Here is a 56,885-nt window from a genome sequence, read left to right as displayed (position 1 = left end):
GACAGCCCGCGCCTATTTCCCTCGACCACTGCTGCGCGCCGCTGTGGCCGCACGCTCCAGCGCTTCGCTGAAGACTCGCTGCTGGTCGTCGTCGAACTGCGCCAGGAACAATTCGTCCACCGCCCCTTCGTAGATTTTCCACATTTTCTTGCGCAGCACTTTCCCGCTCTCGGTGATGGCGGCGTACGCCCCTCGGCCGTCATCGCTGGCGCGGCTGCGGGTGACCAGGCCTTCCGCCTCCAGGCGGTCCACCAGGCGGGTGAGGTTGTAGCGCTCGATGGCCATGACGTCGGCCAGTTCGCTCATCCGCCGGGCGCCGTCGGGGCCGCTTTCCAGGCCCCATAACGCGTCGTACCAGGCGTAGGCCGGCAGCCCGGCGGCCGCCAGCCGACGCTCGATTTCGCGGATCAGGCAACGGTGGGCCCTGACGAATCTGAACCAGGTATCCGGCTCGCTGGATGACATGCAGCACCTTTCTCAAGAAATCGATTTAGTTGCAATTGTAGCGCGTGGCAGGCTAAGTTCTCGCACGTAGTTGCAAGTGCAACTACAAAATTCTCGAAGGTTGGCGTCGACCCACGCCCCTTAGTCAGGCACCAAACGACTCGGTGCTGCTGCACTGTCCAGGAGACGACAACGATGGCACAACAATCCATGTTTCTCGACGAGGATCCACAAGAGACTCGCGAATGGCTCGAATCCATTGAATCGGTGGCGAGTGTCGAAGGGCGCTCTCGTGCCCACTACCTGATCGATCAGATGCTTGATTTCGACGCCAACCGCCACGGTGATTTCTACGGGCGCGTGACGACGCCCTACGTCAATACCATCCCGGCCGACCGCCAGCAGCCCTACCCCGGCGACCTGGCCGTGGAGCGCCGGATCAATGCCTATATCCGCTGGAACGCGCTGGCCATGGTGCTGCGCGCCGGCAAACATTCGAACGTCGGCGGGCACATCGCGTCCTACGCGTCGGCGGCGGTTTTGTATGACGTCGGCTTCGAGCATTTTTTCCGTGGTCGCACCGAGCAGTTCGCCGGTGACATGGTGTACATCCAGGGCCACTCGTCACCAGGCATCTATGCACGCGCCTATCTGGAAGGACGCCTGAGCGAAGAACAGTTGGACAACTTTCGCCGCGAGACCGACCGCGATGGCGTTTCGTCCTATCCGCATCCACGGCTGATGCCTGACTTCTGGCAATTCCCGACGGTGTCGATGGGGCTGGGCCCTATCACGGCCGCGTATCAGGCCCGGTTCATGCGCTACCTGGAAGATCGCGGCCTGAAGGAACACCAGGGCCGCAAGGTCTGGGCGTTTCTCGGTGACGGTGAAATGGACCAGCCGGAATCCCTGGCGGCGATTTCCCTGGCGGGCCGGGAGAAGCTCGACAACATCATCTTTGTCGTCAACTGCAACCTGCAACGCCTGGACGGCCCGGTGCGTGGCAACAGCAAGGTGATCCAGGAATTCGAAAGCCTGTACCGGGCGGCCGGCTGGAATGTGATCAAGGTGATCTGGGGCAGCGGCTGGGATGCCCTGCTCGAGAAGGACAAGAGCGGCCTGCTGCGCCAGCGGATGATGGAGTGCGTGGACGGCGATTATCAGAACTATAAATCCCAGAACGGCGCCTATGTACGCGAGCACTTCTTCGGCAAGTATCCAGAGCTGCTGGAGCTGGTCAGCGACCTGAGCGACGACGATATCTGGAAGCTGTCTCGCGGCGGCCACGACCCGGAAAAAGTCCACAACGCCTATGCCGCCGCCATGCGCCACACCGGCGGGCCAACCGTGATCCTGGCCAAGACCGTGAAGGGTTTCGGCATGGGCGAAGCCGGTGAAGGCCAGAACATCAACCACCAGCTCAAGAAAATGGGCGACGATGCGGTCAAGGCGTTCCGTGATCGGTTCGGCCTGGAACTCAGCGATGACCAGCTGGGCGACATGCCTTACCTCAAGCCGGGCGCGGACAGCGTCGAGGCGCTGTACCTGCAAGCCAGGCGCAGCCAGTTGGGCGGCTATATCCCGGCCCGTTTTAATGCCGTGGCGCCGTTGCAGGTCCCGCCTTTGTCGTCGCTGGATACCCAACTCAAAGGCACTGGCGAACGGGCGATCTCCACCACCATGGCGTTCGTGCGCATCCTCGGCACGCTGCTCAAGGATCCGAACATCGGCAAGCTGATCGTGCCCATTGTCCCGGACGAATCACGGACCTTCGGCATGGAAAGCCTGTTCCGCCAGATCGGTATCCATTCCCATGTAGGCCAGCTGTATACGCCGCAAGACGCCGGCCAGTTGAGCTATTACAAGGAAGCCCGGGACGGCCAGATCATGCAGGAGGGGCTGAACGAGTCCGGCGGGATTTCTTCATGGATCGCCGCGAGTACGTCCTACAGCACCCACGGCGTGATGACGGTGCCCTTCTACATCTTTTATTCGATGTTCGGCTTCCAGCGCGTCGGCGACCTCGCCTGGGCCGCCGGTGACGCCCGGGCTCGCGGCTTCCTGCTCGGCGCCACCTCCGGCAGGACCACGCTGATGGGCGAAGGCCTGCAACATGACGACGGCCACAGCCATGTGCTGTCCTCGACCATCCCCTGCTGCGTGTCCTACGACCCGACCTACGCCTATGAATTGGCCGTGATCATCCAGGACGGCATGCGACGGATGTATGCCGAAAACGAAGACATCTTCTATTACATCACCGTACTCAACGAAAACTACGCCCACCCTGCAATGCCCGAAGGTGTCGAGCAAGGCATTCTCAAGGGCATGTACCGGCTCTCGGCGCCTGAAAAGCCTGTCGAAGGCAAGCATGTCCAACTGATGGGCTGCGGTTCGATTCTTCAGGAAGTGGTCGCGGCGGCGCAGTTGCTAGAGCAGGATTTCGGCGTCAGCAGCGAAGTCTGGAGCGTAACCAGCCTGACCGAACTGCGTCGCGACGGCCAGGAAGCCGAACGCTGGAACCTGCTGCATCCCGAGCACGCGCCGCGTATCGGTTATGTGGAAAGTTGCCTGCAGGACAAACAGGGGCCGGTGGTGGTCGCGACTGACTACATGAAGATATTCGCCGACCAGATCCGCCCGTTCGTATCCAATCGACGCTTCGTGGCCCTCGGCACCGACGGTTTCGGCCAATCGGATACCCGGGAGTCACTGCGCAGGTTTTTCGAAGTGGATCGTCACTTCATCGCACTGGCGGCGTTGAAGGCCTTGGCCGATGACGGGAGAATTCCCCGGGAAAAAGTAGCGGAGGCAATCAGGCTCTACGGTATCGATCCGCAAAAGCAGAACCCTGCGAAGGTTTGATCTCCACGAAAGACCTGCGGGAGCGAGCTTGCTCGCTCCACGGTTTGCTGCATTCATTTTTGGAGTCATTTTCGGAAAAGAGGAGGGTATCGCCTGCTGTCCAGCGGCAGGTGATGGACGCGATAATGGCATTTTAGTAGCATTCGTCACTTTATCGATCCTTCAAGGATGACCTATGCTCGCCCTGCCTCGCTGTCCTGCCCCGTTGCTAGCATTGTCCGCGTTGTTTGTATTGCTCGGCGGTTGCAGCGTCAATGGCAGCTACCCCGATGCCGTCGAACCGGACGCCGCCAAGTTGAGGTTCGTCGCCAATACCAGCAACGCCACGCTGGATTATTTCGACGCGGCCCATTGTGACGGACAAACCACGGGCATCCTCAACAATATGCTGTTAAGCGATACCGCGCGGCGGGTGGGAATGAGCGTTCCGGCGCCCAAGGATGCCAGGGGTTATCTGGAGGTCAAGCTCAAGCCCGGCGAGCAGATTCACCTGCGCACCAACATGAACAGCGGTTATGCCGTGTGTGGCAAGGGCTTCAACTTCACACCCGAGGCCAATGCCGAATACGAGGTGACGTTCAAGTCCGAGAAGAACTTCTGCCTGACTCAATTGCAACGCTTGCAACGGGTCGACGGCAAGGACGTGCGCACACCGATCCCGATCCTGAAAAAAGACTTTCCCGCCTGCTCCGGCCGCAATGCGCTGTTCCCCAAGACCTACCCGGACACACCCCATCGCCTGGAACTGATGAGCCGGGTCATCGATAAAAGCCTGGTCGTCACGGTGAAGACGGATCCGGCCAAGGAAAAAGTCGAGAGTTATTCACCCGAGAAACTGGACACCCTGATCAGCGAACGCAAGGCCAAGCTCGGTTTCGATCTGCCGGCTGACTACTGGACGCTGTACCGGGAAAATCTGCAGACGTTTGGCGATGACATGGCGCAGAACAAGACGCACTCGATGGAACGTTTCAAGGAGGAATACCAGACGCGTCTGCGACAGCTGAAGGACGAGCAGTTGGAGCAATGGGCGTTACCCAAAACCGCCAATGCCAAGCCGGAGAAAGCCGAGATCGACCTGGACGTTGCGATGATGGTGGAGTACTTCCGGATCGGGAATGGGGTGACGGTCGAAGCGGTAACTCGTCACCTGGAAAGGATGGCGCAGATGGACGAGCATTACGGGGGTATGTACGCGGTTTGCGGAGTGCTGGAAGCGCAATTAGCAAGAGGATGGGCCGCCGCCTTCGCGAGCAAGCCCGCCCGCCCGCCCCCACAGGGTCTGTGGTGCGAATTATTGCTTCGCCAATTCTACTGCGCCCCGGACCCGCTGCTGCATGTTGATCAGATGCAACCGCATCGACGCCCGCGCCGCTTCGCCGTCCCGTCGCGCCAATGCCGCGTAGACCTGCTCGCGTTCACGCACCACCAATGCTCGATTTTCAGTCGCCATCGCTGGCATCGCCTGCTGGACCACGGCAATCAGGGTATTGCCGACGTGCGCCATCGCGTCGATAAAAAAAGCTGTTGCCGGTGCATTGGGCAATCTGCCGATGAAATTCGAAATCCGTCCGGGCGCTGTTGTCGTCCGTTGCGTCGACGGCATTCGCCGCATTCAGCGCTTCGCGCATGGCCAGCAACTGCTCCGGCGTGGCGCGTTGCGCAGCGATGCCGGCCGCTTCCACTTCCAGGCTCAGGCGCAGTTCGATGACGGCCAGCGCGTCATGGGCGCCGCCCTTGATGTGCTTGCCGCCCTGGAAATCACCCGGGCGCGCGGTGTCGACGACGAAGGTGCCGATGCCATGGCGCGTCTCGACCAAGCCTTCGGCCTGGAGCCGTGACATGGCTTCGCGGACCACGGTCCGACTGACGCCGCGCTCTTTGATGATCACCTGTTCGGTTGGCAGTTTGCTGCCCGCCGGCAGCTCGCCCGCGAGTATCTGCTGCGTCAGGTCGACCACCAGTTGCTGAGTCATGCTCAGGCGTCGATCGGTTGTGACACGCTCCATTGCACCTATCCATCAAGCCAGACGATCGCGGCATTATAGCCGCGACCTTGGGCCAAAACTCACTATAATGCCCGCTGATCACACTAGAGCACGCCGATGACGGACCAAGCGTTATCTCCATTGAACAAGCCGCGCCGCCTGGCCGAAACACTGGTCGACCGTTTTGCCCAGCGCATGCGCGACGGCATCCTGAAATGCGGCGAAAAGCTCCCCACCGAAGTGCACATCATGGAAGCCGAGGGTGTCAGCCGTTCGGTGGTGCGCGAGGCGCTGTCGCGCCTGCAGGCGGCGGGGTTGGTCGAGACCCGCCATGGCGTCGGTACGTTTGTCCTGGATATGCCGGCGCCGGAGGGGTTCACCCTCGGGCCGGCGACGATTGCGACGTTGTCGGACGTACTCAATTTGCTGGAGTTTCGCCTGAGCCTGGAAGTGCAGGCCGCCGGCATGGCCGCCGAACGCGCCACGCCCCAAGCCCTGGCCGAACTGGCCCAGGCGCTGGAGGCGTTGCTGCAAGGGCCGGAAAAATCCGGCACCACGATCAACGCCGACTTCCAGTTCCATCTGAAAATCGCCAAGGCGGCCGGCAATTACTACCTGATCGACATCATGAAGCACCTGGGTACAAAGCTGATCCCGCGTACGCGGATGAACTCCGCCTACTCCGGGCAAAGTGATCGCAGCGCCTACCTGCAGGGGATCAACGCCGAACACCAGCAGATTTTCGATGCTATCGCCAGCCGCAATGCCGACGCGGCGCGGGCGGCCATGTACCTGCACTTGAGCAACAGCCGCATGCGCCTGTGTGAAACCCAACAACGCCAGGCGTTCTACAACGAATAAAACGCTCCACAGCCCTCCTGTGGTGCATCTATATCAAAGGCGCAATTCATGGTGGCGAGGGAGCTTGCTCCCGCTGGGCTGCGTAGCAGTCCTTCTTTGTGGGCGCTTCGCACCCAAGCGGGAGCAAGCTCCCTCGCCACGGTTTCATCGATCCCTTGAGTACTTTGTACTCCCTGCGACTCAGAAAAAGTTGTATTGAATGCCCACCCGCAAGCGCAACTGCCGATCACTGTCCACCGAATTGACCTTGATGTCACCGACCTCAAAGAACGGTGCCCAACGCTTATCCCACTTGTACTTGACCACGGCATTCTGCTCATAGTCGTCCGTACCGCCGTTGTAGCGAATGTAATCGGCATCGAAGTAAGTCAGTTGGTATTCATAGGCCCACGGCCCCTGGTTCGCATAGTTGATATAGACGTCGTAGCGATGGATCGTCTGGTCGTCCTGGCCATTGTCCGGCACGTCGTGATCCACCTTGTCGCGGTCCAGTTTGCTGGCGTCATAACGGTAACGCCCGGCGATGCTCAGTTCCTTGGTGATCTTGTAGCCCAGGCGCAAGCCCATCTTGTAGGTGGTGGACTCCTCGTCGCTTTCCATGGCGAACGAAGGCGTCAGCGTCCAGCGGTCGTCGATCTTGTGCTGGTAGTTGACCGTGAACTCATGGCCGCTGCCGACAGTGTTGTCGAAGGCGACGTCTTCCCGATCCCCGGCGGTCTTGTATTTGAGTTCGCCTTCCAGGCCCACACCGTTATCCAGCCTGATGCCGAACTTGGCGCGGTCGGCATGCATGCGGGTCTTTTCGGCGTATTGATGGCGAACGTTGATGTAACCGGTATCGGCCTGAACGACCACCGAAGTGAACAATGAAGCGATCGACAAAGCGGTGAGTATCTTTTTCATGTTTTTTATTCTTGTTGGTTGAAATCAATAGTTGGGGTGAACGTCAAATCGCAGGCGAGCGCGTGCGCGCATTGAAACTTGCGGTTCAACGTGTGCTGCGGTTTAAAACAGTTACAGCGGCTTGGTTACTTCATACGGCGATGGGTATTCGCTGTAGGTCGCGACTGGCTTGCACCAGCAAACGGGTGTACTCGTGGGCGGCGCCATCGCTCGCCAGCAGCTGGCTGTCGAGGGTTTCCACCACTCGGCCCTGTTGCATCACCGCCAGCCGATCACACAAGTGCGCAACGACGGCAAGATCGTGGGTCACCATCAGGTAGGTCAGACCTTCCTGACGACGCAGATCAGCCAGCAAGTTGAGAATTTCCGCCTGCACCGAGACGTCCAAAGCCGAGGTTGGCTCGTCCAGCAGCAGTACCCGCGGGCGCAGGATCAGCGCCCGGGCAATCGCCACGCGCTGGCGCTGGCCGCCGGACAACTGATGCGGATAACGAAAGCGGAAGCTGTCGTTCAGGCCGACCTTGCGCAGGATCTCGCTGACTTTTTGCCCGCGCCCGTCGATGCCGTGGATGCGCAATGGTTCCTGCAACGCGGCGTCAATGGTGTAGCGCGGATGCAATGAAGCGTAGGGATCCTGGAAAACCATCTGCACGGTGCGGTAATGATCCAGCGGCAACTTGCGCGTCACCGCCCGCCCCGCGATCTGCAACCGTCCCGCCCAGTGCTGGTACTGTCCGGCCAGGCAACGGAGCACGGTGGTCTTGCCCGAACCGGACTCCCCCACCAGGCCGAATGCCTCGCCCTCGCCAACGCTCAGGTCGACGTCGTGCAGTACCGCGTTCAGTGCCGCGCCGGTGCCGAAACTGAGGTTCAGGCCGGCGATTTCGATCATGTTCATGACAGGCTCCTCAAGCGTTCAACCAACGTGGGTCGCGCTGCAGCACCGGCAGCGTGGCGCGCCGGTGATCCAGGCTTGGCAACGCGGCCAACAGGCCTCGGGTATAGGGATGGGTGGCGTTATCCAGATCGGCGGCGGCAATCGACTCGACCACCCGGCCGGCATACATCACCAGCACGCGGTCGCAGAAATGCCGCACCAGGTTCAGGTCATGGCTGATGAAGATCAGTCCCAGGTCACGCTCGCTGACCAGCTCCTCCAATACATTGAGCACCTGCCGGCGCACCGACACGTCCAGCGCCGAGGTGGGCTCGTCGGCGATGATCACCTGGGGATCGGTGATGACCATCATGGCGATCATGATCCGCTGCCCCATGCCACCCGAGACTTCATGGGGGTACAGGTCATAGACTCGTCGAGGGTCTCGAATGTGTACCTTGCCGAGCATATCCAGGGCCCGTTCCCGGGCTTGGTGATGGGGCACCTTGTGATGGGCGAGATAGGCTTCGGCGATTTGCTCGCCGACTCGCACCACCGGGTTCAGCGAGTACTTCGGATCTTGCATGATCATCGACATGCGCGCGCCACGAATCGCCTGGATCTGCTTTTCGCTGGCCTTCAGCAAATCGATATCGGCAAAACGCAGGGTCTTGGCGGTGACCCGCGCCGTCGGCGGATGCAAGCGCAACAGGCTGCGGCCGACGGTGGATTTGCCCGAGCCGGATTCACCGACGATGGCGAGTTTTTCCCGCCTCAGGTTGAACGACACATCACGCACCGCCGGGGAGGTTTTGCCGGCGTTGCGAAACTCCACGCACAAATCCTGCACAGCCAGTTTTATCTCAGTCATGGGAGGTTCCTCAGGATTGGCTGCGGGGGTCGAGGACGTCGCGCAAGCCGTCGCCCAACAGGTTGAAGGCCAGGCTGACCAGCATGATCGCCGCACCCGGCGCCGCCACCAGCCACCAGCTTTCGAGCATGTAGCGCCGGCCGGTGGAGATCATCGCGCCCCACTCCGGCAGCGGTGCCTGGGCGCCGAGGCCGAGAAAGCCCAGGGCGGCGGCGGTGAGGATGATGCTGGCCATGTTCATGGTCAGGCGGATGATCACCGACGACAGGCACATCGGGATGATATGGCGCAGGATGATCCGGGTACTCGACGCGCCTTGGAGCTGCACCGCGACGACAAAGTCGGCGTTGCGCAGCGGCAGGGTTTCTGCGCGAGCCAATCGGGCGATCGGCGGCCAGGCCGTCAGCGCGATGGCAATCACCGCGTGCTCCAGGCCCGGGCCAAGCGCCGCGATGAAGGCCAGCGCCAGCACCAGGCTCGGAAACGAGATGAAGATGTCGGTGATGCGCATGAACAGGCTGTCGACCCAGCCGCCGAAGTAGCCGGAGATGGTCCCGACCAACAGGCCGATGGGGCCGACGATCACCGTCACCAGCAAGACGATGTACAAGGTGATGCGCGAGCCGTACACCAACCGGGCGAATACATCGCGACCGTATTCATCGGTGCCGAACCAGTGCGCGCTGCTGGGCGCTTGCAACGCACCGGCGAGGTTCTGCAGCAACGGATCGTGACCGGCGATCCATGGCGCGAACGCCGCGACCACCATCAAGGTCGCGACGACAACCAGGCCGGCGAACGTCATCGGGTTGCGCAGCAGAAAGCGCAGCAGCCGTGCGGCGCTGGCGACCAGTGCTGCCGTACTCGAAGCGGGCAGCGCGGCACTGCCGGCTGCACTGGAAGCAAGGGGCAGATTCATTAGCGAGTCCTCGGGTCGAAGATCTTGTACAGCGCATCGCTGATCAGGTTCAGCGTCACGAAGATGAGGCCGATCAGCAGCACGCAGGCCATCACTGCGTTCATGTCGCCGAGCAACAGACTGCTCGTCAGGTATTGGCCGAAACCCGGCCAGGCGAACACGGTTTCGATCAGCACCGCGCCCTCCAGCAGCCCGCCGTAGGCCAGCGCGACGATGGTCAACAGCTGCACGCGGATGTTGCCGAAGGCGTGGCCCCAGACAATCTTGCGTTGGGACAACCCCTTGACCCGGGCAGTGATGATGTACTCCTGGGACAGCTGCTCGAGCATGAAGCTGCGGGTCATGCGGCTGATGTAGGCGACCGAGTTGAAACTGAGGATCACCGCCGGCAGCAGGATGTGCCGCAGCGCACTGCGAAAGGCTTCCCAATCGCCGGACCAGGCGGTGTCGATCAACAGCAGCCCGGTGTGCCTCGGGATCAGCCCGTCGTAGGCCAGGCCGATTCGCCCGACGCCACCGGCCCAGCCCAACCAGGCGTAGAACACCAGGAAAGCCATCATGCCGATCCAGAAGATTGGCGTGGAATAGCCGAACAGCGTGATCAACCGCGCGACATGATCACCGGCGCGGCCCTGATGAGTCGCCGCGTAGACACCCAGCGGCAGGCCCGCCAGCACGCCGAACAGAATGGCCAGGGTCGCCAGTTCCAAGGTGGCCGGGAAGACCCGGGCGATGTCGCTGATAACCGGGTTACCGGTCAGCAAGGCCATGCCGAAGTCACCGTGGAGCAGGTCGCCGAGGTAGATCGCGAACTGGGTCCACAGCGGCTTGTCCAGGCCCAGTTCCTGATAGACCTGGGCGTAGGCCGAGGCGTCGGCGTCCGGGCCAACGATTGCCAGCACCGGGTCCAGCGGCATCACCCGGCCGATAAAAAAGGTCAGCAGCAGCAACCCCAGCAGCGTCACCGCCACCGAACCGCCGCGCCGGGTCGCCGAAGCGGCCCGGGTTGTCCAGATTGAAAAGGATGCAGTCGACATGTTCATTTCCTGCCTTGGCCTTGAGGCCGTCGATTTCAGCGCTGCTTGTAGACGTCGCGAAGACGCGTGGTAGCGGCGGTGTGGCCGATGTAGTTGCGCACGTCGGCGTGAATCACCACCTCGTCCACCATCTGCGAGACCGGCATGATTGCCCCGGCCTGCTGGTCATAGAGGGTCTGGATCTGGGCATACATCTGCCGCTGCCGTTCGGGGTCGCGCTCGCGCTCGGCCTGTTCGATCAACTGGTTGAGCTGCGGGTTGAAGAACGAGGTGCGCCAGCCCTGGAAGTTGCTCAACTTGGCCTCGCTGCGGTTGTCCGGGTTGTACACCAGGGCCCGCAGGCTCGAATGCGGATGGCGCTCCGCCCCGCCACCGCCACGCCCCACGAGAATGTCGAACTGGCGGTCGCGCATCGCCCCGTAGATCTGGTTGCCGGTGCCGGTGATGATCGTCGCCTGGATGCCCGCCTGGGCCAGCGTCGCTTGCAGGCTGGTGGCGATGTTGATGAAGGGCGGGTCGGTCAACGAACGGATGCTCACCTTGAAACCCTCGGCGTGACCGGCTTCTGCCAGCAGGCGGCGAGCCTCGGCCACGTCCAGGCGATAACCCGGATCGTCCAGGCGTGCCGGCAAGCCCAGTTGCATCGGGCGCTGGTTGATCACGCCGTAGTGCGGCATCACCACGTCGTTGATGCCCTGGTAGTCGATCAACAGACGGATCGCCTGGCGCACCCGGATGTCCTGGAACAACGGCTGCTGCATGCTCATCGCGACGTAGTACAGCGTGCCGCGGGCGATGCTCTGGATGCGCACCGCATCCACCTTGCCCAGCGCCTTGATGTCGGTGGCCGCCATGCCGCGGGCGACATCCAGGTCACCGCGCTCGACCATCAGGCGCAGGGCCTGGGACTCGGTCATGTTGCGCATGATCACCCGGCGCAACTTCGGCGCGCCGCGCCAGTAGTCCTCGTTGCGACTCATCAGGATCACGTCGTTGGCGCGCCAGATATCCAGCTTGAACGCACCGGACCCGGCCGTGTGCGTCGCCAGCCAGGCCGCGCCCTGGTCGTCACCGACCTGATGCTGCAAGGCCACCGAGCGATCGATGATGAACGCACTCGGCGAGGTGGCCAGGGTGTTGAGTACCAACAGCGGGTCGGTGACGCGTGGCAGCTCCATGACGAAGGTGTGCGGCCCTTCGGCGCGCATCAGCCGGGCGACGTTGTCGGCGGTGAAACCGTAGGCTTTCCAGGTGGACGCCAGGGCGCGGTTGAGGGTGACCACACGTTGCAAGGACCAGGCGACATCTTGCGCAGTGAGCGGCGCACCAGAGTGAAAACGAACGTCATCACGCAACTGGAAGGTAAGACGCATGCGGTCCGGGCTGACTTCCCAGCTTTTCGCCAGGGCCGGCACCAGCGTGTCCGGCTGCGCCGCGTCCTGCTCCAGGAGCATGTCGTAGACGTTGGCGTTGACCTCGGCCACTTCCAGGCCGGTCGCGGCCGCCGGGTCCAGGGACAGCAGGTTGATCATGCTCATGCCCACCACCAATTGGTCGGCGGGCGTTTCGCCTTGGGCCAGGCTGACGGGCACCTGCACTGCGCACAGGGCCACTATGACACACAGCAGCCTGGTCAGGCGCTTGGGCCAGAGTTTCATGGTTCAGTCCTTTCTTATATTTATAAAGACTTGTCGCCCGGGCCGCTCAGCCTCGGACGCGGTGCGCCATCAGTGTCGAGACAACGTGTTGGCTTCGATATACGCGAAGTTGATGTCCTCGCCCAACCCCGGCCGATCAGACAGATGCACGTAACCGTCGGTATCCATCGGGTCGACAATACTGTTGAGGTGCGCCGGCACTTCCTCGTAATCGAGGAACGGGTGCAGCAGGCCGCGCTCGTACCACCGGCAGTTGCTGATCGCGCCCACCACCGCCAGGTTCGCCGCGCCGTTGCCGTGGACCTCGCAATCCATGCCGAACGACTCGGCCAGGTGCGCCACTTTCAGGCAAGGGCCGATACCGCCGACGCCAGCCACGCCGGCGCGCAGGATGTCACAGGACTTCTGCGTCACCCAACTGGCGCGGCTGTGGAATTTTCCGGCAATGCTTTCCGGGCCCAGCACCGGGATGTCCAGGTTGGCGGCCAGCCAGGCATATGACTCGGCGGAGTCTTCCATCATCGGTTCTTCGAACCAGGCGAAATCGAGTTTTTCCAGGGCCTTGCCGATGGTCAGTGCATCCATGCGGCTGTACCAGTGATAGCCATCGAGCATCAGGGCGATGTCCGGGCCGACCGCCTCGCGCACGGCGGCGCAGGCCTGGATGTCCATTTGCGGATTCGGCGCGAAGGAAATCGGCGGCATCCAGGTGTGCAGCTTGATCGCCTTGTAGCCGCGCTTGACGAGCTTTTCGGCGAACTGGCCGTACTCATCCGGCGTCGACAGACCGCCTGGCAAATCGTCGCCGCACATGGTCGAGCCGTAGGCCAGGACTTTGTCACGGTAACCGCCGATGAGCTTGTGCACCGGCAACTTCAGCTTGCGCCCGGCCAAGTCCCACAAGGCTTGCTCGACCAGTGCCAGCGCGCGGTCGGTGAACTGGCCGGCGCTGCCGCGCTGCCAGTGCGCAAGGTCTTGCCAGATGCTCTCACGGTCCATCGGGTCGCGGCCGATCAGCACCTTGCGCACGAACGATTCGATGATGTGTGGACGAATCAACTCGGGCGTACCGAAGGCGTAACCCTCCGAGCCATCGTCGCAGCTGATGCGCAGCAGGGCCATCTTGATCATGACTTCGTCGCCTGGATGGGCGTGGCCGGCGCTGTCCTGGGCGCGGCGCGACGGGGTGGAAAAGATTTCGACGTGAACGCCTGTGATTCTCATAGGAAGGAGCCACCGTGTGGTTATTTTTATTTGTATGTCGTCATACAACGTAGCGGATTATTCGTACGGTCACTCCAAGCTGTCAACCCTTACATTCAGGTAAATATGAGGTTTTTTTCGGATAAGCTCTATTTTTGAAAGATGACAACTTAAAATGTCGTCATACCACGCCGCTTGCCCTTGCTGATGATCGGCTCGTTTCCCCTGGGGAATTCTGGCTACAGTGACGTGGCCCATTTATGCCCGCCTTGTGGAGACTGGTATGAAAAATTTCACCATCGAGCGCATCGACCACGTCGTACTGCGCGTGACGAACATCGAGCGCAGCCTCGCCTTCTACACCTCGGTGCTCGGTTGCGAACTGAAGAAGCGGCGGGACGATCTGGGGTTGGTCCATCTCGGCGCCGGTGCGTCGATGATCGATCTGGTGGATGTCGAAGGGCCGCTCGGCCGTCAGGGTGGCGCGGCGTCGGGCAGGCAGGGGCACAACGTCGATCACTTCTGCCTGCGCGTCGAACCGTTTGACGAACAGGCCCTGCTCGCTCATCTGGGCGCAGCCGGGCTGGATGTCGAGAAGGCACAGATGCGCTATGGCGCGGAGGGGCAAGGCTGGTCGATCTATTGCTTCGACCCGGATGGCAACCAGATCGAGTTGAAGGGGCCGGCGCTGGAGCCTTGAGCTCCAGCGGGACTTACGCTGCCGGGGTGCGCTTGTATCGACTCAGACCAAAAGGTGCCGGGAAATGACCTTGGAGATTTCGACGATGCCGGTCTTGCCGGTGAACTCGAACTTCACCTTGCCCAAGGACGAAAAATAAATCTCCAGTTCGGAATCCAGATCGAAGGTGCCGGAGGTTTCCACCGAGTACGCAACGATATTCTTGTAGGGCAGCGAGGTGAAATCCTTCTTGCTGCCGGTGATGCCCTGCACGTTTACCGCGATGATGCGTTTGTTGGTGAAGACCACGCCATCGCGCATCGACTTGTAGGCGTCGATCACCTGTTCACCGTCCAGCAACAGATCCGAGACGCGTTCGGCGTACTCGTTGTTTTGCTTGAGCTTGAAGAAGCCTTTGTTGTTGAAGTCGATCATTGTTGAGTCCCTTGTTGAGTTTTTTGAAACGTCCTGTCCAGTGATCCCGGAGCCCAAGCCTGACAGGCGCGGCTGGTTCTCCTTCAGGATCCGCAACTTTCCGGCAGCCCGCACTTTTTGCTCCTAGACTTGCCAGTGTTTGCAGTTCGTCGGGGCTGGAATGAGCTCGTACGATACACATAAATCGAAGGGATACGCCATGCTCAAACCTTTATGGAAAGCGCTCATCTGCACCCTGGCTTTCAGCGCACTGGGCAGCGCCTACGCAGCCGACCCCATCGTGATCAGGTTTTCCCACGTGGTGGGCGAACAGACGCCCAAGGGCCAGGGCGCCCTGATGTTCAAGAAGCTGGCGGAGGAGCGGTTGCCGGGCAAGGTCACGGTGGAGGTTTATCCCAACTCCACACTGTATGGCGACGACAAGGAAATGGAAGCGTTGCTGCTGGGAGACGTGCAGATCATCGCGCGGTCGCTGGCCAAGTTCGAGCAGTACACCCGCAAGGTGCAGTTGTTCGACTTGCCGTTCCTGTTCGATGACATTGCCGCGGTGGACCGTTTCCAACAGAGCCCCGAGGGCCAGCAACTGCTCAAGTCCATGGAGAGCAAGAACGTCACCGGCCTGGCCTATTGGCACAACGGCATGAAGCAGCTGTCGGCGAACAAACCCCTGCGCACGCCCGAAGATGCGCGCGGCCTGGTCTTCCGTGTGCAGACCTCCGCGGTGCTGGAGGAGCAGTTCAAGGCGGTGAGCGCCAAAGGCCAACCGATGATTTTCTCGGTGGTGTATCAGGGCTTGCGTACGGGCCTGGTCAACGGCACGGAAAATACCTATTCGAATTTTTACAACCAGAAACTGCATGAGGTACAGAAATACGTTACCGAGTCCAACCACGGCATCCTGGACTACATGCTGATCACCACGTCGGACTTCTGGAACGGCCTGCCGCCGGATATCCGCGTTGAGCTGGAAAAGATCGTGGTCGAATCCACCGCTCATGCCAACAAGGAAGCGGAGCGATTCAACCAGCAGGACAAACAGCACGTCCTGGACGCCAAGACCACCGAGATCATGACCCTCACGCCGCAAGAGCGGAATGCCTGGCGAGAGAAAATGAAACCGGTATGGGCGAAGTTCGAAAAGGATATCGGCCCGGAGCTGATCAAAGCCGCCGAAGCGTCCAACAAGACGCAGTAAAGCCCTGCACTTGATGTCACAATGCCCCGGCAAGCTGTTTTTCTGCCTAGACTTGCAAGTGTCCCACCGTGCGTCGTTTTGAATGAGCCCGCACGCGAAAAACTAAAAATAAAAGGAACCCCTATGTTCAAACCTATGTGGAAAGCACTCGTCTGCACACTGGCCCTCAGCGCGTTGAGCAGCGCCATGGCGGCTGATCCGGTGATTATCAAATTCTCGCACGTGGTGGCCGAACAAACCCCCAAAGGCAAAGGCGCGTTGCTCTTCAAAAAGTTGGTGGAAGAACGGCTGCCGGGCAAGGTCAAGGTCGAGGTATATCCTAACTCGTCGCTATTCGGCGACGGCAAGGAAATGGAAGCTCTGCTCCTGGGTGACGTGCAAATGATCGCGCCATCACTCGCCAAGTTCGAGCAATACACCAAGACGGTGCAGTTGTTCGACCTGCCGTTCCTGTTTGATGACATCTCTGCCGTGGACCGTTTCCAACTGAGCCCTGAGGGCCAGAAGCTGCTCAAGTCCATGGAAAGCAAGAACATTACCGGCCTGGCTTACTGGCACAACGGCATGAAGCAACTTTCTGCCAACAAACCCCTGCGCGAACCCAAGGACGCACGCGGCCTGAAGTTTCGCGTACAGGCATCGGCAGTGCTGGAAGAACAGTTCAAGGCCGTCAACGCCAACCCGCGCAAGATGAGTTTCGCCGAGGTGTATCAAGGCCTGCAGACGGGCGTGGTCAACGGTGCGGAAAACCCCTACTCGAACATCTACAGCCAGAAAATGCATGAAGTGCAGAAGTACATCACCGAGTCCAACCATGGCTTGCTCGACTACATGCTGATCACCAACACCAAGTTCTGGAATGGCCTGCAGCCGGACGTACGCAGCGAACTGGACAAGATCCTGGTGGAAGTCACCGCCCATGTGAACAAGGAAGCGGCGCAACTGAACCAGAACGACAAGCAGCGCATCCTTGATGCCAAGACCACCGAGATCATTACCCTCACGCCTGAAGAACGCAACGCATGGCGCGACAAGATGAAACCGGTCTGGAAGAAGTTCGAAGGTGACATCGGCGCTGACCTGATCCAAGCCGCCGAAGCCTCCAACAAGGCTCAGTAATGGGTTGGTCGGCGCTGCCGCCGTGGCAGCGCCGACCTGTCGTCCTCCCTGCAGGAGATGCCATCCATGAACGCCCTTCGGCGCACCTGGGAACATTTCGAGGAAGGTTTCATTGCCTTCCTTCTGGCCGCCATGACGTTGGTCACTTTCGTCTACGTGGTCCTCAATAACCTTTATGCAGTGTTCTACAGCCTTGGCGATAACTGGCCAGCCGCCAGCGAACCGATGTTCGCCATTGGCGACGGCATCATGGGCATGGCCCAGGCCATGACCTGGAGCAGCGCGCTGACCAAGGCGCTGTTTGGCTGGCTGATTTTCTTTGGCCTGTCGTATGGCGTGCGCACGGCCGGGCACATCGGCGTCGACGCGTTGGTGAAACTGGCGAGCAAACCGCTGCAGCGCATTATCGGCGTGATCGCCTGCCTGTGCTGCCTGGCCTACGCCGGGTTGCTGGCCGTAGCGAGTTACGAATGGATCAATACCTTGATGATTGCCCAGATCGGCGCGGAAGACCTCGGCCATTTCGGCATCATGCAATGGCACGTAGGGCTGATCGTGCCAGTAGGTTTTGCCTTGGTGTTTATCCGCTTCGCGGAAATCCTGGTGCGCATCCTGATGAACCGTCAGACGGGCCTGGGGCTGGCCGATGAAGCGGCCGAAGCGATCAAACTGACCGAGATCGAGGAAGACAAGCCATGACCATTGCCTTCCTCTTTCTCGCGCTGTTCGTGCTGATGTTCATTGGCGTGCCCATCGCCATTTCCCTCGGGCTGGCCGGTTCGCTGACGATCATCTTCTTCAGCCCCGACTCCGTGCGCTCCCTGGCAATCAAGCTGTTCGAGACATCCGAGCACTACACCCTACTGGCGATTCCGTTCTTCCTGCTGGCCGGTGCGTTCATGACCACAGGTGGCGTGGCGCGACGGTTGATCGACTTTGCCAACGCCTGCGTCGGACACGTCCGCGGTGGCCTGGCGATTGCGGCGGTGCTGGCGTGCATGCTGTTTGCCGCGTTGTCCGGTTCCAGTCCCGCGACGGTGGCAGCGGTGGGTTCGATTGCCATCGCCGGCATGGTGCGCTCAGGTTATCCGCAGGCGTTTGGTGCCGGTATCGTCTGCAACGCCGGGACCCTGGGCATCCTGATTCCGCCGTCGATCGTCATGGTGGTGTATGCCGCCGCGACCGAAACCTCGGTAGGCAAACTGTTCATGGCCGGTGTGATACCGGGCCTGCTACTGGGTTTCTTCTTGATGGTGGCGATCTATATCGTCGCGGTTAAGAAAAAACTCCCGGCGATGCCTCGGGCGACGCTGCGGGAATGGCTGAGCACGGCACGCCAGGCGATCTGGGGCTTGCTGCTGATGGTCATCATCCTCGGCGGGATCTATTCGGGGATGTTCACACCCACCGAAGCAGCAGCAGTGGCGGCGGTCTACTCAGCGTTTATCGCGCTGTTCGTCTACAAGGACCTGACGTTCCGCGAAACCCCCAAGGTGCTGCTGGAGTCGGCCAAGCTGAGCATCATGCTGATGTTCATCATCGCCAACGCCATGCTCTTCGCCCACGTGCTGACCACCGAGCAACTGCCGCAGCAAATCACTGCGTGGGTGATCGAGGCCGGGCTGACGCCAGTAACGTTCCTGCTGGTGGTCAACATTGTGCTGCTGATTGCCGGTGCGTTCATGGAGCCGTCGGCGATCATCCTGATCCTGGCGCCGATCCTGTTCCCTATCGCCATGAAGCTGGGCATCGACCCGATCCACTTGGGGATCATCATGGTGGTGAACCTGGAGATCGGGCTGATCACGCCGCCGGTGGGCTTGAATCTGTTCGTCACTTCGGCGGTGACCGGCATGTCGCTGACGGCCACCATCCGTGCAGCCATGCCGTGGCTGATGATTCTGCTGGCGTTCCTGGTGCTGATTACCTATGTACCGTGGATCTCGCTCGCGCTGCCTAACTGGTTGGGGATGAGCTGATTATTCCGAGCTGAACATACCGCCCTGTGGTGAGGGAGCAATGCTCCATTGCCGCAGGTGCGCATGCCCCCTCCCAGCGTGCGCATGCGTTATGATCCCTGCTTTATTCTGAAGCAGAGCTTTTCCCACGCATGTTGCCGGCCCCTTCCGATACCCCGATCACCCTCCCCCCCGTCCTTGTCGGCCCGCTCTTGCGACGACTGGAGCCGACGCGGCTGGTGATGTGGCTGGTGGGGACACGAGCGTTGGTGTTGACGCTGAGTATCGACGGCGTCGGCGACCTGGCGCTGGATGCGTCGCGCTGCACCGTGGTGCCGGTGGGGCAACGAGCGTTTGTGCATTTGATCGATGTGACACTCGATATGCCCCTGCCCCAGGACGTGGCGATTGACTACGACCTGCTGGTGGACGGCGCCCCCATCGCCGAGTGGGCGCCGCATCTGTTGTATGGCGATGGCAGACGTCCGAGCTTCATGCTGCATTCGCGTATCGAACAGCTGGTCCACGGCTCCTGCCGCAAGCCTCATTACCCGGCCAATGATGGTCTGCTCTGTGTCGATCGCTTGTTGGCGCAGTCTCCCGAACAGCGTCCGGCATTGCTGATGATGAGCGGCGACCAGGTGTACGCCGACGATGTCGCCGGGCCGATGTTGCGGGCGATTCATGCCCTGATCGAGCGCTTGGGCCTGTTCGAGGAGTGCCTGGAAGGTGCGGTGGTGGAGGACAGCGCCAGACTCTACCAACACCCGGCCAGTTATTATCACCGCGCGGATCTGTTACCGGCACTGGAGAGCAACGAAACTCTGCGCGAACGCTTTTTCGGCGGGGCGCGCAAGCCGATCTTCACCAGCAGCAGCGCCGACAACCATCTGGTGACCTTCGCCGAAGTCATGGCAATGTACCTGCTGGTGTGGTCGCCCGTGCCGTGGACGCTGATCGATCCACAACCGCCTGAATTGACCGCCGAACGGCGCCAGCGCTACGACCTTGAACAGCAGCGCATCGAGGCATTCAAGACTGGGCTGGATGGCGTGGCACGGGTGTTTGCCCATCTGTCGTGCCTGATGATTTTCGACGATCACGACATCACCGATGACTGGAATCTGTCCGCGCAATGGGAGGAAACGGCCTACGGCCATCCCTTCTCCAAACGCATCATCGGCAACGCGCTGATCGCCTACCTGCTCTGCCAAGGCTGGGGCAACAACCCGGATGCCTTTGGCGAAGTGATCGAGCAGACCATGGCCTTGAGCGACACCGCCCGGGACCGCTACATCGACAGCGGGCCCCAGGATGCGTTGATCGACACCCTGCTCGGTTTCCAGCAATGGCATTACGTGTTGCCGAGCACGCCGGCGTTGGTGGTGCTCGACACCCGCACCCGTCGCTGGCGCAGCGAGAACAGCCTCAAGCAGCCGTCGGGCCTGCTGGACTGGGAAGCCCTGAGCGAACTGCAGCAGGAACTGCTGGACCATCCCTCGGCGATCATCGTCTCGCCGGCGCCGATCTTTGGCGTCAAGCTGATCGAGACCGTGCAGCGGCTGTTCAGCTGGTGCGGCTACCCGCTGTTGGTGGATGCGGAGAACTGGATGGCCCACCGTGGCGCGGCCCAGGTGATCCTGAATATTTTCCGCCACTCGCGCACGCCCGGAAGCTACGTGGTGTTGTCCGGCGATGTGCATTATTCCTTCGTCTATGAGGTGCTGATCCCGCACCGCAAGGGCGGCCCACGGGTCTGGCAGATCACCAGCAGCGGTATCAAGAACGAGTTCCCGCCGGCGCTGCTGGAATGGTTCGATCGCCTGAACCGCTGGCTCTATTCACCCCGCTCGCCGTTGAACTGGTTCACCAAGCGCCGCAGCATGCGCATCGTCCCCCATGTCCCGGAACACGCCGAAGCCGGGGAACGGCTGTGGAACTCGGCGGGGATCGGCCAGGTGTTTTTCAACGAACAGGGGCAACCGGCGCAGATCTACCAGCACAACGCCAACGGCAAGCCGCCCACGCGCATGCTCGCGCCGAAGTCGCCCTTGAGCTGAACGGCTACTTTCGCGAGCAGGCTCGCTGCTACAGGGATTGGGCAGGGTCAGGGTTCAGAACGTCAGTTGCAGGCTCTGTTGGCCTTCGAGGCTCAGCAGGAACTGTTTGGCGGCAAGGCCGCCGGCAAAACCGGTGAGGCTGCCGGAGGTGCCGATGACCCGATGGCAGGGCGCGATGATCGAGATGGGATTGCGTCCGTTGGCGGCACCGACCGCGCGCGTCGCGGTCGGTTGGCCGATCTGGATGGCAATGTCGCGATAGCTGCGGGTTTCGCCGAACGGGATGGTCAGCAGAGCCTGCCAGACCCGCACCTGGAAGTCGGTGCCGGCGAAATCCAGTTCCAGTTCGAAACGGCGGCGTTGGCCAGAGAAATATTCCAGCAGTTGACGCTCGGTTTCCTTGAGTGTCGGATGATCACTGTCCGGCTCCAACGGTCCGAGGCGCACCCGATTGAGCCGCTCGTTCTGCCACAGGATGGCCGCCAGCTTCGTGCCGCGGGCGACAAGGATCAGCTCGCCTACGGGGGATTGGATGGTTTGGTACAGGGGCAGCATTCAAGTGGTTCCTTGGCTCACGCTCATTGGCTTTTGTGGCGAGGGGATTTATCCCCGCTGAGTTGCGGAGCAACTCATAGCTTGCCACACCGCGCTGTCAGGTCTCAGGGCCGCTTCGCGCCCCAGCGGGAGCAAGCTCCCTCGCCACGGGTCAAGTAAAGAACTCAGCCCAACAACCCCAAGGCCTTCGCCCGCGCCACGGCCTGGGTGCGGCGTTCGACCCCGAGTTTGCTGTTGATATGGCTGGCATGGGTTTTTACCGTGTGCAGCGAGATGAACAACTGCTCGCTTATTTCCTGGTTGGAACAGCCCTGGGCGATCAGCTGCAGCACTGCCCTCTCGCGGCTGCTGAGGGTTTCGACCGGGACCGAGGGTTCGATCGCTGGCGTCGCGGCCGACGGCAAGCATTCGAGCAAGTGCTGACGCACGTCGCTGGGCGGCGCGTGCAGCAACTGTTCGCGCAACCATTCACGATGCTCCCGAAACAACCATTCGAAAGGCTGCAACACGCCGCCGATGGCGGCATCGAACGCCTGGGCCAGGGTGCTGCGGGCCTCGGGTTCGCGGCCCAGGCGCAGCAGCAAGGCCACCTTCTGGTTGAGCACCATCACACTGAGCATCTGCCGCCCGGTTTGCTGGGCGTGCTCAAGCAAGGCATCGAGGCGCCCCTCGGCCTGCATCGGTTGGCCCTTTATGGATTCCAGCAACGCCTGCTGCAGCTCGACATGCAACGGCAACTGCGGGTGGAATTCCGGTGGCGCGGCGGCCCGTTCGCCGGTGTAGGTCTGGCCCAGCCGCGCCAGCCAGGCTTCGGCCAGCTCGGTACGGCCCTGGGCCAGCCAGAGCTCGCATTTGACCAGGGTAATCATCGCCAGGTAGTAGACCGGTGGCACATCCCAGATGTGCATCAGCCGCTCGGCCTCGGCCAGCTCGGCGAAGGCCCGGGCGAATTCGCCGTTATAGCCTTCGACCCGGGCAATCACGCAGTGGCCGATCAACACGCTGATATCGCGGCAGGCCCGGGCTTCGGTCAGGCCGGCCTGCAGCCGTGTCAATCCGGCCTGGGACTGCATGCGCAGCGTCAACAGGAAACCCTCGTACAGCACCAATCGCGCGCGCACCGCATACAGCCGTTGCGGCGACAATCCATGCAGCCGCTGCAACCCTTGCTTCACTTCATCGAGCGCGCGCAGGATCTCCCCTCGCGCCTGCAACACCCGCGCACGATCGTAATGGGCCAGCGCCTCGAACAACGGATTGCCGACCCGCTGCGCCAGTTCGAGGGAGTCGCGGTTCAGCGCGCGGGCGCGCCACAGGTCACCGTCGGCAATCGCCAGGTTCGACAGGGTGGACAAGCACATCAGGCGCTGGCCATAGCGTTTCTGCGGCAGGCTTTCCAGGGCTTCGGTGCAATAGCGCAGCGTGGCCTCCCGGTCGCCACGCCCGCGGGCGACGATGCCGCTCAGGGCCAGCCACTGGGCGAGCATGGATTTTTGCGCGGTGGCCGACGGCGCCGGCAGGAAGCGACTCAAGTGGGCAGCCAGTTCCTCGGCGGCATCCAGCTGGCTGGCCAGGCCCAACGCCCAGCTGTAGAGCACGATCAGCCGTGGAGTGCTGATGAGCAGGCTGTCGGGCAGGTCCATTTTCCAGCGCAGCAACATGCCGACGTTCTGCTCGGCCAGCAGTTGTTCTTCCGAAAGGTTCTGCACCAGGTTCGCCGCCACGTCCAGGTGCCCGGCACGCAACGCCTGTTCCACGGCTTCGTCGATCAGGCCCTGGGCATTGAACCAGCGACAGGCGCGCAAGTGCAGAGTCGCGGCCGGCACCATGGCCGGTGCGCTGGGGCGGCTGCGCAACAGGTCGGAAAACAGGTGGTGGTAGCGATACCAGTGGCCGTGCTCGTCCAGCGGCACCAGAAAAACCTGGTGGGCGGCCAGGTACTGAAGAATTTCGTGACTGTCATGGGCGTCGCGCACCGCATCGCACAGTTCGCTGCAAAAGCGCTCCTGTGGCGCGATGTCGTAGAGAAACGCCTGCACCTCGGGCGGCAGGCAATCGATGACTTCTTCGAGCAGATAATCGCGAATCAGCCCTTCACCGCCATGCAGCGCCTGGGGCAGCCGGCCTTCGCTACCGGCCTCGGAAGCGGCCAGCAGCCAGAAACGCAGCCCGGCGACCCAGCCTTCGCTGCGCTGGATCAGGCTCTCCAGTGCCTCGCCACGCAGCGAGCTGCTGTGGTGCTGGAGCAAGGTCAACGCCTCGTCATGGGTCAGGCGCAGGTCCTGCTCGTTGAGTTCGAGCAATTGCCGCGACAGGCGCAGGCGCGCCAGGTGCCAGTCCGGGCGCTGGCGGCTGGTGACCAGCACCAGCAAACCCTCGGGCAGGTGATTGAGGAAAAACTGTAGGCAACGATCCAGCACCGGGCTCTGGGCCAGGTGGTAATCGTCGAGTACCAGCAACAGCGGGGCGCGGGAGGAAAGGTGGCTGGACAGTTCATCCAGCAAGCCGTCGAGCCACTCCTCGAAAGCAAAGGGCTGGTGCCGCTGGCGCATCTTCAGCAGGCCCAACGCCCGTCCGCCCAGCTGCGCATAAAAGGCCTGGAGCCCTTCGAGCAGCCGCTCCAGGAAGCGGCCCGGGTCGTTGTCCCGGGCACTGAGCCCCAACCAGAGACTTCGCCAATGGGCCGGCAGGCTCTGGCAGAACTCCACCGCCAGGGAGCTTTTGCCGAACCCCGCCGGTGCACTCACCAGCAGCAAGCGACCGCCGAGCCCAGCGCTCAGACGCTCGCACAACCGCGGCCGCGGGACGTGACCGTCGGGCAAGGGCGGGCGGTAGAAACGCCCGTCCTGTACCGCGATGGCTGCGCGGGCAGAATCCGCAGGTGAAGACAAATCAGTCATGGCCGGCTCTTGTTGGAATGCGGGTGGCGGCGTTGCAGATGTCCGCAGACTAGCGGTAAACGAGGAGGTATTGAAGGGAGTGCTACAAATGGCTACAAAAAGGCTACAAGCGGTTGGCCGCTATTGTGGCCAGGGAGCTTTTTTTCAGGCCAAAAAAAAACGCCCCGAACCAGCCGGGGCGTTTTTTCGAGGATGCGGCCTCGGGTGGAGCGTTTAGCGGATGCCGTCCTGACGCAGGGCGTTAGGCGTGAAGTCGGCGGTGCTGGCGGTGAAGCCGAAGTCATAGGCCGATTTTTCTTCGTTTTTCATGCCCAGGGCCAGGTAGCGACCGGACTGCAGGTCGTAGATGGTTTCCAGGGCATACCACGGCACTTGCTTGTCGTAGTAGTTCTCGGCATGGGCCTCGGCCACGCGCCACAGTTGGCCACGGCCGTCGTAGTGATCGATGACCGCGGCTTGCCAGGTATCTTCGTCGATGTAGAAGTCACGCTTGGCGTAGATGTGGCGCTGGCCTTCCTTCAGGGTCGCGGTCACGTGCCAGACACGACGCAGCTCGTAGCGCGTCAGGTCCTGGTTGATGTGGCCGGCCTTGATGATGTCCGCGTACTTGAGCTGCGGCGAATCGATCTTGTGGCTGTTGGAGGCGATGTACAGCTCTTTTTTGCCTTCAAGCTTCCAGTCGTAGCGGTCCGGCGCACCGTTGTACATGTCCAGGTTGTCGGAGGTACGCAAGCCATCGGCGGCGGTACCCGGGCCGTCATAGGACACTTGCGGGGCGCGACGCACACGGCGCTGGCCGGCGTTGTAGACCCACGCCGAACGCGGTTCCTTCACCTGGTCGAGGGTTTCGTGGACCAACAGCACGCCGCCGGCCAGACGCGCCGGCGCGGTCACTTGCTGCTTGAAGTAGAACAGGATGTTGCCAGGGTTGGCCGGGTCGAAATCCTTCATCTTGTCGCGGAACACGAACTGGTCACGGAAGTACACCAGGCTGTAGGAGCCGTTGGGCTGCGGCGTGGCCTGGGTCACCAGGCGTGTCACGCTGCCGCCGCGATAGCGGGTGATGTGGTTCCAGATCACCTCGACGCCGCTCTGGGGAATCGGGAACGGCACGGCCGTCTCGAAATTCTCCAGACCGTTGCCACCGGACACCAGTTTGGTGTTGAGCGCGTTTTTCTTGATGGAGGCAAACACTTCGTCCGGCACGGTAGCGCCGCGATGGGTCGGGTAGACCGGCATCTTGAAGCTTTCCGGGTAGCGCTTGAACATCGCGTACTGGCCGGGCGCAAGCTTGGCCTTGTACTGCTCGACGTTCTGCGCGGTGATGGTGAACAGCGGCTTCTCACTGGCGTACGGGTCGGAGAGGAAACCTTTACCGTCGACGCTGCCGGCGTTCTTGGCCATGGGTTTCCAGGCGGAAATCGAACCATCGGCGTTGCCGGCCATTTCGGCGCCCATCGGCGTCAGGCTCTTGCCCAGTTTGTCGGCTTCGGCGGCAGGCACGGCGGCCATGACGCTGGCCGCCAACAGCGACAGCCCCAGCACACCGACTTGCAACAGATTCTTGGTTATTTTCATAGTGTGTCGTCCTGAAATACGGTGCTTAGAAGTTCACGCCGACGCTGAGCGCCAGGAAGTCGCGATCATCCACGGTGCTGTAGTCGCCACCAAAGAAATTGGTGTAGGCCAGGCTCGCGTTGTAAGTGTTCTGGTACTCGGCATCCAGCCCGAGGCTGACGGCTTTGCGGCCTTCCTCGAAGTTGGCGCCAGGACCTGGCGAGTAGCCCTTGACGTCATGGGACCAGGCCACGTTGGGCTTGAGGTTCACACCGGCGAAGACATCCGGGTATTCCCAGATGGCGCGAGCGCGGTAGCCCCACGAGGTCGACGTGGTGAAGCCGTCGTTGTTGCAGTTGCTGTTCACCCCGCTGATGGTCTGGCCGCCACCTGCCGCGGTCGAGGTGTTCAGGGTATTGCAGAAGCCGTTGGGCAGTTCGCCCGGGCCGAACACCGGATCACGGCCGTAGCGCGCTTCGGAGCGGCTTTCCAGGCCGCCAACGTGGGTCACGCCCAACTCGCCGACGAGGGTCAGCCGGCTGGCGCCCATGACCTGGTCGAGAAAGTGGGTGAAGGTGGTCTGGAACTGGGTGATTTCCTTGCGGCGATAGCCATGCAGGTCCTGACCCGGCGCGCCGTCCAGTACGGAGGCGTTACCAAAGCCCGGAATTGGCGTGACACCGGCGAACAGGATATCGGTGGTGCTCAGTTGTACCGGAGCGTTCGGCCGGTAGCTCAGCTCACCACTCCACGCGGTGCCGGTGGGCAATGTGGTGGAAAAGCTCAGGCCATAGAGCCGGATGTCTTCCGGGTACTCGACGAAGTAGTTCGAGTTACCGGCCACGATCACCGGACGCAATGCGGCCAACGGCCCCAGCGGCTGGGTATAGAACCGTGACGCGGCGCCGGTGGCGCTGAAGATTGGCGCCCGGCTGTGGTAGTTCATGAAGTAGGCGCCGAACTCGGTGTCCAGCGGCTCGAAGTTGTATTTGAACGACAGGCCCCACTGGCCGCTGTCACGAGCATCACGGTCGGGACCACGGCGAACCAGCACGCCCTCCTCGTTCACGTTGACGCCCAACGCTGTCAGGGTCGGCAAGGCTGCGCCCGGAATCCGCGAACGTTTGTTCAAGACGCGCAGGTTGTCGTCACAACCGTCGGCGATGACGTCCGGCTGCGAGAAGAACGTGCCGCAGTTGTCGACGACAGTCTGGTCCCATTCCAGTTGGTAGAACGCTTCGGCCGACAGGTTGTCGGTCAGGCTCTGGGACACGTAGAACATGTTGACCGGGATCAGCCCTTCCTTGACCTCGGCGCCGGGGCGACGGAACGCGGACACGTCGACCGGGTTGATAGCGTTGATACCGCCCTGGATAAAGGTACTTTCACCCCAGCTGACCACTTGCTTGCCGAGGCGGACCGAGCCCGGCTGATCGGCGATATCGTAGTTGTGGTAGACGAACGCATCGAGGATCTGCCCGCCGGACGACTTGGCGCCTTCCTTGCGATTGCTGTCGCTGATGTCCTTGTACAGGCGGTTTTCGTCCTTGAGCTCGAAGTCGTACCAGTACTTGCCACGTACAAACACACCGGTGTCGCCGTACTTCAGCTCCAGGTCATGGATACCCTTGAAGATCTTCGAGAAGGTTTCCCCGCGCTTGAAGTTCAAGTGACCGTCGTCGGAGGTCTGGGACAGGCCCTTGCCACCGTTGTTGACGCCGATCAGGTCGCGGTTGGCCTTGGCCGTGGACCAGCTTGCGCCGACCGACAGGGCCGAGTCGAACTGGCCTTCGATTTCACCGATGTTGAAGCTGACGCCGAATGCCGGGCCGGCGAGCGAAGAGGCAAGACTGACGGCCAGAGGCAGTTTTGCCCGGCGCCAGAAAGTGTTTGCTGAGGTCATCGACGCAACTCCATGTGTTTTATTGTTATGGCAGTGGGCATTTCCGGAAACCCTTCGCCGTGCTGGCACGCGCGTCCCATTCCGAAAATCCTTGAGCGGACTATAGCCAGCAGGTAGTACGGCTTGATCCCTCTAAAGTGTGATTTGCAGCCTTCGACCACTCTGGAACAGTCCTTCGCCAGGCCGACGGATGTCGGCACGGCAAGGATGGCTGAAATTTCCGGTTTGACAAGACAAGCGCTTGCCGGGTGGGCCTGCCGTGCCCTTTTCAGGCACGGCGGGTACGCTCAGAGCGTCGAGAGGAAGGTGCTGTTGTTGCTCTGCCATTCGCTGATGTCGACGCGGATGCGCTTCTTGTCGAGCTTGCCGACGCTGGTCTTGGGAATTTCCGTAACAAGGGCAATCTGGCTCGGGATCGCCCACTTGCTCAAGTGCCCCAGTTCGACAAACGGCTTGAGGTGCTCCTTGAGCTCGCGAGCCCCGAGCTGGTGTCCTTCGCGAATGACCAGCAAGGCGAACGGGCGCTCCCCCCACTGCGGGTCAGGGATGCCGACCACTGCTACTTCGCGTACCGCCGCATGACGGCTGATGAGGTCTTCCAGGTCCAGGGACGAGATCCATTCGCCGCCGGTCTTGATCACGTCCTTGATCCGGTCGCGGATGTCGATGAAGCCCATGCCGTCGAGCGTGGCGACGTCGCCGGGTGTGCAGCCAGCCGCCCTTCCAGAGCTCGGCGCCTTTCTGCGGTTCGTTGAAATAACCTTCGGTGAGCCACGGCGCGCGCAGCCAGTTCGCCCTGGGTCTCGCCGTCCGCGGGCAGAAAACGACCTTCGCCGTCGACGATCGCTGCTTCCACCAACGGCCCCGGCACGCCGGCCTTGATCCGGTAGGTGATGCGTTCGTCTTCACCGCCGGCCATCAGCTCGTCGTTGAGGTGTGCGCAGGACACCAGCGGCCCGGTTTCGGACATGCCGTAGGCGGCGGTGAGCTGGATGCCCTTGGCCTTGGCCGCCTCGTACAGGCTGCGGTTGAGGGCGCTGCCACCGATGACGATTTTCCAGCCGCCGAAATCGGTTTGCTGGGCGCCCTTGGCGTTGAGGACCATCTGCAGAATGGTCGGCACGCAATGGGAAAAGGTGACCTTTTCCTTGCGCCACAGCTCGACCAGGAACTCCGGATCGTAACGCCCGGGGTAGACCTGCTTGAGCCCGAGCATGGTCGCTACATACGGCAGGCCCCAGGCATGCACGTGAAACATCGGCGTGATTGGCATGTACACATCGTTGGTGCCCAATAGCCGCACGCTGTCGATGGAACCCATGATGGTCGACACGCCCAGGGTGTGCAGCACCAGTTGCCGATGGGTGAAGTACACGCCCTTGGGATTACCCGTGGTGCCGGTGGTGTAGAACGTGGTGGCGACGGAGTTCTCGTCGAAATCCTGGAAATCATGAGTCGGGCTGGCGGCGGCCAGCAGTTGCTCATACTCGCCCACGAGGTCCGGCAGGTCGGCGGTCTTGTCCGCCAGGTCGGTCAGCAGCAGCGTCTTCTTTACCGTGGTCAGTTGGCCGGCGATCGCCTGGTAGAGGCCGACGAACTCGCTGTTGACCAGCACGAAGCGGTCCTCGGCGTGGTTCATGGTGTAGAGGATCTGCTCCGGTGACAGGCGCACGTTGATGGTGTGGATCACCGCGCCGATCATCGGGATCGCGAACATGCATTCCAGGTAGCGATGACTGTCCCAGTCCATCACCGCAACGGTGTCACCGGCCTTCACCCCGGCCTCGGTCAGCACGTTGGCCAGCTGCGCGACGCGCTCGATCAGCGTCGGATAGCTGTAGCGCAACTGGTCGCGGTAGATGATCTCGCGGGTTTTCTCGTAACGCGCACCGGACATCAGCAGCCGTTTGATCAGCAACGGGTATTGGTAGGCGCCTTCGGCTGGAGGGATAACGCGAGTCTGCAACATAAGGGTCCCTTTTCTGACTGCACGGTCTTGGCTGGAAGGTAAGCACTCTAAAGTGCCTGCCCGCGGATCAAATCAGCCGAAGGAATGATTTGATCCGCCCGCAAATACTAGCCTTGAGCCATCTCAGGGACATGTTCAGGCGCGGTCAGTGCGCCTCGGTGAAGGCCAGTTTCACGCCAATGGCCACCAGCACGGCGCCCATGGTCCGGTCGAACCAGTGGCCCATGCGGGCGAAACCGGCACGCACCCGCGCCTGGCTGAACAGCATCGCCACCATGCAGAACCACGCCGCCGTGGCGATCGCCAGGTACACGCCGTAGCCGGCCTGGATCGCCAGCGGCGTATGGGGATTGATCACCACGGTGAACAGCGACAGGAAGAACAGCGTCGCCTTGGGGTTCAGGCCATTGGTAACAAAGCCTGCGGTGAACGCACCGCGAGCGGTACGCTCGCCAGCCTCCTTGTGCAGGTTTTCTCCGGAAGCCTTGGCCGGTTGCGCGCGCAGGGCCTTGAAGCCGATGTACAGCAGGTACGCGGCGGCGGCCCACTTCAGCGCGTTGAACAGCACGATCGATTGGGACACGATCAGGCCGATGCCCAGCAACGAATACCCCACATGCAGGAAAATCGCCGTGCCGACGCCCAGCGCCGTCCAGGTCCCGGCACGTCGGCCATGGGTCACGCTTTCGCGCACCACCACGGCAAAGTCCGGACCGGGGCTGGCAACCGCCAGCAGGTGGATCAGGGCGACGGTGAGGAATTCGGTGAGGTACATGATGGGCTCCTTGCGACATCTCTTGGTGAATGAAATCCCGTGGCCAGGGAGCTTGCTCCCTCGCCACGATTCATCTGATAGGCTCGCCACATTACGCCTTCGGTTCTTTACATGACAGGTACAGCTGATGACGAACACCGCCCGCGCCGTTTTCCTCGACCACCCTTCCCTGGACCTCGGCGACCTGGACCTGGGCCCGTTGCGTGATTGCTTCAGTGAACTGCAATTGTTCGCCGGGACCCGCCACGACGAGGTGACCGAGCGACTCAAGGGGGCGACGGTGGCGATCACCAACAAGGTAGTGATCGACGCGGCAGCCATGGCCGCCAGCCCCGAACTGAAGCTGATCCTGATCAGCGCCACCGGCACCAATAACGTCGACCTCGCCGCTGCCCGCCACCACGGCATCACCGTGTGCAATTGCCAGGGCTACGGCACGCCGTCGGTGGCCCAGCACACGATCATGCTGTTGCTGAACCTGGCGACGCGCCTCGCCGACTACCAGAAAGCCGTGGCTGAAGGTCGCTGGCAGCAGGCTTCGCAGTTCTGCCTGCTGGACTATCCGATTGTCGAGCTGCAAGGCAAGACCCTGGGTTTGCTTGGCCATGGCGAACTGGGCGGCGCCGTCGCGCGGCTGGCGCAAGCTTTTGGCATGCGCGTGCTGCTGGGGCAGATTCCCGGGCGTCCGGCACGGCCGGATCGCTTGCCGCTGGATGAGCTGTTACCGCAAATCGATGCCCTGACCCTGCACTGCCCGCTCAACGAACACACCCGCCACTTCATCGGCGCGCGCGAACTGGCGCTGCTCAAGCCCGGCACGTTCGTGGTCAACACCGCCCGTGGCGGCCTGATTGACGAACAGGCCCTGGCCGACGCCTTGCGCAGCGGTCACCTGGGCGGCGCGGCCAGCGACGTGCTGAGCGTGGAGCCGCCGACCCCAGGCAATCCCTTGCTGGCCGGCGACATTCCGCGATTGATCATCACCCCGCACAACGCCTGGGGCAGCCGCGAGGCGCGGCAGCGGATCGTCGGCCAACTGACGGAAAACGCCCAAGGCTTTTTCAGCGGTACAGCGCGCCGGGTCGTCAGTTGATAAACTGCCGCACTTTTTCACAAGGAGCAGACCATGGATCCGCGCAGTGAAGTACTGCTTCGTCAGCCCGAATTGTTCCAGGGCCCGGTCCTGCTGGCCGGCCTGCCCGCCGACGATCTGCTCGGCCGGTTGCCCGAGGCCCACGGCTGGTGCTGGCATGCCGGCGACCAGGCCGCGCTGGATGCGCGCTTTGCGCAACGTAGCCACTTTGGCGTGAACGTACCCGAGCGGGAATTCGAAACGGCCGTGGTGTTCCTGCCCAAGGCCAAGGACCTCACCGACTACATTCTCAACGCCGTGGCCGCGCGCCTGGCCGGTCGCGAGGTGTATCTGGTGGGGGAAAAGCGCAGCGGCATCGAAGGCGCTTCCAAGCAGCTCAACCCGTTCGGCAAGCCACGCAAGCTCGACAGCGCGCGGCATTGCCAACTGTGGCAAGTCACCGTCGCCAACGCCCCGCAGGCCAAAGCGCTGGAAAGCCTGGCGCAAACCTACGAGCTGCCCCTGGCCGAAGGCCCGTTGAAAGTGATCAGCCTGCCGGGGGTGTTCAGCCATGGTCGGCTGGATCGCGGCAGCGCGTTGCTGCTCGAGCACCTGGACAAGCTGCCCAGCGGCCATCTGCTGGATTTCGGTTGTGGTGCCGGTGTACTGGGCGCGGCGGTCAAGCGCCGCTACCCGCACAATACCGTCACCCTGCTGGACGTGGACGCCTTTGCCGCCGCCAGCAGCCGCCTGACCCTGGCCGCCAACGGGCTGGAAGCCGAGGTGTTGACCGGTGATGGAATCGATGCCGCGCCCATGGGCCTGAACGCAATCCTGAGCAATCCACCGTTCCATGTCGGCGTGCACACCGATTATCACGCCACGGAAAACCTGCTGAGAAAAGCGGCCAAACATCTGAAAAATGGCGGCGAACTGCGCTTGGTCGCGAACAGTTTCCTCAAGTACCAGCCGCTGATCGAGGAGCATCTGGGCACGTGCACGATCAAGGCCGAAGGCCAGGGTTTTCGCATCTACCGGGCCAAGCGCGGCTAAGGCGTTTTTGAAAAACAGCGCTTGCCCAAACGGATTTGCCTAGGCAGAATCCGCTCCGTCCTAGGGGAGTAGTCTCCCGCGAGCGCCATGCTCGCCCGGCATACGTCAACATACTTGGTCAGCAGACCATGGCGTATGCGGCCCAAGCGTCCACGCAGATGGTCGCTGGGTTTGACAAGACCTATGACACGCACACCTTACCCGGGGCGGGAAGGCTGTACGTGTCATAGCCGTGTCGACCCGCCCCTCTTAGGAATCACCTGATGCTGGACTCTTTCCTGGTACCCACCGCCATCGTTGCGCTGGCCGAAATCGGCGACAAGACGCAATTGCTCGCGCTCATCCTCGCCGCACGCTTTCGCAAACCCTGGCCGATCATTGCCGGCATCGTCGCCGCAACCCTGGCCAACCATGCGGCGGCCGGCGCGGTGGGTGCCTGGGTCAGCGGGTTCTTCTCCGACTCGGTGTTGCACTGGATCCTCGCGGCGAGCTTTGCCGCCACCGCGTTGTGGACTCTGGTGCCGGACAAACTGGACGACGAGGAAGCCAATACGGCTCGCAGGTTCGGACCTTTCCTGACCACGCTGATCGCGTTTTTCCTGGCGGAAATCGGTGACAAGACCCAGATCGCCACGGTGATGCTTGCCGCGCAATACCCGGAGTTGTGGCTGGTGATCATCGGCACCACCGTGGGTATGTTGATCGCTAACGTGCCGGTGGTACTGGCGGGCAATTTCGCCGCCGAGAAACTGCCGCTCGCCCTCATCCGCCGCCTGGCCGCCTCGGCGTTTTTCATCCTGGCGATCGTCGCGGTGTACAAGGCGATGCAGAGTAGTGGGTGGGTTTGATGCTGTTGTGGCGAGGGAGCTTGCTCCCGCTCGGTTGCGCAGCGACCGCAATATTCTGGGGCCGCTTCGCAGCCCAGCGGGAGCAAGCTCCCTCGCCACAAAAACAGTTTCACCGCATGACGGTGATTACTTCCTGGCCTGCTGGTAAAGCGGCATCACCTTCGGAATCGCCGCCTGCAACGAGGCGATCCGGCTGGTCGACGAGGGGTGGGTGCTCATGAATTCCGGTGGAGCCCCTTCCGAGGCCTTGGCCATCTTGTTCCACAGGGTGATCGCCGCGTTCGGGTCGTAGCCGGCCCGGGCGGCCAGCTCTAGGCCGATCAGGTCGGCTTCGTTCTCGTTGCCACGGCTGTTGGGCAAGGTCATGCCGTAGTTGGCCACGGTGTCGGCCAGCGCCAGGCTGTCCTGGCCCAGGCCGAATATGGCACCGGCGCCCTGCTTGGCCATTTCGATGCCATAAGCCTTGGACATCGCTTCACGACCGTGCTCGCGCAAGGCGTGGGCGATTTCATGGCCCATGATCGCGGCGATCTCAGCGTCGGTCAGCTTCAACTGGTCGATCAGGCCGGTATAGAACATGATCTTGCCGCCAGGACCGCAGTTGGCGTTGAGCTCATCACTCTTGATCAGGTTCACTTCCCAGTTCCATTGCGCCGAATCCGGGCGGAACACTGGCGCCTGGGCAATCAGACGGTCGGCAATGACCTGGAGGCGCTTGGCGTCGTTGCTGGTCTTGTCCAGAGCTCCTTGGGAGCTCGCCTCACCCAACGTCTTCTGATAGGACTGCGCATACATCTGGTTGACCTCAGCGGTCGACAGCATGCTGAACATGTACTGCTTGCGTTCCACCCCTACGGCTCCGCCGCTGGTGGTGTTGACCGATTGGCAACCGGCGAGCAGCAGAGCCGCGCCCAGAGCGCTCACCATCAAAGTCTTGTTCATACAAAAGAAGCTCCATGGAATCGTGGGCGTATCCTAGGCCCTGATTGGTATCGGCGCCAGATACGAAGCGAGGGATTACCGATTTTCGGACAAGTCCCGCTTGGCCCGATTGCGACACTGGTCTAGCCAAAACAGTCATCCGACGAACAGCGCCTCATGCCATGCCCCGGAAACGCCGATAAAAAGTCCAGACGTCACATCCGCGTCCGGAGCCTTTATGAAATTCAGATCGATCCAGTTTTCCGTTGCCGCCCTGGCTGGTGCCATCGTGCTCAGCGTGGTCGGCGCCCTGGTGCTGTACGCATTGTTCGCCGGCGCCCGCACCCAGGACATGGTGCAACAGCGGACCAAGGCGCAGTTCGAGCAACTCATCGAGCAACGCCTCAGTGCCCTGGCCCGCACCCAGGCCAGCCTGATCCAGCGCGAGCTCGAAGCGCCGCTGCTGCTCGCTCGTGGGCTTGCCACCAGCAACGCCTTGATGGGCATGAACGGAACGGACGGCAACCGGCAGCTGCAGATCCCGCGCGAGCAGATGATCAGCCTGCTGCGTGAAACCGTGGTGCGCAATCCGAAGATTCTCGGTGCCTACATCGCCTGGGAACCGAACGCCATCGACCACGACGACGCCCGCTATGTCGACAACCAGGTGCTGGGCATGGAAACCAACGGGCGCTTCCTGCCGTGGTGGTTTCGCAATCAGGACGGCACCCTGGGCCTGGAAAAACTCGCCGACGTGACGGACCAGAAACTGCTGTCCACCGGCATTCGTGCCAGTGAATATTACCTGTGCTCCCAGGACAGCAAAAAAGCTTGCGTGATCGATCCCGCGCCATACCGCGTCGGCGACACCATGACCATGCTCGCCTCGTTCATCGAGCCGATCCTGATCGATGGCAAGTTCCAAGGCATCGTCGGCGCCGATCTGTCGGTGAACTTCATCCAGGACATGCTCGTCGCCGCCGACACCAAGCTGTACGACGGCGCCGGGGAAATGGCCCTGCTCGCCAGCAACAACCGGCTGGTGGCCTTCACCAAGGACCCCGGCAAGCTCGGCGAGAAAGCCAGCGACCTGCTGGACGCCAACGAACTGGATAACCTGACCCGGCTCGGCATCGGTGAAGTGCGTTACGACATCGATGAAGAACACGGCCACATCGAGGTGTACATGCCTTTCGGTATCGGCCAGACCGAGGCGCGCTGGACCTTGATGTTGCAGTTGCCGCTGAATGCGGTGATGGCGGATCTGCAAGCCTTGCAGAAAGACCTCGACGATCAGCGCGAAACCGACATCTTCGGCATGGCCATGGTCGGCCTGGCGATTGCCGCGATCGGCCTGCTGGTGATCTGGCTGGTGGGCCACGGTATCGCCCGGCCGCTCAAGCAAATGGTGGCGATGCTCGACGACATTGCCCAGGGCGAAGGCGACCTGACTCGTCGGCTGACCAGCGACCGCGCCGATGAATTGGGGGCCATCGCCAAGGGCTTCAACACGTTCCTGAGCAAATTGCAGGGGATGATCACTCAGGTAGTGACCTCGGTGCAGAGCGTCAGCGATTCGTCGGAACACACCGCCGATATCGCGATCCGCACCAACCAGGGCGTGCACAAGCAGATGTCGGAAATCGATCAGGTTGCCACCGCCGTGCACGAGATGACCGCCACTGCCCAGGACGTGGCGCGGAATGCGAGCCAGGCAGCCCAAGCCGCCAGCCACGCCGACCAGGCCGCCAGCCAGGGCATGCAAATCGTGCGCGACACTTCCAGTTCCATCGGAGCCCTTGCCGTGGAGATCGGCAAGGCCGTGGGCGTGGTGCAGACGCTGGCCAGGGACAGCGAAAACATCAACGCGATTCTCACCGCCATCCGCGGGATCGCCGAGCAGACCAACCTGCTGGCGCTCAACGCGGCCATCGAGGCAGCCCGGGCCGGTGAGCAGGGTCGCGGTTTTGCCGTGGTCGCCGATGAGGTACGCAACCTGGCGCAGAAGACCCAGCAGGCCACTGAAGAAATCCAGTCGATGATCCAGCAGCTGCAGCAGGGTACGCGGGACGTGGTACGGGTGATGGAAGACAGCCAGCAGCGTACCGATGAAAGCGTGCAACACGCGGCAAAAGCGGCGCAGGCCCTGGAGACGATCACCCAGGCCGTGTCGGTGATCAGCGACATGAACACCCAGATCGCCAGCGCTGCCGAGGAGCAAAGCGCGGTGGCCGATGACATCAACCGTAACGTGATCAACATCGGCCAGGTGGCAAACGAAGTGGCAAGCGGCGCCGACGAGTCCAGCGCGGCCAGTGCCGGGCTGACCAGGCTGGCGGAGCAGCAGCGGCGGTTGATCAATCAGTTCAGGGTTTGAGGCTATAGATCTGCGCCGAACCCTGTGGGAGCGAGCTTGCTCGCGAAGAGGGCAGTGCTGTCGCCAAAGAACTCAGGCCGGGGTCAGGCATTCCGGCCCATTGAGTTTCGGGTCGTTGACCATGTTCGCCAAAACCCGCTCGCGCAGTTGCCCTGGCTCGCTCGCCAGCAACCCTTGCAGGGCATGCAAGGGTGTCTCGGGGTCGAGCCACAGGCGCTGGCCCTCTTCATCCAGAATCAACGGTCGGCGCTGACCGGCCGCCGGCTGGGTGATGACCGCCGTGCTCAGCCACACCTGCTCCTGCACCGGGTACGCTTCCCAGATCGCCGCAAAGAACAGCGATGAGCCCTCCCCCGGCGTCAGCCAGTACGGGCGCTTGCGCGTGCCGCCGCGCCACTCGTAAAAACCATTGGCGGGCAGCAGGCAACGACGCAAACGCAGCGCTTCGCGGAACATCGGTTGCTCGGCCACGGTTTCGGCGCGGGCGTGCGCCGGGGTGCGGGACAGATCGGTCAGCCACGGCGGCGTCAGGCCCCAACGCGCCCGGGCCAGTTCGCGCTGGCCATCGGCGCCGGCGCGCAGCATCAGCACCGAGTCATTGGGCGAGATATTCCATTGGGCCTTCTGGTCGGCGGGGAAGCCGGGCAAGGCCGCGAAAGCGGGGTTCCAGCGAAACAGGGCATAACGTCCACACATGGGGCAACACGACTCTTGTATCAAACGGCCGCCAGCCTAACAGACCAGCGTACCGGGGTAACTGTCAGGCTCATCGCCCGGCACCGGCATCGCGGCATTGTAGGCGGCGATCAGCTCCCGGGCGTATTGCGCCTGTTCGTCCTCCACCGCCAGCCCCAGCAGGCCGTACATCGGCAGCTCACCGGCACCGCCCACCAGATCGCGGCCCACCAGGTGCGCCGTGATGCCTTCGCTGGCGAGCATGCCCTGGAGCAATTCGCCTTCCATCAGGTTTTCCAGCTCGTAGATCCGCTGCATGGCCGCCCCATTATTCGTTTTCGCTGAAGACCTCAAGGTGCCATTCGTCTTCGGGAACCTGCAGGACGAAAGTAATCGGTCGGCAACAGACCTGGCAGTCTTCGATGTAGGTCTGGTCGCCACCGGACAAATCCACGGAAGACTCCACCTCTTCCCCACAATACGGACATTCATAAAGAGCAGCTTCCAGCATCGCGGTCTCCCAAGTGACTTGTGCGTATAATCGCCGGTCTATTTGCAGGGCTATTTTTGCCTGGACTATCTTCCAGGTCGTGCCCCGTCGGTTTTTCGATCGAACCTTTACTTACCCTAGCCGTTTCCAACAAGAGAGCATGATGGGCGAATTCGATGCCATCCGACCTTACAACGACAGCGAAGTCCCAGCGGTGCTGGCACGGCTGCTCAGCGACAAGGCGTTTCTAGATATCCTCACCCACTTCCGCTTCCCGCGCCTGGCCGGCGCTTTCGGCTGGATGCTCAAACCTCTTATAGCGCAGAAGTTGCGTCGAGAGTTCGCCGGTGTGACCTCCGTTGCCACGTTGCAGGACAAAGTCGAGTTCTACGTCGACCACACCATCGAGCGTGCCACCGATGGCGTGACCTACACCGGGGTCGAGCAATTCAAGTCTGGCAATGCCTACCTGTTCATCGCCAATCACCGCGACATCGTGATGGACCCGGCGTTCGTCAACTATGCCGTGTACCACGCCGGCCTGCCGACGCCGCGCATCGCGATTGGCGACAACCTGCTGCAAAAGCCCTTCGTCAGCGACCTGATGCGCCTGAACAAGAGCTTCATCGTGCACCGTTCCATCACCGGACGCCGGGAAAAAATGGCGGCGTACCAGTTGCTGTCGGCCTACATAAACCACTCGATCCGCAACGATTGCGCCTCGATCTGGATCGCCCAGGCCGAGGGCCGGGCGAAGGACGGTGATGACCGGACCGAGTCGGCGATCCTGAAGATGTTCCACATGAGCCGCAAGGACGAGCCGTTCGGCGAGGTCATCCGCTCGTTGAACCTGACGCCGGTGTCGATCAGCTACGAGTACGACCCGTGCGACCAGGCCAAGGCCCGCGAGCTGTACATCCGCGCCACCACCGGCACGTACACCAAGGCGCCGGGCGAAGACGACGTCAGCATTGCCAAGGGCATCACCGGCTACAAGGGTCGGGTCCACGTGAACTTTGCCGCGCCGATCACCGAACTGTTCGAGGACACCAAACAACTGGCCATGGAGATGGACCGGCAGATACTCGGCGGCTATCGCCTGTTCCCGGTGCATTACCTGGCCTACGCACAATGGGCCGATGCCGACCCGCAGTTGCAGGTTCCGACGGCGGCCGAGGTGTTCGGTGCCGAAGAACTGGCCAAGGCCGAAGAAGAATGGCAGCGCCGGCTGGAAGCCTGCCCAGAGGAACACCGACCGTTCCTGGTGCTGCAATACGCGACACCGGTGCGTAACCAGTATCGGGTCAGGGCGGGGTTGGCGCTTTAAGCACGGCCTGATGGGGAAACCGTGGGAGGCAGCTTGCTGTGGCGAGGGGATTTATCCCCGTTGGCTGCGTAGCAGCCCTGATCGATTAAACCAGATCGACTGGTTCGCCAAACCTTGGGGCCGCTACGCGACCCAGCGGGGATAAATCCCCTCGCCACAGGGGCCTCTCATCGTTTGTTTCGTCAGAGTTTTGTGCTGATCCACGACATCAGCAGCGCCAACCCCAGGCAAGCGAAACCGAAACGGTAGAAAAACCGGTTCATGCGTTGCGTCGCCAGGTCCAGCAGCGCTTCGAATCGCTCATTGCCTTCGCTGCTGCGCTCCGCAAGACAGGCCCGCGCACGCAGTTCACGGCGACGCGTCGCGTGCAGCACCCAGCTACCCGGACAGGCAAACAGCAGCGCGAGCAGGTTGATCAGTTTGGCGGGGTGGGCAGCGAACAGCGAGAACAGTTGCAACGACATCACAAACCTCAAGCGAAAACGGACGCGCTGCGCCCGGAGCCTACGAACAGGGCGCGGATTCTACCGAAAGCCAGTCGCCTTGCGCGGCTTTTTCCGACCGGTAACGATTCCTCGCAATGTCGGATGCTTTTGTGGCGAGGGAGCTTGCTCCCGCTGGGCTGCGAAGCGGCCCCAAAACTGCACATTCAGTTTGCCAGGCATGCCGAGGTCTCAGATTTTGGGGCCGCTTCGCGACCCAACGGGGATAAATCCCCTCGCCACAGAGGCTCTTCTATCTAATTTCATCCGTCACGGTTTCGTCATATGGATAGGCCACCCTGTCGCCCTCCAAAACCCGTACGGAATCCGTCATGCTGCACGCCGAAAACCAGGATCGTCTCTACCTGATCAGCCCGAGCGATGAACAACAGAACCTTGTCGGCAGCCTGTCCTTCAATGTGCAGGATCGTCATTGGCTGGTGTACTGCGCCCTCGGCGGCCATCAACATGCGGACCTCCCGGAGACAGACCTGCTGACCGGGATCAGCGTGCTGGAACTCTATTCCCAAGCTGCTTGAATCGCACCCATGAAAAAGCCCGCAAAAGCGGGCTTTTTCATGGGTGTCGGAACGTTACTCCGCCAGCACCTGACCAATGGTCGGGTCCTTGAACAGACGGGTCAGGGCATCGCTCAACACGTCGCTGACCAGCTTGGTGTTGGTGTCCTGGTTGGGCGCCATGCCGAAGCGTTGATCCAGCGAAGCACCGTAACGACCGCTGTAGCGGCGGTTGGCGTTCTGCACGTCGGAGCGGAACGTCGCGCCGATGGTGGCTTCGGTCACGTACATGCCTTCCTTGGGCGACTGGTATTTCAGTTCGGCCAGGGTCACGGTCAGTTGCGGGGCGTTCATTGCGTTCTGCGTCGGGGTGAAGCCCAGCAGCCGCACGGCCGCTTCAGCCTGGGCCTGCAATTTTGGCAGGACCTGCGCGCCCTGCACCGTGATCACGCTGGTTTCAGGATACAGACCACCACGCGTGCCGAGGGTTGGCGACGGGCGACCGTCGACGACCCGCACCACCACCGGCTGGCCGCGACCCACCGGCGCCAGCTGGGCGTTGAGCTTGGGTTCCGGGTTAAGTTGTTGCGGGCTGTGGGCACAGCCGACAAGGGTCAGACTGGTCACGGCGATCAAACCGAACAACAGGCGTTGCAACATGCTCTTCTCTCCAGAATCGGGCACAAACAGGCCGGCAGTATAGCGGTGCGCCATCGCGGCGAACTAGCGTCGCCGCATGAATACTGAAATGTCTGACAGGGGCCGCGGTGGCCGGTTCCTGTCACCGTGTTGTCATTGTCCTTACACCGGGGTGTCATGCCGGGCTGTCAGGCTGGTCTCAAGTTCCCCGGACACGGTATCCGACCATGCGTTTTCTCATCTCCCTGTTTACCCCGCGCCCGCATCACCGTTGCTTCGCCCTGCTCGACCGCAGCGGTCGTTGCCAGGCATTCAAGCAATGCAGCCTGCAGCCCATGGGCGATGGCTGGGTCGAAATCGAAGAGATCCGTCTCAACTGGCTGCATCAGCCATTGCCTGCAAGCGCCCTGGTACAAGCGCCCCGCGCTCGTGCACGTAGCCGCCAGTTGTTGGCCGTCTGACCGCAAGGCTAATAAAAGTCATAAAACACGACCATTTCCGCGCGTTTCTTCGCTACAATCTCCCCCCGATTATAAGGACGTCTCCTGATCGGGCCCCGCAACGCCGCTGATGCGCTTGTATTGGCACCCCGCACCGCCCACAGAGAGCCGCCCACACAGATCGAGTGAAGCTGGCGCGCTTGCTGTTTCCCTGGCAAATCACTGCTTTTCGCGAATCTGCAGAGCTGTCATTACGCTCGGTCACTGAGCTGTCTGCCCGTTTTGCCTGTCATGTATTACATGGGGGGCATCCAGATCGGGCGCGGTGCCAGGCTGGGACAGCCCTTTTTGAGGTTCACGTCTTCAAAAGAGCGTGAAAAAACGGGTTTTCACAACTTCACAAGAGTGTGGCGAGCAAATGAAGAGTTTTGCGTCTGAACAAGCACCATTGGCGTCTGGAACAGCCCAACGAGACAGGACCGGATATCGCTCAAGAACCGGCGCCTGAAGCCTGTCCGCTACGGATTTGGTTGCACGAACGGATGTCTCGGCCATAAGTCGAATTGCCCGCCCGGCGCTTAAATGAGTTCATGGGACTCTTGAGGCCAGGCTGCATGCATCCGCAGTGTTGCGAAAAATTGCGAAGATTCGGACATGGCGATCCTGGCCATGGATACCTGGGGCGCAACTGACCTGCCCCGCTTCCTGGCCGCTATGCCGACAATTTGGTGCTGCAGATTTTGGAGACGCGTTAAATGGCGCATAACGAAGCAGTCGACGTAGTTCTGGTAGGGGCCGGCATCATGAGTGCCACCCTGGCCGTGCTGCTCAAGGAGCTCGACCCGGCGATTTCGCTGGAAGTCGTCGAGCTGATGGATTCGGGTGCCGCGGAGAGTTCCAATCCCTGGAACAACGCCGGTACCGGCCACGCCGGGCTGTGTGAGCTGAACTACACGCCCCAGGCCGCCGATGGCAGTGTCGACATCAAGAAAGCCGTGCACATCAACACCCAGTTCGAGGTGTCGAAGCAGTTCTGGACGTACCTGACCAAAAAAGGCACGTTCGGCTCGTCGAAGTCCTTCATCGCCCCGGTGCCGCACCTGAGCTTCGTGCAAGGCGAGAAAGGCGTGGAATTCCTCAAGAAGCGCTTCGAGCTGATGCGCCAGCACCATGCCTTCGCCGACATGGAGTACACCGAAGACCGCGACCAGATGGCCGAGTGGATGCCGCTGATGATGCCAGGCCGCCCGGCTGACGAAGTCATCGCCGCGACCCGCGTCATGAACGGTACCGACGTCAACTTCGGCGCCCTGACCAACCAGTTGCTCAAGCACCTGGGCAGCGCGCCGGATACCCAGATCAAATATTGCAAGCGCGTCACCGGCCTCAAGCGCAAGGGCGATGGCTGGACCGTGAGCATCAAGGACGTCAATTCCGGCAGCACCCGTGAGGTCGACGCCAAATTCGTCTTCCTCGGTGCCGGCGGCGCCGCGTTGCCGCTGCTGCAGGCTTCGGGTATTGAAGAAAGCAAGGGCTTCGGCGGTTTTCCGGTCAGCGGCCAGTGGCTGCGTTGCGACAACCCGGAAGTGGTCAAGCATCACCAGGCCAAGGTCTACAGCCAGGCCGCGGTGGGCTCGCCGCCGATGTCGGTGCCGCACCTCGATACCCGCGTGGTCGATGGCAAGAAATCCCTGCTGTTCGGGCCATACGCCGGCTTCACCACCAAGTTCCTCAAGCATGGCTCGCTGATGGACCTGCCGCTGTCGGTACGCGCCGGCAACATCGGCCCGATGCTGGCCGTGGCCCGGGACAACATGGACCTGACCAGGTACCTGATCAGCGAAGTGATGCAGTCCATGGAGCAGCGCCTGGAATCCCTGCGGCGCTTCTACCCCGAGGCGAAAGCCGAGGACTGGCGCCTGGAAGTGGCTGGCCAGCGCGTGCAGATCATCAAGAAAGACCCGAAGAAAGGCGGCATCCTGCAATTCGGTACCGAACTGGTGGCAGCCAAGGACGGCACCCTCGCCGCCCTGCTCGGCGCGTCCCCAGGCGCTTCGGTCACCGTGTCGATCATGCTCGAACTGATCGAGCGCTGCTTCCCGGAAAAAACCAAGGGAGAGTGGGCCGCCAAGCTCGCGGAAATCTTCCCGGCCCGGGAGAAGGTGCTGGAAACAGATGCGGCGCTGTATCGCAAGGTCAACGCGCAGAACAACATCGCGCTGGAACTGGTTGAAGCAAGCAGCGAAACCCAAAGCTACGCTTGATTCTCCCGGATAAAAAAACGCCCCGTTCTCCATGAGAGCGGGGCGTTTTTTTCGTGGCGAGGGAGCTTGCTCCCGCTGGCCTGCGAAGCAGGTCCTGAATCAATCAGCCACGCGCCTTGTTGATCAACTCGATGTATTCCTCGGCATTACGCTGATCCTGGATCAACGCAACGAAATCATTACCGTGCTCGTCCTTGCCGCGTTGAGGTCATGGCCGGCCTCGACAAAGAACGTCAGGAAGCGCTCGAAATCGTCGACACGCAGCCCACGGTAGGCCTTGATCAGTTTGTGCAGCGACGGCGAAGTGGCATCGACGGGCTCGAAATTGAGGAACAGCTTGATCTGTTCGTCGCCAATCTCGTCACCAATCACTTGTTTCTTGTCTTTACGCATTGCCGGCTCCAGCTCGCACAGTTCACGGGGCGGGCAGTTTACCCCCCGGCGGGCCTCGGGGCTCAACGCGGGCGTGCGGCGCCAGTGTGCAGGTCGGCCCAGATATGGCCATTGGCGTAGCTGAGGAACTGCACATAGACCGTGTCGTTGCGCAACAGATCGATCACCACCCGGTACTGGGCCTGTGGATAAGACAGTGTCAGGGTCTTGCTCGCCTCATCGAATACCGGTTTCTTCAGGCTTTTGCTTTCGCCATCGAAATTGAGGATCACCTGGCTGATGGTGGCGCCCTTGTTCAGGGGCTTGCCTTTGAGCCGCACCATCAATGGCGAGGTGACCGGGATCGGCTGCTGGTTGGATGGGCGCTGGTTGCCCAACACCACCGAATACTCGGTGACTTGCAGAAGCTGCTGCTGTTCGGGCTGTTCCTGACGCGCCACCAGGTCATCGGGAGGCAGGAACTGGCTGTGCATCGGCGCGGCCATGGCCAGCAACGGCAAGCCGCAGATCAGCAGCAGAGCGGCACAGCGGCGGATCGATACACTCATGACAGGCTCCGGAAGGCATGGCTGGGCACGCTAGCATCCCTTGAAAAAATATGCGACCCGGGTCAATACAGCGGGGCTTGCGGCGCGGCATACTCAGTGAGGCCATCGGTGTCGGCCCGCTGGCGTATGCCTTTTGTGGCGAGGGAGCTTGCTCGCGCTCGGCGGCGCAGCCGTCGTAAATCGGCTAACGCGTTCCGTCTGAAAGATTTCAACGGCCCATTTCGGGTCTGCTGCGCAGCCCAGCGGGAGCAAGCTCCCTCGCCACGGGTTTATTGTCCAGTCTATGCGAGGAGCATCATGGCCTTCTCCGCCCCACCGCTGTTCGCCGCCTGGCGCCAAGCCTGGCGTGCCGGTTACACCCTTGAGCGCCTGCGCGGCGACCTGGTAGCCGGGCTTACGGTCGGCATCATCGCCATCCCCCTGGCCATGGCCCTGGCAATCGCCGTTGGCGTGCCGCCACAACACGGTCTTTACACCGTGCTGGTGGCCGCCCCCTTGATTGCCTTGACCGGCGGCTCGCGATTCAACGTGAGCGGGCCGACGGCCGCATTCGTCGTCATCCTGCTGCCCATCACCCAGCAATACGGCCTGGGTGGCCTGCTGCTGTGCACAATGCTTGCCGGACTGATCCTGATTGCGCTGGGGCTGATGCGCGCCGGGCGCTTGATCCAGTTCATCCCTTATCCGGTGATCCTCGGTTTCACCGCCGGGATCGGCGTGGTGATCGCGACCCTGCAATTGAAGGACCTGTTGGGCCTGAGCACGGCGGGCCAGGCCACGCATTACATCGAACAGCTCGGCGAATTGATCGTGGCGCTGCCCGGCGCACGGCTTGGCGACGCCATTATCGGCGCGGCGTGTCTGGCCGTATTGATGATCTGGCCGCGCTGGGTGCCACGCGTTCCGGGCCATCTGGTCGCGCTGCTGATCGGCGCGTTGCTGGGACTGGCCATCGAGCGCGCCGGGCTTCCGGTCGCAAGCCTGGGGGAGCGCTTCAGCTACGTCGTCGATGGCATCGTCTACCCCGGCATCCCGCCTTTCCTGCCGCGCTTCGACTGGCCCTGGAACCTACCGAATGGCCAGGGCGGTGCGTTGATACTTTCCTATGACCTGTTCCGCCAATTACTGGGCCCGGCCTTCGCCATCGCCATGCTCGGCGCCATCGAGTCATTGCTCTGCGCGGTGGTGGCGGATGGCATGACCGGGAGCAGGCACGACCCCAACGCCGAATTGATCGGCCAGGGCCTGGGCAACCTCGTGGCGCCGTTGTTCGGCGGCATCACCGCCACCGCCGCAATTGCCCGCAGCGCAACCAACGTGCGCAGCGGCGCGTCATCGCCCCTGGCGGCGATCATTCACAGCCTGGTGGTGCTGGTGGCGATTGTATTGCTCGCGCCGCTGTTCAGTTACTTGCCGATGGCGGCACTGGCGGCGTTGCTGGTGATGGTCGCCTGGAACATGAGCGAGGCCGGGCATGTGCTGCATACCCTGCGCATCGCCCCGCGCAGCGATGTGCTGGTGCTGCTGACCTGCCTGGGCCTGACGGTGCTGTTCGACATGGTCCTGGCCGTCGCCGTCGGCCTGTTGCTGGCCGCCGGGCTGTTCATCAAGCGCATGAGCGAACTGACCGACAGTGCCGAATTGCCACGCCATACCCACCAGGCCTTGCTGGACATGCCCGAGCATGTTCGCTGCTACGCCATTCGCGGGCCGCTGTTCTTCGGGGCGGCGGAGAAGGCCCTGGATGTATTGCGCCGGTTCGACCCGGGCGTCCGGGTGGTGGTCGTGGACATGAGCGCGGTGCCGATGCTGGACATGACGGCCCTGGCCGCGCTGGAAAATATCCTCAGGGACTATCGAAAGCAGGGCATCGGCCTGATCCTGGTCGCGACGGCACCGAGGGTACGCCTGAAACTGCGCCGCGCCGGGGTCCACCGCGAGCAGCGGCAGTTGGCGTATGTGCAGACGCTGGAACAGGCGCGGAGCAAGAGTGAGCGCTGGCTGGCCGCGAGCGCAGCGCACTCAAGACTGGTTTGACTGTGTGGTTACATCCCCTTGACGGCAAAAATACCATTGGCGTTACGCCAGTAGCCTTTGTAGTCCATGCCGTAGCCAAAGATGTAGCGATCGATGCACGGCAAACCGACGAAGTCGGCCTTCAGGTCGGGACGGGCCTTGCGGTCGTGGTCCTTGTCGATCAGCACGGCGGTATGTACGGCACGGGCGCCAGCGTGTTTGCAGAAATCGATGATCGCGCCCAGGGTGTGACCTTCATCGAGGATATCGTCGATGATCAGCACGTCGCGGTCGATGAACGAGACTTCCGGCTTGGCTTTCCAGAACAGGTCGCCGCCGCTGGTTTCGTTGCGATAGCGGGTGGCGTGCAGGTAGGAAGCTTCCAACGGGAAGTCCAGGTAGGTCAGCAGCTTGCCGGAGAAAATCAGCCCGCCGTTCATCACGCAGAACACCACCGGGTTGCGGTCAGCCAACTGATCGTTGATTTGCGCACCGACACGGGCAATGGCCGCTTCGACTTCAGCTTCGGTGTACAGGCAGTCAGCCTCTCGCATGACTTGACGGATATGCTCGAGATCAGCGGACATGGCGCTCTCCAAGGGTGGCGTTTGCGGAAAAGCGGGCAAAGGTACGCATCCCGCCCGGCCAGATCAAGCGTTTGTGGACTAACGTTCTGTATTGTCTATAGGACAACACCCTCGGATAGATTAATCTAGGCCGGTTTTTTTGCCCGCCGCCGGAGCCTTCCCCATGCCCATCCTCGAGATCCGCCACCCGCTGATCAGACATAAACTCGGCCTGATGCGCCGCGCCGACATCAGCACGAAGAACTTCCGCGAGCTCGCCCAGGAAGTCGGTGCCCTGCTCACCTACGAAGCCACCAAGGACCTGCCGCTGGAATCCTACGAGATCGCCGGTTGGGCGGGCACGGTGCAGGTGGAAAAAATCGCCGGCAAGAAGATTACCGTGGTGCCGATCCTGCGTGCCGGTATCGGCATGCTCGAAGGCGTCCTGAGCCTGATTCCGGGTGCCAAGGTCAGCGCCGTCGGCGTGGCCCGCAACGAGGAGACCCTGCAGGCCCATACCTACCTGGAAAAACTGGTGCCGGAGATCGACGAGCGCCTGGCGATGATCATCGACCCGATGCTCGCCACCGGCAGCTCCATGGTTGCCACCATCGACCTGCTGAAAAAAGCCGGTTGCCGGGACATCCGCGCCATGGTCCTGGTCGCCGCGCCCGAAGGCATCAAGGCCGTGGAAGATGCCCACCCCGACGTGACCATCTATACCGCCTCCATTGACCAGAAACTCAACGAGCACGGCTACATCATCCCGGGCCTGGGCGATGCCGGCGACAAGATCTTCGGCACCAAGCAGAAGGACGCCTGAGCATGCAGGATGAATTCAACGATCCGCTCTGGCGTCAGGTGTTGTCCGGCGCACAGATGCTGTTCGTCGCCTTCGGCGCGCTGGTGCTGATGCCGCTGATCACCGGTCTGGACCCGAACGTGGCGCTGTTCACCGCGGGCCTGGGGACGATCCTGTTCCAGATCGTTACCGGGCGTCAGGTGCCGGTGTTCCTGGCGTCGAGTTTTGCCTTCATCACGCCGATCATTCTCGCCAAGGGCCAGTTCGGCGTCGCGGCGACCATGGGCGGCGTGATGGCGGCCGGTTTCGTCTATACGTTCCTGGGCCTGGCGGTGAAGATCAAGGGCACCGGCTTCATTGACCGGCTGCTGCCACCGGTGGTGATCGGCCCGGTGATCATTTCCATCGGCCTGGCGATGGCGCCAATCGCCGCCAACATGGCGATGGGCAAGGCCGGCGACGGCACCGAGCTGATTCACTATCAGACCGCGATGCTGATCTCGATGCCGGCGTTGCTCACTACTTTGATCGTCGCCGTGTTCGGCAAAGGCATTTTCCGCCTGGTGCCGATCATCTCCGGCGTATTGGTGGGTTTTGCCATGGCCTTTTTCTTCGGTGTCGTCGATACCGCGAAAATCGCCGCCGCCCCCTGGTTCGCCCTGCCGGCCTTCACCGCGCCGGAGTTCAACTGGCAAGCGATCCTGTTCATCGTGCCGGTAGCCCTGGCGCCAGCGATCGAACACATCGGCGGGGTGATCGCCGTGGGTAGCGTGACCGGTCGCGACTACCTGAAAAAACCCGGCCTGCATCGCACGCTGTTCGGTGACGGTATTGCCACCACCGCAGCCGGCCTGTTCGGCGGCCCGCCCAACACCACCTATGCCGAAGTGACTGGCGCGGTGATGCTGACCAAGAACTACAACCCGAAGATCATGACCTGGGCCTCGATTTTCGCCATCAGCCTTGCGTTCATCGGCAAGTTCGGCGCACTGCTGCAAAGCATTCCGGTGCCGGTGATGGGCGGGATTTTGTGCCTGTTGTTCGGTTCGATCGCGGCGGTGGGCATGAACACGCTGATCCGCCACAAGATCGACCTGGGCGAAGCACGCAACCTGGTGATCGTTTCGGTGACGCTGGTGTTCGGCATCGGCGGCGTACTGGTCGGCACCGGTACCGGCCCGGACGACTTCGGCCTCAAGGGCATCGCGCTGTGCGCCGTGGTGGCGATCGCGTTGAACCTGATTTTGCCGGGTAATGATGGCTGGAAGCAGAAGAAGGCGGATGAGCCGCTGATCTGAGTTTTCTGTCGTCAGTCAGAAAGCTTCGCGAGCAGGCTCGCTCCCACAGAAGATGTTGTGGACACAAACTTTGTGACCACCGTTTTCCCTGTGGGAGCGAGCCTGCTCGCGAAGGGGCCGCTGATATCTACAACGCCAGCGGCGCCCGCTCGCAAAGGGTGCTCAACACCTTCGCCCACTGCGGATCGTCATTGAGACACGGCACCAGTACCAACTCCTCCCCTCCCGCTTCGCGAAACTGCTCGCGCCCGCGGTCGCCGATTTCTTCCAGCGTCTCGATGCAATCGGCAACGAATGCCGGGCACATCACCAGTACTTTCTTCACGCCGCTTTTGGCCAGTTCGTCCAGGCGCGCCTCGGTGTAAGGTTCGATCCACTTGGCCCGTCCCAGTCGCGACTGGAACGACACCGACCATTTGCCATCCGCCAGCCCCATCTGCCGGGCGAACAGCTCGGCGGTACGAATACACTGGGCGCGGTAACACGTGGCCATGACTTCCGGCGGCGCGTTCCGGCAGCAATCGGCGTCCTTGAAGCAGTGATAGCCCGTAGGGTCGAGCTTGGTCAGATGCCGCTCCGGCAGGCCATGGAAACTCAGCAACAAATGATCGTAATCCTGCATCAGGTACGGCTTGGCGCTGGCAACCAGGGCATCGATATATTCCGGCTGGTCATAGAAGGGCTGGAGAATCGAGAACTGCACCTTGAGCTTTTTCTCGCGCACGACCCGCTTGGCTTCTTCGATGACCGTGGTCACGGTGCTGTCGGCGAACTGCGGGTACAGCGGCGCCAGGGTGATTTTCGTGTGCCCCTGGCTTGCCAGGCGCACCAGGGTCGATTCGATCGATGGCTCCCCATAACGCATTGCCAGCTCCACCGGGCCCTGGGTCCATTGCGCGCTCATGGCCTGTTGCAGACGACGACTGAGGACCACCAGCGGCGAGCCCTCTTCCCACCAGATCGAGGCATAGGCGTGGGCCGATTGCTCGGGGCGCTTGATCAGGATCAGCGACACCAGTAGCCGCCGCACCGGCCATGGCAGGTCGATGACGTAGGGGTCCATCAGAAACTGGTTGAGGTAGCGGCGTACATCGGCCACCGAGGTGGAGGCAGGCGAACCCAGATTCACCAGAAGCAACGCGTGATCGGTCATGCAACGTCCTATTTCAAAGGCGACCCGACAAATCTTCCAGGGCCGCAGACAACTCAGTGAACCGGAATGAAAACCCCGCCGCCTGCAATCGGGCGGGCGTGGCGCGCTGGCCTCCCAGCAACAGCAATGACAACTCCCCCAACGCGATTTTCAACGCAAGCTCCGGCATCGGCACCACGGCCGGGCGATGCAGCACGTGCCCCAAGGCCTTGGCGAAATCGCGGTTGCGCACCGGGTTCGGTGCGCAGGCATTATAAGGACCGCTGGCATCGCTGCGGAGCAGAAGAAAATCAATCAGGGCGATTTGATCGTCGATATGAATCCAGGGCATCCACTGCCGGCCGCTGCCGATACGCCCGCCCATAGCCAGTTTGAACGGCAGCAACAGCCGCGACAAAAAGCCGCCCTCGGCAGACAGGACCAGGCCGGTGCGAACCAGCACCACGCGTATGCCCAGCGCTTCGGCACGTTGCGCGGTTTCTTCCCAGGCGATGCACAACTGGCTGGCGAAGTCTTCGCTGACCGGCCCGGACTCTTCGGTCAACTCCCGCTCGCCGCCGTCGCCATACCAGCCCACCGCAGAGCCGGAAATCAGCACCTGCGGTTTCTGTTCGCAACGCTCCAGCCAGGCCAGCAGACCCTCGGTCAGCGTGACGCGGCTGCTCCACAGCAGCATCTTGCGTTTATGGCTCCAGGGCCGGTCGCCAATAGGCGCGCCGGCAAGGTTGACGACCGCGTCCACCGGTTCGCCAAGCTCATCGAGGCTGGCGATACCGCGCACCTGCGCGCCGCAGATTTTCGCCACCTGTTCGGGCCGACGACTCCAGACCGTCAGGCGATGTCCCTGCTCCAGCCAGTGCCGGCAGAGTTGACGTCCGATCAAACCAGTACCGCCGGTCAGCAATATGTGCATGAGATGTTCCTCGGCTCGCGTTTTACCTGGCCCATTAGTCTATTTTTATAAGTAGGCATTTTTCATATCGGACAGGGTCTGTACCTAACAATAGGACAACCCGCCAAAACGCGAACGGTAAAACTTATACCAAAAACCAGAATTGTACAGGATTAAACGACGGCGTAGTCTGTACAGAAAGGTAAACGAGGCCCTCATGACTGTACCCATCGCAATCATCGGCACCGGCATCGCCGGACTTTCAGCCGCCCAGGCCCTGACGGAGGCCGGGCATGTCGTTCAACTCTTCGATAAAAGCCATGGCAGCGGCGGCCGCATGTCGAGCAAGCGCAGCGACGCCGGCGCACTGGACATGGGCGCACAATATTTCACCGCCCGGGATCGGCGCTTCGTCACGGAAGTCCAGCGCTGGCAAGCCAACGGCTGGGCGGCGGAATGGAACCCGCAGCTCTATCACTTCCAGGACGGGCAGATGAGCCCCTCTCCGGACGAGCAGACCCGCTGGGTCGGTACCCCGCGCATGAGCGCGATTACCCGCGCCCTGCTCGGCGAGCTGCAGGTGCAGTTCTCCTGCCGCATCACCGAGGTCTTTCGTGGCCAGGAACACTGGCACCTGCAGGACGCCGAGGGTTTTACCCACGGCCCGTTCGGCCAGGTCGTGATTGCCACGCCCGCGCCCCAGGCCACGGCATTGCTCGCCGCCGTGCCGAAACTGGCCGGCGTCGCCGCCGGGGTGAAAATGGACCCCACCTGGGCAGTGGCGCTGGCCTTTGAACAACCCCTGGATACACCCATGGAGGGCTGCTTCGTCCAGGACAGCCCCCTCGACTGGCTGGCCCGCAACCGCAGTAAACCAGGGCGCGATGCCACGCTCGATACCTGGGTGCTGCATGCCACCAGCGACTGGAGCCGCCAGCACATCGACATGTCCAAGGAAGCGGTGATCGAGCATTTGCACGGCGCCTTCGCAGAACTGCTGCACAGCGCGATGCCCGCGCCGAGCTTCAGCGTGGCCCATCGCTGGCTGTACGCGCGTCCCGCCGGCAGCCACGAATGGGGCGCCCTGGCCGACGCCGACCTGGGCTTGTATGTGTGCGGAGACTGGTGCCTGTCCGGCCGGGTCGAAGGAGCGTGGCTCAGTGGTCAGGACGCCGCCCGTCGCTTGCACGCCAGCCTTCAATGAGCGCATTCCCCAAGCCATCCGCTGCTGTCACGAGAGGCAGCAGCCGGCGGCCAGGTCACGACATCGTCCTTCGACCTGGAACAATCGGTTGACTTGTTCGCGTACCGACCTATGATGAAAATATTGTACAAGCAATAATATATGTACAAGATTTACCCAGCAGAGGTCGCCCATGCCCAACGAAACTATCACCAAACCGAAAATTGCCATCAGCGCCTGCCTGATGGGTGCCGAGGTGCGCTTCAATGGTGGTCACAAGCAATCGCCGTTGTGCAGCCGCACGCTGGTCGAGTACTTCGATTTCGTGCCGGTGTGTCCGGAAGTCGCCATTGGCCTGGGCGTCCCGCGCGAGCCGATCCGGCTGGTTGGCAACCCCGCGCGCCCCGACGCGGTCGGCACGGTGAAGCGAGACCTCGACGTGACCCAGCCATTGGCCGATTACGGACGACAAATGGCCGCTGAGCTGGACGACATCTGCGGCTATATCTTCATGCAGAAGTCGCCGTCCTGCGGGCTGGAGCGGGTCAAGGTCTACGACCACAACGGCGTCCCGCAGGACGGCGGTGGACGTGGTGTCTACGCCCAGGCCTTTTGCGAGCGCCACCCCGATCTACCGGTGGAGGAAGACGGCCGCCTGAATGATCCGGTACTGCGCGAGAACTTTCTGACCCGTGTATTCGCCTATGCCGCCTGGCAACCGCTGCGCCGCCGGGGGCTGACCCGACGCGACCTGATTGAATTTCACTCACGCTACAAGTACCTGTTGATGGCCCACAATCCGGAGCAATACAAGGCGCTGGGCAACATGCTGGGCAACATGGGCAAGGCCGATCCAGACGAGCTGGGCCAGCGTTATTTCAGCGCGCTGATGGCCGCCTTGAAGAAATGCGCCACCCGACGCACGCACACCAACGTCCTGCAGCACCTGAGCGGTTACCTCAAGCGCGCCATCGATGCCGATGACAAGCAGGAGGTGCAGCACCTGATCGGGCAGTACCGTCTTGGTATTGTGCCACTGGTGGTGCCGTTGACGTTGCTCAAGCATCATCTGCGCCAGCACCCCGACCCCTATCTCGCGCAACAGGTCTACCTGCAACCGCACCCCGAGAACCTCAGCTTGCGAAACGCCATCTGATGAAGAACGAACTCGACTCCAGCGCCAGCGAAGACCTGGGCGCCGACTTCGCCAAGGCCCTCGCGCAGGGCTGGCTGCCCATCCGCGAAGTCGCCCGGCAAACCGGCGTCAATGCCGTCACGCTGCGAGCCTGGGAGCGGCGCTACGGGTTGATCGTGCCGCACCGTACGCCCAAGGGCCATCGCTTGTTCAACCGCGAACATGTGCAGCGGATCCTGAGCATCCTCACCTGGATCGATCGTGGCGTGGCCGTGAGCAAGATAAAACCGTTGCTCGACACACCGCAGCCGTCAGGCGAACCGTTGGAAGACGACTGGCAACGTCAGCGCCATGCCCTGATGCTGGCGGTGACGCAACTGGCCGAGCGTCAGGTCGATGAGTCGGTGAACCAGGCCATGGCGCTGTATCCGCCTTGGACTGTTTGTGAACAGTTGCTCCTGCCCTTGCTGGGTGAGTTGCAATTGCGCTGGCAGAGCCAGTTCGGCGCGCAGCTGGAAAAGGTCTTTCTGTACTCCTGGCTGCGCAGCAAATTCGGCAGCCGGATCTACCACAACAACCGCCAGTTGCGCGGCGCACCGCTGTTGATGATCAACCAGTCCGAGGTGCCCCAGGAGCCCCAGTTGTGGCTCACCGCCTGGCTGGCAAGCAGCGCCGACTGTCCCGTGGAGGTGTTCGACGGGCCGCTCCCGGCGGGCGAGTTGGCCCTGGCGGTCGAACGGCTCAAGGCCCGCGGCGTGCTGCTGTATTCGAGCCAGGCACTGAACCTGTCGCAATTGCCCAGGCTGCTGGGCGGGCTCGACTGCCCGATCATCATCGCCGGCCCCGCCGCCTCGATTCACCAGGCCAAGCTGTCTGCAAGCGCGGCAATGAGCAACGTCAGCTGGGCCGAAGACCCGCTATCGGCTCATCGCGAACTGAGCCGCAGAGAACTCCTCTAGTTGGAAAAATCCATGCAATTGATCTGGCTGCGCAGCGACCTGCGCCTGCACGACAACACCGCCCTGGCGGCCGCCGCTGCCCGGGGGCCCTGCGTAGCGGTCTACCTGCCGAGCCCGAAGCAATGGGCGGCCCATGACGATGCACCCTGCAAGATCGATTTCTGGTTGCGCAACCTCGCGGCATTGAGCACGGCCCTGGCGGAACTGAACATCCCATTGCTGATCCGCAACACGGAGTATTGGAATCAGGCCCCGCAAGTGCTGGTCACGTTATGTCGCGAGCTGGGCATCGGCGCCGTACACGTCAACGAGGAATACGGCCTGAATGAAACCCGGCGCGACGCCGACGTCGCCCGGGCGCTAAAGGATGAGGGCGTGGAATTTCACAGCCATCTCGACCAGCTCCTGTTCAAGCCCGGCAGCGTCCTGACCAAGACCGGCAGCTATTTCCAGGTATTCAGCCAATTTCGCAAAGTCTGCTATAGCCGCCTGCATTTTTCCTTACCGGACCTGGTGCCCGCGCCTGTCCGGCAGGCACCGACCTCCATCGCCAGCGATCCGCTGCCGACGCAGGTCGAAGGGTTCAACCCGCCAAATGCGGCGCTGCGCGATCTCTGGCCCGCCGGCGAAAGCGAAGCCCGGCGCCGGGTCGAGTCGTTCGTCGAACAACACATCGATTACTACCAGAGCGAACGGGATTTTCCGGCCAGACCCGGGACCAGCCAGCTGTCGGCCTATCTGGTGGCCGGCGTGGTTTCACCGCGCCAGTGTCTGCACGCCGCGCTGCAGGCCAATCAGGGCGAGTTCGAGAGTGGAAACGTCGGCGCCGTGACCTGGATTAATGAACTGCTCTGGCGCGAATTCTATAAACACGTTCTGGTGGGATTCCCCCGCGTATCGCGCCACCGCGCGTTCCGCCCGGAAACCGAGGCCCTGGCCTGGCGCAACGACCCCCAGGCACTGGCGGCGTGGAAAGAAGCCCGTACAGGCTTGCCGATCATTGACGCTGCCATGCGCCAATTGCTGGAGACCGGCTGGATGCACAACCGCCTACGGATGGTGGTGGCGATGTTCCTGACCAAGAATCTGTTGATCAATTGGCGGGAAGGCGAACGCTTTTTCATGCAGCACCTGATCGACGGTGACCTGGCGGCAAACAATGGCGGCTGGCAGTGGAGCGCCTCGACCGGCACGGACTCGGCGCCCTGGTTCCGGATTTTCAACCCGTTGAGCCAATCGGAAAAATTCGACCGCGAGGGGTTGTTCATCAAACGCTGGCTACCCGAACTGAACGATCTCGATAAGCCGGATGTCCATAGCCCGAATACCCGTGGCGATTTGTTTGACGCGGTGGACTACCCCGCTCCGATCGTCGACCTCAGCCAGTCCAGGGCCCGCGCCCTGGCAGCGTTCAGGAACCTGCCGTCACGGCAGGAGGTCGGCTGAGAATTTGTGCGGTGAACGAACAGGGGTCGGCCGATGCGGGCTGCCATTCTCAATAGTATGACGATATAGTCGTGAGACCGTTGTGCATCGTCCGGTAAACAAGGAGTGAGGAATGGCTTCGACACCGCCACGGCGATACTGGCTGACCGGCGCCGGTAATGGAATTGGCGCCTCTTTGGCCGAATCGATACTGCGCACCGGCGCCCATCTGGCTGTGAGCTCACGCTTGCCGTGCGATACGCTTTTGGCAAGATATCCAGGACAGGTCCTGATCGTGGCCGGCAATCTGACCGACAGTCAGGCCGTACGCGAGGCGGGCGAGCGAATCGCCCGGGAATGGGGCTCTCTGGATACCGTGATCATCAACGCCGGTACCGCCGAATACATCAGCGGACACCCCGTCAACCCATCGATCATCGAGCACATCGTGCGCAGCAACCTGCTGGCCGCCAGCCTGTGTATCGAGGCGGCCTCGCCATTGCTGCGCGCCGGCAATGGGACCCATCTGGTGGGCATCGCCAGTCCGCTGACCTATCTGCCGCCCTCGCAATTCGAGGCCGGGGACCAAGGGATGCGCTTTCTATTCGAATCGGCACGCGGCAAACTGGCCCGCGATGGCATCGACGTGACCATCGTCCACCCAGGATTCGACAACTC

General features: G+C 61.9%; 50 protein-coding genes, 4 pseudogenes and 1 riboswitch (2 of these 55 cut by a window edge). Of the genes and pseudogenes, 26 read left to right on the top strand and 28 right to left on the bottom strand.

Annotated elements, in window-relative coordinates; all coding sequences use genetic code 11:
- Positions 1–2, top strand: partial view of a pyruvate dehydrogenase gene (locus tag PSH78_RS05125; protein ID WP_305498929.1) — a 2-nt sliver only. Its footprint begins 1,099 nt before the window's first position; a 2-nt sliver of its 1,101-nt coding sequence is all that appears in the window; its start codon lies off the left edge, out of view; its stop codon straddles the left edge of the window (only 2 of its three bases are visible, at positions 1–2).
- 10 nt (positions 3–12) lie between these two features.
- On the opposite strand, the gene PSH78_RS05120 is transcribed toward PSH78_RS05125, so the two are convergent.
- Positions 13–465: a MarR family winged helix-turn-helix transcriptional regulator gene (locus PSH78_RS05120; RefSeq protein WP_305498927.1), complete on the bottom strand. Its 453-nt coding sequence runs from the start codon at positions 463–465 to the stop codon at positions 13–15.
- A 174-nt stretch (positions 466–639) separates the two neighbouring features.
- On the opposite strand from PSH78_RS05120, the gene aceE reads away from it, so the two are divergent.
- Positions 640–3,309, top strand: coding sequence for a pyruvate dehydrogenase (acetyl-transferring), homodimeric type (gene aceE / locus PSH78_RS05115; protein ID WP_305498925.1), 2,670 nt, complete (start codon positions 640–642; stop codon positions 3,307–3,309).
- Positions 3,310–4,132: 823 nt separating this feature from the next.
- On the opposite strand, the gene PSH78_RS05110 is transcribed toward aceE, so the two are convergent.
- Positions 4,133–4,267, bottom strand: a complete 135-nt coding sequence (locus PSH78_RS05110) for a hypothetical protein (RefSeq protein WP_305498923.1) — start codon at positions 4,265–4,267, stop codon at positions 4,133–4,135.
- 336 nt (positions 4,268–4,603) lie between these two features.
- Positions 4,604–5,318, bottom strand: a pseudogene (locus PSH78_RS05105) (FadR/GntR family transcriptional regulator).
- Positions 5,319–5,414: 96 nt separating this feature from the next.
- On the opposite strand from PSH78_RS05105, the gene PSH78_RS05100 reads away from it, so the two are divergent.
- The gene (locus PSH78_RS05100; protein ID WP_305498921.1) at positions 5,415–6,158 is read left to right on the top strand and encodes a FadR/GntR family transcriptional regulator; all 744 of its coding nucleotides are present in this window, start codon (positions 5,415–5,417) and stop codon (positions 6,156–6,158) included.
- Positions 6,159–6,338: 180 nt separating this feature from the next.
- Here the strand turns inward: PSH78_RS05100 and PSH78_RS05095 are convergent, their stop codons facing one another.
- From PSH78_RS05095 to PSH78_RS05065, 7 genes are all read right to left on the bottom strand, one after another.
- Positions 6,339–7,061: an oligogalacturonate-specific porin KdgM family protein gene (locus tag PSH78_RS05095; RefSeq protein ID WP_305498919.1), complete on the bottom strand. Its 723-nt coding sequence runs from the start codon at positions 7,059–7,061 to the stop codon at positions 6,339–6,341.
- Between the two features lie 130 nt (positions 7,062–7,191).
- Positions 7,192–7,959, bottom strand: a complete 768-nt coding sequence (locus PSH78_RS05090) for an ABC transporter ATP-binding protein (protein ID WP_305498917.1) — start codon at positions 7,957–7,959, stop codon at positions 7,192–7,194.
- 10 nt (positions 7,960–7,969) lie between these two features.
- On the bottom strand, positions 7,970–8,809 hold the full coding sequence (locus PSH78_RS05085) for an ABC transporter ATP-binding protein (protein WP_305498915.1): 840 nt from the start codon (positions 8,807–8,809) through the stop codon (positions 7,970–7,972).
- Positions 8,810–8,819: 10 nt separating this feature from the next.
- Positions 8,820–9,728, bottom strand: coding sequence for an ABC transporter permease (locus tag PSH78_RS05080; protein ID WP_305498913.1), 909 nt, complete (start codon positions 9,726–9,728; stop codon positions 8,820–8,822).
- Positions 9,728–10,765: an ABC transporter permease gene (locus tag PSH78_RS05075; protein WP_305498912.1), complete on the bottom strand. Its 1,038-nt coding sequence runs from the start codon at positions 10,763–10,765 to the stop codon at positions 9,728–9,730. Before PSH78_RS05075 ends, PSH78_RS05080 begins: the two co-directional genes overlap by 1 nt.
- 35 nt (positions 10,766–10,800) lie before the next feature.
- On the bottom strand, positions 10,801–12,423 hold the full coding sequence (locus PSH78_RS05070) for an ABC transporter substrate-binding protein (protein WP_305498911.1): 1,623 nt from the start codon (positions 12,421–12,423) through the stop codon (positions 10,801–10,803).
- A gap of 69 nt (positions 12,424–12,492) precedes the next feature.
- Positions 12,493–13,647, bottom strand: coding sequence for a mandelate racemase family protein (locus tag PSH78_RS05065; RefSeq protein ID WP_305498910.1), 1,155 nt, complete (start codon positions 13,645–13,647; stop codon positions 12,493–12,495).
- A 262-nt stretch (positions 13,648–13,909) separates the two neighbouring features.
- On the opposite strand from PSH78_RS05065, the gene PSH78_RS05060 reads away from it, so the two are divergent.
- Entirely contained in the window at positions 13,910–14,326 is a 417-nt protein-coding gene (locus PSH78_RS05060) for a VOC family protein (protein ID WP_305498909.1), read from the top strand.
- Positions 14,327–14,368: 42 nt separating this feature from the next.
- Here PSH78_RS05060 and PSH78_RS05055 read toward each other — a convergent pair whose 3' ends face one another.
- The gene (locus tag PSH78_RS05055; RefSeq protein ID WP_305498907.1) at positions 14,369–14,740 is read right to left on the bottom strand and encodes a PH domain-containing protein; all 372 of its coding nucleotides are present in this window, start codon (positions 14,738–14,740) and stop codon (positions 14,369–14,371) included.
- 199 nt (positions 14,741–14,939) lie between these two features.
- Between PSH78_RS05055 and PSH78_RS05050 the strand changes: the two genes are divergently transcribed.
- The 5 genes from PSH78_RS05050 to PSH78_RS05030 all read left to right on the top strand — a co-directional run bounded on the left by PSH78_RS05050 (position 14,940) and on the right by PSH78_RS05030 (position 21,072).
- Complete coding sequence (locus tag PSH78_RS05050; RefSeq protein WP_305498905.1) at positions 14,940–15,935, top strand: TRAP transporter substrate-binding protein; 996 nt, start codon at positions 14,940–14,942, stop codon at positions 15,933–15,935.
- 123 nt (positions 15,936–16,058) lie between these two features.
- Positions 16,059–17,054 (top strand): TRAP transporter substrate-binding protein, encoded by a 996-nt coding sequence (locus tag PSH78_RS05045; RefSeq protein ID WP_370871062.1) that lies wholly within the window; start codon positions 16,059–16,061, stop codon positions 17,052–17,054.
- A 66-nt stretch (positions 17,055–17,120) separates the two neighbouring features.
- Entirely contained in the window at positions 17,121–17,753 is a 633-nt protein-coding gene (locus PSH78_RS05040; RefSeq protein ID WP_305498904.1) for a TRAP transporter small permease, read from the top strand.
- Positions 17,750–19,033 (top strand): C4-dicarboxylate TRAP transporter large permease protein DctM, encoded by a 1,284-nt coding sequence (gene dctM, locus PSH78_RS05035; protein ID WP_305498903.1) that lies wholly within the window; start codon positions 17,750–17,752, stop codon positions 19,031–19,033. The genes PSH78_RS05040 and dctM overlap by 4 nt, the downstream gene beginning before the upstream one ends.
- A 131-nt stretch (positions 19,034–19,164) precedes the next feature.
- On the top strand, positions 19,165–21,072 hold the full coding sequence (locus PSH78_RS05030) for an alkaline phosphatase D family protein (RefSeq protein ID WP_305498902.1): 1,908 nt from the start codon (positions 19,165–19,167) through the stop codon (positions 21,070–21,072).
- Between the two features lie 54 nt (positions 21,073–21,126).
- Here the strand turns inward: PSH78_RS05030 and PSH78_RS05025 are convergent, their stop codons facing one another.
- The 6 genes and pseudogenes from PSH78_RS05025 to PSH78_RS05000 all read right to left on the bottom strand — a co-directional run bounded on the left by PSH78_RS05025 (position 21,127) and on the right by PSH78_RS05000 (position 30,731).
- Positions 21,127–21,627, bottom strand: a complete 501-nt coding sequence (locus tag PSH78_RS05025; RefSeq protein WP_305498900.1) for a methylated-DNA--[protein]-cysteine S-methyltransferase — start codon at positions 21,625–21,627, stop codon at positions 21,127–21,129.
- A gap of 164 nt (positions 21,628–21,791) precedes the next feature.
- Positions 21,792–24,527 (bottom strand): LuxR C-terminal-related transcriptional regulator, encoded by a 2,736-nt coding sequence (locus tag PSH78_RS05020; protein WP_305498899.1) that lies wholly within the window; start codon positions 24,525–24,527, stop codon positions 21,792–21,794.
- A 213-nt stretch (positions 24,528–24,740) separates the two neighbouring features.
- Positions 24,741–26,105 (bottom strand): DUF1329 domain-containing protein, encoded by a 1,365-nt coding sequence (locus PSH78_RS05015; RefSeq protein ID WP_305498898.1) that lies wholly within the window; start codon positions 26,103–26,105, stop codon positions 24,741–24,743.
- Positions 26,106–26,130: 25 nt separating this feature from the next.
- On the bottom strand, positions 26,131–27,987 hold the full coding sequence (locus PSH78_RS05010; RefSeq protein WP_305498897.1) for a DUF1302 domain-containing protein: 1,857 nt from the start codon (positions 27,985–27,987) through the stop codon (positions 26,131–26,133).
- 287 nt (positions 27,988–28,274) lie between these two features.
- Positions 28,275–29,956 (bottom strand): annotated as a pseudogene (locus PSH78_RS05005) (fatty acid--CoA ligase).
- Between the two features lie 145 nt (positions 29,957–30,101).
- Positions 30,102–30,731, bottom strand: coding sequence for a LysE family transporter (locus PSH78_RS05000; RefSeq protein WP_305498896.1), 630 nt, complete (start codon positions 30,729–30,731; stop codon positions 30,102–30,104).
- Between the two features lie 127 nt (positions 30,732–30,858).
- On the opposite strand from PSH78_RS05000, the gene PSH78_RS04995 reads away from it, so the two are divergent.
- From PSH78_RS04995 to PSH78_RS04985, 3 genes are all read left to right on the top strand, one after another.
- Entirely contained in the window at positions 30,859–31,824 is a 966-nt protein-coding gene (locus tag PSH78_RS04995) for a 2-hydroxyacid dehydrogenase (protein ID WP_305498895.1), read from the top strand.
- 33 nt (positions 31,825–31,857) lie between these two features.
- Positions 31,858–32,856, top strand: coding sequence for a class I SAM-dependent methyltransferase (locus tag PSH78_RS04990; protein ID WP_305498894.1), 999 nt, complete (start codon positions 31,858–31,860; stop codon positions 32,854–32,856).
- 51 nt (positions 32,857–32,907) lie between these two features.
- Positions 32,908–33,028, top strand: a riboswitch (yybP-ykoY riboswitch).
- Between the two features lie 91 nt (positions 33,029–33,119).
- Positions 33,120–33,704, top strand: a complete 585-nt coding sequence (locus PSH78_RS04985) for a TMEM165/GDT1 family protein (protein ID WP_305498893.1) — start codon at positions 33,120–33,122, stop codon at positions 33,702–33,704.
- Positions 33,705–33,830: 126 nt separating this feature from the next.
- On the opposite strand, the gene PSH78_RS04980 is transcribed toward PSH78_RS04985, so the two are convergent.
- A complete protein-coding gene (locus PSH78_RS04980) occupies positions 33,831–34,646 on the bottom strand; it encodes a M48 family metallopeptidase (protein ID WP_305498891.1) in 816 nt (271 codons plus the stop codon).
- Positions 34,647–34,863: 217 nt separating this feature from the next.
- On the opposite strand from PSH78_RS04980, the pseudogene PSH78_RS26600 reads away from it, so the two are divergent.
- Positions 34,864–36,096, top strand: a pseudogene (locus PSH78_RS26600) (methyl-accepting chemotaxis protein); the annotation flags it as partial.
- A gap of 63 nt (positions 36,097–36,159) precedes the next feature.
- Entirely contained in the window at positions 36,160–37,002 is an 843-nt protein-coding gene (locus tag PSH78_RS26595; protein ID WP_370871109.1) for a methyl-accepting chemotaxis protein, read from the top strand.
- A 72-nt stretch (positions 37,003–37,074) separates the two neighbouring features.
- Here PSH78_RS26595 and PSH78_RS04970 read toward each other — a convergent pair whose 3' ends face one another.
- Genes PSH78_RS04970 through PSH78_RS04960 form a run of 3 tightly spaced genes read right to left on the bottom strand, consistent with a single transcriptional unit; the run spans position 37,075 to position 38,188 of the window.
- On the bottom strand, positions 37,075–37,698 hold the full coding sequence (locus PSH78_RS04970; RefSeq protein ID WP_305498889.1) for an SOS response-associated peptidase: 624 nt from the start codon (positions 37,696–37,698) through the stop codon (positions 37,075–37,077).
- 36 nt (positions 37,699–37,734) lie between these two features.
- Positions 37,735–37,995: a putative signal transducing protein gene (locus PSH78_RS04965; RefSeq protein WP_305498888.1), complete on the bottom strand. Its 261-nt coding sequence runs from the start codon at positions 37,993–37,995 to the stop codon at positions 37,735–37,737.
- A gap of 10 nt (positions 37,996–38,005) precedes the next feature.
- Complete coding sequence (locus PSH78_RS04960) at positions 38,006–38,188, bottom strand: CPXCG motif-containing cysteine-rich protein (protein WP_305498887.1); 183 nt, start codon at positions 38,186–38,188, stop codon at positions 38,006–38,008.
- A gap of 139 nt (positions 38,189–38,327) precedes the next feature.
- Between PSH78_RS04960 and PSH78_RS04955 the strand changes: the two genes are divergently transcribed.
- Positions 38,328–39,494, top strand: coding sequence for a 1-acyl-sn-glycerol-3-phosphate acyltransferase (locus tag PSH78_RS04955; RefSeq protein ID WP_305498886.1), 1,167 nt, complete (start codon positions 38,328–38,330; stop codon positions 39,492–39,494).
- A gap of 182 nt (positions 39,495–39,676) precedes the next feature.
- Here the strand turns inward: PSH78_RS04955 and PSH78_RS04950 are convergent, their stop codons facing one another.
- On the bottom strand, positions 39,677–39,958 hold the full coding sequence (locus PSH78_RS04950; protein ID WP_305498884.1) for a hypothetical protein: 282 nt from the start codon (positions 39,956–39,958) through the stop codon (positions 39,677–39,679).
- 350 nt (positions 39,959–40,308) lie between these two features.
- Here PSH78_RS04950 and PSH78_RS04945 point away from each other — a divergent pair, with 350 nt between their 5' ends.
- On the top strand, positions 40,309–40,515 hold the full coding sequence (locus PSH78_RS04945) for a hypothetical protein (protein WP_047229420.1): 207 nt from the start codon (positions 40,309–40,311) through the stop codon (positions 40,513–40,515).
- Positions 40,516–40,569: 54 nt separating this feature from the next.
- Here the strand turns inward: PSH78_RS04945 and PSH78_RS04940 are convergent, their stop codons facing one another.
- Entirely contained in the window at positions 40,570–41,154 is a 585-nt protein-coding gene (locus PSH78_RS04940; RefSeq protein ID WP_305498883.1) for a YajG family lipoprotein, read from the bottom strand.
- Positions 41,155–41,360: 206 nt separating this feature from the next.
- Here PSH78_RS04940 and PSH78_RS04935 point away from each other — a divergent pair, with 206 nt between their 5' ends.
- Entirely contained in the window at positions 41,361–41,594 is a 234-nt protein-coding gene (locus tag PSH78_RS04935) for a hypothetical protein (RefSeq protein WP_305498881.1), read from the top strand.
- Between the two features lie 734 nt (positions 41,595–42,328).
- Positions 42,329–43,837 carry a malate dehydrogenase (quinone) gene (gene mqo, locus PSH78_RS04930; protein ID WP_305498879.1) on the top strand — a complete coding sequence of 503 codons (1,509 nt, stop codon included), beginning with the start codon at positions 42,329–42,331 and terminating at the stop codon, positions 43,835–43,837.
- Between the two features lie 103 nt (positions 43,838–43,940).
- Here mqo and PSH78_RS04925 read toward each other — a convergent pair.
- Positions 43,941–44,230 (bottom strand): annotated as a pseudogene (locus PSH78_RS04925) (PA4642 family protein).
- Between the two features lie 62 nt (positions 44,231–44,292).
- Positions 44,293–44,778, bottom strand: coding sequence for a hypothetical protein (locus PSH78_RS04920; RefSeq protein WP_305498877.1), 486 nt, complete (start codon positions 44,776–44,778; stop codon positions 44,293–44,295).
- A 297-nt stretch (positions 44,779–45,075) separates the two neighbouring features.
- On the opposite strand from PSH78_RS04920, the gene dauA reads away from it, so the two are divergent.
- Positions 45,076–46,815, top strand: coding sequence for a C4-dicarboxylic acid transporter DauA (gene dauA, locus PSH78_RS04915; protein ID WP_305498875.1), 1,740 nt, complete (start codon positions 45,076–45,078; stop codon positions 46,813–46,815).
- Between the two features lie 8 nt (positions 46,816–46,823).
- Here dauA and PSH78_RS04910 read toward each other — a convergent pair whose 3' ends face one another.
- Positions 46,824–47,381: a hypoxanthine-guanine phosphoribosyltransferase gene (locus tag PSH78_RS04910; protein ID WP_305498872.1), complete on the bottom strand. Its 558-nt coding sequence runs from the start codon at positions 47,379–47,381 to the stop codon at positions 46,824–46,826.
- A gap of 163 nt (positions 47,382–47,544) precedes the next feature.
- Between PSH78_RS04910 and upp the strand changes: the two genes are divergently transcribed.
- The gene (gene upp / locus PSH78_RS04905; protein ID WP_305498871.1) at positions 47,545–48,183 is read left to right on the top strand and encodes a uracil phosphoribosyltransferase; all 639 of its coding nucleotides are present in this window, start codon (positions 47,545–47,547) and stop codon (positions 48,181–48,183) included.
- Positions 48,184–48,185: 2 nt separating this feature from the next.
- On the top strand, positions 48,186–49,460 hold the full coding sequence (locus tag PSH78_RS04900; RefSeq protein ID WP_305498868.1) for a uracil-xanthine permease family protein: 1,275 nt from the start codon (positions 48,186–48,188) through the stop codon (positions 49,458–49,460).
- A gap of 127 nt (positions 49,461–49,587) precedes the next feature.
- Here PSH78_RS04900 and hemH read toward each other — a convergent pair whose 3' ends face one another.
- Together hemH and PSH78_RS04890 are read right to left on the bottom strand one after the other, a co-directional pair.
- A complete protein-coding gene (gene hemH, locus PSH78_RS04895) occupies positions 49,588–50,613 on the bottom strand; it encodes a ferrochelatase (RefSeq protein WP_305498867.1) in 1,026 nt (341 codons plus the stop codon).
- A 13-nt stretch (positions 50,614–50,626) separates the two neighbouring features.
- Positions 50,627–51,526: a TIGR01777 family oxidoreductase gene (locus PSH78_RS04890; protein ID WP_305498865.1), complete on the bottom strand. Its 900-nt coding sequence runs from the start codon at positions 51,524–51,526 to the stop codon at positions 50,627–50,629.
- 196 nt (positions 51,527–51,722) lie between these two features.
- Here PSH78_RS04890 and PSH78_RS04885 point away from each other — a divergent pair, with 196 nt between their 5' ends.
- From PSH78_RS04885 to PSH78_RS04865, 5 genes are all read left to right on the top strand, one after another.
- A complete protein-coding gene (locus PSH78_RS04885) occupies positions 51,723–52,709 on the top strand; it encodes an NAD(P)/FAD-dependent oxidoreductase (protein ID WP_305498863.1) in 987 nt (328 codons plus the stop codon).
- Positions 52,710–52,881: 172 nt separating this feature from the next.
- Complete coding sequence (locus PSH78_RS04880) at positions 52,882–53,844, top strand: 2-thiouracil desulfurase family protein (protein WP_305498861.1); 963 nt, start codon at positions 52,882–52,884, stop codon at positions 53,842–53,844.
- Positions 53,844–54,782: a MerR family transcriptional regulator gene (locus PSH78_RS04875; RefSeq protein WP_305498859.1), complete on the top strand. Its 939-nt coding sequence runs from the start codon at positions 53,844–53,846 to the stop codon at positions 54,780–54,782. Before PSH78_RS04880 ends, PSH78_RS04875 begins: the two co-directional genes overlap by 1 nt.
- Positions 54,783–54,794: 12 nt before the next feature.
- On the top strand, positions 54,795–56,228 hold the full coding sequence (phrB, locus tag PSH78_RS04870) for a deoxyribodipyrimidine photo-lyase (protein ID WP_305498858.1): 1,434 nt from the start codon (positions 54,795–54,797) through the stop codon (positions 56,226–56,228).
- 112 nt (positions 56,229–56,340) lie between these two features.
- A protein-coding gene (locus PSH78_RS04865; protein WP_305498856.1) for an SDR family oxidoreductase crosses the window boundary here: on the top strand, positions 56,341–56,885 show its 5' portion. The gene runs 220 nt beyond the window's last position; 545 of the gene's 765 nt are visible here — the first part of the coding sequence; the start codon lies at positions 56,341–56,343; the stop codon falls past the right edge of the window.

The organism is Pseudomonas sp. FP198 (assembly GCF_030687895.1).
GTDB lineage: Bacteria > Pseudomonadota > Gammaproteobacteria > Pseudomonadales > Pseudomonadaceae > Aquipseudomonas.
This window is presented reverse-complemented; position numbering and strand designations above follow the sequence as displayed.

Excerpts from the sequence above, each read along its gene's own strand:
- dauA (WP_305498875.1), top strand. The coding sequence starts at position 45,076 with ATGGCCTTCTCCGCCCCACCGCTGTTCGCCGCCTGGCGCCAAGCCTGG.
- PSH78_RS04945 (WP_047229420.1), top strand. The coding sequence starts at position 40,309 with ATGCTGCACGCCGAAAACCAGGATCGTCTCTACCTGATCAGCCCGAGC.
- PSH78_RS04950 (WP_305498884.1), bottom strand. The coding sequence starts at position 39,958 with ATGTCGTTGCAACTGTTCTCGCTGTTCGCTGCCCACCCCGCCAAACTG.
- aceE (WP_305498925.1), top strand. The coding sequence starts at position 640 with ATGGCACAACAATCCATGTTTCTCGACGAGGATCCACAAGAGACTCGC.
- PSH78_RS05085 (WP_305498915.1), bottom strand. The coding sequence starts at position 8,809 with ATGACTGAGATAAAACTGGCTGTGCAGGATTTGTGCGTGGAGTTTCGC.
- PSH78_RS04885 (WP_305498863.1), top strand. The coding sequence starts at position 51,723 with ATGACTGTACCCATCGCAATCATCGGCACCGGCATCGCCGGACTTTCA.
- PSH78_RS04965 (WP_305498888.1), bottom strand. The coding sequence starts at position 37,995 with ATGCAGCGGATCTACGAGCTGGAAAACCTGATGGAAGGCGAATTGCTC.
- PSH78_RS04970 (WP_305498889.1), bottom strand. The coding sequence starts at position 37,698 with ATGTGTGGACGTTATGCCCTGTTTCGCTGGAACCCCGCTTTCGCGGCC.
- PSH78_RS04935 (WP_305498881.1), top strand. The coding sequence starts at position 41,361 with ATGCGTTTTCTCATCTCCCTGTTTACCCCGCGCCCGCATCACCGTTGC.
- PSH78_RS05060 (WP_305498909.1), top strand. The coding sequence starts at position 13,910 with ATGAAAAATTTCACCATCGAGCGCATCGACCACGTCGTACTGCGCGTG.
- PSH78_RS05050 (WP_305498905.1), top strand. The coding sequence starts at position 14,940 with ATGCTCAAACCTTTATGGAAAGCGCTCATCTGCACCCTGGCTTTCAGC.
- PSH78_RS04940 (WP_305498883.1), bottom strand. The coding sequence starts at position 41,154 with ATGTTGCAACGCCTGTTGTTCGGTTTGATCGCCGTGACCAGTCTGACC.
- upp (WP_305498871.1), top strand. The coding sequence starts at position 47,545 with ATGCCCATCCTCGAGATCCGCCACCCGCTGATCAGACATAAACTCGGC.
- dctM (WP_305498903.1), top strand. The coding sequence starts at position 17,750 with ATGACCATTGCCTTCCTCTTTCTCGCGCTGTTCGTGCTGATGTTCATT.
- PSH78_RS04995 (WP_305498895.1), top strand. The coding sequence starts at position 30,859 with ATGACGAACACCGCCCGCGCCGTTTTCCTCGACCACCCTTCCCTGGAC.
- PSH78_RS04880 (WP_305498861.1), top strand. The coding sequence starts at position 52,882 with ATGCCCAACGAAACTATCACCAAACCGAAAATTGCCATCAGCGCCTGC.
- PSH78_RS04875 (WP_305498859.1), top strand. The coding sequence starts at position 53,844 with ATGAAGAACGAACTCGACTCCAGCGCCAGCGAAGACCTGGGCGCCGAC.
- PSH78_RS05020 (WP_305498899.1), bottom strand. The coding sequence starts at position 24,527 with ATGACTGATTTGTCTTCACCTGCGGATTCTGCCCGCGCAGCCATCGCG.
- PSH78_RS05120 (WP_305498927.1), bottom strand. The coding sequence starts at position 465 with ATGTCATCCAGCGAGCCGGATACCTGGTTCAGATTCGTCAGGGCCCAC.
- PSH78_RS05100 (WP_305498921.1), top strand. The coding sequence starts at position 5,415 with ATGACGGACCAAGCGTTATCTCCATTGAACAAGCCGCGCCGCCTGGCC.
- PSH78_RS05055 (WP_305498907.1), bottom strand. The coding sequence starts at position 14,740 with ATGATCGACTTCAACAACAAAGGCTTCTTCAAGCTCAAGCAAAACAAC.
- PSH78_RS04955 (WP_305498886.1), top strand. The coding sequence starts at position 38,328 with ATGATGGGCGAATTCGATGCCATCCGACCTTACAACGACAGCGAAGTC.
- PSH78_RS05075 (WP_305498912.1), bottom strand. The coding sequence starts at position 10,765 with ATGTCGACTGCATCCTTTTCAATCTGGACAACCCGGGCCGCTTCGGCG.
- PSH78_RS04990 (WP_305498894.1), top strand. The coding sequence starts at position 31,858 with ATGGATCCGCGCAGTGAAGTACTGCTTCGTCAGCCCGAATTGTTCCAG.
- PSH78_RS05010 (WP_305498897.1), bottom strand. The coding sequence starts at position 27,987 with ATGACCTCAGCAAACACTTTCTGGCGCCGGGCAAAACTGCCTCTGGCC.
- PSH78_RS05070 (WP_305498911.1), bottom strand. The coding sequence starts at position 12,423 with ATGAAACTCTGGCCCAAGCGCCTGACCAGGCTGCTGTGTGTCATAGTG.
- PSH78_RS05065 (WP_305498910.1), bottom strand. The coding sequence starts at position 13,647 with ATGAGAATCACAGGCGTTCACGTCGAAATCTTTTCCACCCCGTCGCGC.
- PSH78_RS26595 (WP_370871109.1), top strand. The coding sequence starts at position 36,160 with ATGATCACTCAGGTAGTGACCTCGGTGCAGAGCGTCAGCGATTCGTCG.
- PSH78_RS05030 (WP_305498902.1), top strand. The coding sequence starts at position 19,165 with ATGTTGCCGGCCCCTTCCGATACCCCGATCACCCTCCCCCCCGTCCTT.
- phrB (WP_305498858.1), top strand. The coding sequence starts at position 54,795 with ATGCAATTGATCTGGCTGCGCAGCGACCTGCGCCTGCACGACAACACC.
- PSH78_RS05095 (WP_305498919.1), bottom strand. The coding sequence starts at position 7,061 with ATGAAAAAGATACTCACCGCTTTGTCGATCGCTTCATTGTTCACTTCG.
- PSH78_RS05040 (WP_305498904.1), top strand. The coding sequence starts at position 17,121 with ATGAACGCCCTTCGGCGCACCTGGGAACATTTCGAGGAAGGTTTCATT.
- PSH78_RS05045 (WP_370871062.1), top strand. The coding sequence starts at position 16,059 with ATGTTCAAACCTATGTGGAAAGCACTCGTCTGCACACTGGCCCTCAGC.
- PSH78_RS05025 (WP_305498900.1), bottom strand. The coding sequence starts at position 21,627 with ATGCTGCCCCTGTACCAAACCATCCAATCCCCCGTAGGCGAGCTGATC.
- PSH78_RS05015 (WP_305498898.1), bottom strand. The coding sequence starts at position 26,105 with ATGAAAATAACCAAGAATCTGTTGCAAGTCGGTGTGCTGGGGCTGTCG.
- PSH78_RS04960 (WP_305498887.1), bottom strand. The coding sequence starts at position 38,188 with ATGCTGGAAGCTGCTCTTTATGAATGTCCGTATTGTGGGGAAGAGGTG.
- PSH78_RS04980 (WP_305498891.1), bottom strand. The coding sequence starts at position 34,646 with ATGAACAAGACTTTGATGGTGAGCGCTCTGGGCGCGGCTCTGCTGCTC.
- mqo (WP_305498879.1), top strand. The coding sequence starts at position 42,329 with ATGGCGCATAACGAAGCAGTCGACGTAGTTCTGGTAGGGGCCGGCATC.
- PSH78_RS04910 (WP_305498872.1), bottom strand. The coding sequence starts at position 47,381 with ATGTCCGCTGATCTCGAGCATATCCGTCAAGTCATGCGAGAGGCTGAC.
- PSH78_RS04985 (WP_305498893.1), top strand. The coding sequence starts at position 33,120 with ATGCTGGACTCTTTCCTGGTACCCACCGCCATCGTTGCGCTGGCCGAA.
- PSH78_RS05080 (WP_305498913.1), bottom strand. The coding sequence starts at position 9,728 with ATGAATCTGCCCCTTGCTTCCAGTGCAGCCGGCAGTGCCGCGCTGCCC.
- PSH78_RS04890 (WP_305498865.1), bottom strand. The coding sequence starts at position 51,526 with ATGCACATATTGCTGACCGGCGGTACTGGTTTGATCGGACGTCAACTC.
- PSH78_RS05000 (WP_305498896.1), bottom strand. The coding sequence starts at position 30,731 with ATGTACCTCACCGAATTCCTCACCGTCGCCCTGATCCACCTGCTGGCG.
- PSH78_RS04900 (WP_305498868.1), top strand. The coding sequence starts at position 48,186 with ATGCAGGATGAATTCAACGATCCGCTCTGGCGTCAGGTGTTGTCCGGC.
- hemH (WP_305498867.1), bottom strand. The coding sequence starts at position 50,613 with ATGACCGATCACGCGTTGCTTCTGGTGAATCTGGGTTCGCCTGCCTCC.
- PSH78_RS04920 (WP_305498877.1), bottom strand. The coding sequence starts at position 44,778 with ATGAGTGTATCGATCCGCCGCTGTGCCGCTCTGCTGCTGATCTGCGGC.
- PSH78_RS05090 (WP_305498917.1), bottom strand. The coding sequence starts at position 7,959 with ATGAACATGATCGAAATCGCCGGCCTGAACCTCAGTTTCGGCACCGGC.